The sequence below is a fragment of the Streptomyces sp. VNUA24 genome (assembly GCF_029167005.1).
GTDB lineage: Bacteria > Actinomycetota > Actinomycetes > Streptomycetales > Streptomycetaceae > Streptomyces > Streptomyces scabiei.
Genome location: NZ_CP119143.1, coordinates 173,015 through 230,685, shown reverse-complemented (window position 1 = coordinate 230,685; position 57,671 = coordinate 173,015). Strand labels below are relative to the sequence as shown.

General features: G+C 69.1%; 49 protein-coding genes and 4 pseudogenes (1 of these 53 cut by a window edge). 33 read left to right on the top strand and 20 right to left on the bottom strand.

Going from position 1 to position 57,671, the window contains the following annotated elements:
• The 5 genes in view from PYR72_RS00960 to PYR72_RS00940 are tightly spaced (at most 59 nt apart) and all read left to right on the top strand, a layout consistent with a single transcriptional unit that may run on beyond the window.
• A protein-coding gene (locus tag PYR72_RS00960; protein ID WP_275453354.1) for an aminotransferase class I/II-fold pyridoxal phosphate-dependent enzyme crosses the window boundary here: on the top strand, nt 1–3,120 show its 3' portion. Its footprint begins 789 nt before the window's first position; 3,120 of the gene's 3,909 nt are visible here — the last part of the coding sequence; its start codon lies off the left edge, out of view; it ends in the stop codon at nt 3,118–3,120.
• A 59-nt stretch (nt 3,121–3,179) separates the two neighbouring features.
• Nucleotides 3,180–3,488, top strand: a complete 309-nt coding sequence (locus PYR72_RS00955; protein ID WP_275453353.1) for a hypothetical protein — start codon at nt 3,180–3,182, stop codon at nt 3,486–3,488.
• A complete protein-coding gene (locus PYR72_RS00950) occupies nt 3,485–4,633 on the top strand; it encodes a class II histone deacetylase (protein ID WP_275453352.1) in 1,149 nt (382 codons plus the stop codon). The genes PYR72_RS00955 and PYR72_RS00950 overlap by 4 nt, the downstream gene beginning before the upstream one ends.
• Nucleotides 4,626–5,471 (top strand): thioesterase domain-containing protein, encoded by an 846-nt coding sequence (locus PYR72_RS00945; RefSeq protein WP_275453351.1) that lies wholly within the window; start codon nt 4,626–4,628, stop codon nt 5,469–5,471. The genes PYR72_RS00950 and PYR72_RS00945 overlap by 8 nt, the downstream gene beginning before the upstream one ends.
• Nucleotides 5,468–7,039: an MFS transporter gene (locus PYR72_RS00940; protein ID WP_275453350.1), complete on the top strand. Its 1,572-nt coding sequence runs from the start codon at nt 5,468–5,470 to the stop codon at nt 7,037–7,039. Before PYR72_RS00945 ends, PYR72_RS00940 begins: the two co-directional genes overlap by 4 nt.
• Nucleotides 7,040–7,061: 22 nt before the next feature.
• Here the strand turns inward: PYR72_RS00940 and PYR72_RS00935 are convergent, their stop codons facing one another.
• On the bottom strand, nt 7,062–7,496 hold the full coding sequence (locus tag PYR72_RS00935; RefSeq protein WP_275453349.1) for a VOC family protein: 435 nt from the start codon (nt 7,494–7,496) through the stop codon (nt 7,062–7,064).
• Between the two features lie 157 nt (nt 7,497–7,653).
• On the opposite strand from PYR72_RS00935, the gene PYR72_RS00930 reads away from it, so the two are divergent.
• The 3 genes from PYR72_RS00930 to PYR72_RS00920 all read left to right on the top strand — a co-directional run bounded on the left by PYR72_RS00930 (nt 7,654) and on the right by PYR72_RS00920 (nt 9,482).
• Nucleotides 7,654–8,379, top strand: coding sequence for a 4'-phosphopantetheinyl transferase superfamily protein (locus PYR72_RS00930; protein ID WP_275453348.1), 726 nt, complete (start codon nt 7,654–7,656; stop codon nt 8,377–8,379).
• 65 nt (nt 8,380–8,444) lie between these two features.
• Nucleotides 8,445–8,813 carry a VOC family protein gene (locus PYR72_RS00925; protein ID WP_275453347.1) on the top strand — a complete coding sequence of 123 codons (369 nt, stop codon included), beginning with the start codon at nt 8,445–8,447 and terminating at the stop codon, nt 8,811–8,813.
• A gap of 48 nt (nt 8,814–8,861) precedes the next feature.
• Nucleotides 8,862–9,482, top strand: a complete 621-nt coding sequence (locus PYR72_RS00920) for a hypothetical protein (RefSeq protein WP_275453346.1) — start codon at nt 8,862–8,864, stop codon at nt 9,480–9,482.
• A gap of 65 nt (nt 9,483–9,547) precedes the next feature.
• Here PYR72_RS00920 and PYR72_RS00915 read toward each other — a convergent pair whose 3' ends face one another.
• Together PYR72_RS00915 and PYR72_RS00910 are read right to left on the bottom strand one after the other, a co-directional pair.
• The gene (locus tag PYR72_RS00915; protein ID WP_275453345.1) at nt 9,548–10,138 is read right to left on the bottom strand and encodes a TetR/AcrR family transcriptional regulator; all 591 of its coding nucleotides are present in this window, start codon (nt 10,136–10,138) and stop codon (nt 9,548–9,550) included.
• A gap of 175 nt (nt 10,139–10,313) precedes the next feature.
• Nucleotides 10,314–10,480: pseudogene (locus PYR72_RS00910) on the bottom strand (IS1380 family transposase); the annotation flags it as partial.
• Nucleotides 10,481–10,684: 204 nt separating this feature from the next.
• Here PYR72_RS00910 and PYR72_RS00905 point away from each other — a divergent pair.
• A complete protein-coding gene (locus tag PYR72_RS00905) occupies nt 10,685–11,677 on the top strand; it encodes a CehA/McbA family metallohydrolase (RefSeq protein ID WP_275453344.1) in 993 nt (330 codons plus the stop codon).
• A 9-nt stretch (nt 11,678–11,686) separates the two neighbouring features.
• On the opposite strand, the gene PYR72_RS00900 is transcribed toward PYR72_RS00905, so the two are convergent.
• From PYR72_RS00900 to PYR72_RS00855, 10 genes and pseudogenes are all read right to left on the bottom strand, one after another.
• Nucleotides 11,687–12,495 (bottom strand): IS5 family transposase gene (locus PYR72_RS00900; RefSeq protein WP_275453343.1). Its coding sequence is split into 2 segments (ribosomal slippage): nt 11,687–12,156 and nt 12,156–12,495, totalling 810 coding nucleotides; the frame shifts between segments, so codons are not numbered across the junction.
• Between the two features lie 61 nt (nt 12,496–12,556).
• The gene (locus tag PYR72_RS00895; RefSeq protein WP_275453342.1) at nt 12,557–12,958 is read right to left on the bottom strand and encodes a hypothetical protein; all 402 of its coding nucleotides are present in this window, start codon (nt 12,956–12,958) and stop codon (nt 12,557–12,559) included.
• A 132-nt stretch (nt 12,959–13,090) separates the two neighbouring features.
• Nucleotides 13,091–14,235, bottom strand: a pseudogene (locus PYR72_RS00890) (IS3 family transposase).
• A gap of 141 nt (nt 14,236–14,376) precedes the next feature.
• Nucleotides 14,377–15,216, bottom strand: coding sequence for an aminoglycoside phosphotransferase (locus PYR72_RS00885; RefSeq protein ID WP_275460311.1), 840 nt, complete (start codon nt 15,214–15,216; stop codon nt 14,377–14,379).
• An 89-nt stretch (nt 15,217–15,305) separates the two neighbouring features.
• Entirely contained in the window at nt 15,306–15,518 is a 213-nt protein-coding gene (locus PYR72_RS00880; RefSeq protein ID WP_275453341.1) for a hypothetical protein, read from the bottom strand.
• On the bottom strand, nt 15,515–16,633 hold the full coding sequence (locus PYR72_RS00875) for a radical SAM protein (RefSeq protein WP_275453340.1): 1,119 nt from the start codon (nt 16,631–16,633) through the stop codon (nt 15,515–15,517). Before PYR72_RS00875 ends, PYR72_RS00880 begins: the two co-directional genes overlap by 4 nt.
• Before the next feature lie 401 nt (nt 16,634–17,034).
• The gene (locus tag PYR72_RS00870) at nt 17,035–17,457 is read right to left on the bottom strand and encodes a hypothetical protein (RefSeq protein ID WP_275453339.1); all 423 of its coding nucleotides are present in this window, start codon (nt 17,455–17,457) and stop codon (nt 17,035–17,037) included.
• A complete protein-coding gene (locus tag PYR72_RS00865; protein ID WP_275453338.1) occupies nt 17,444–17,992 on the bottom strand; it encodes an ATP-binding protein in 549 nt (182 codons plus the stop codon). The genes PYR72_RS00870 and PYR72_RS00865 overlap by 14 nt, the downstream gene beginning before the upstream one ends.
• 390 nt (nt 17,993–18,382) lie before the next feature.
• Nucleotides 18,383–18,580, bottom strand: coding sequence for a hypothetical protein (locus tag PYR72_RS00860; protein WP_275453337.1), 198 nt, complete (start codon nt 18,578–18,580; stop codon nt 18,383–18,385).
• The gene (locus PYR72_RS00855) at nt 18,577–19,470 is read right to left on the bottom strand and encodes a hypothetical protein (protein ID WP_275453336.1); all 894 of its coding nucleotides are present in this window, start codon (nt 19,468–19,470) and stop codon (nt 18,577–18,579) included. Before PYR72_RS00855 ends, PYR72_RS00860 begins: the two co-directional genes overlap by 4 nt.
• 179 nt (nt 19,471–19,649) lie before the next feature.
• Here PYR72_RS00855 and PYR72_RS00850 point away from each other — a divergent pair, with 179 nt between their 5' ends.
• From PYR72_RS00850 to PYR72_RS00830, 5 genes are all read left to right on the top strand, one after another.
• A complete protein-coding gene (locus PYR72_RS00850; RefSeq protein WP_275453335.1) occupies nt 19,650–21,026 on the top strand; it encodes an IS1380 family transposase in 1,377 nt (458 codons plus the stop codon).
• Between the two features lie 1,183 nt (nt 21,027–22,209).
• A complete protein-coding gene (locus tag PYR72_RS00845) occupies nt 22,210–22,509 on the top strand; it encodes a hypothetical protein (protein WP_275453334.1) in 300 nt (99 codons plus the stop codon).
• Between the two features lie 37 nt (nt 22,510–22,546).
• Entirely contained in the window at nt 22,547–22,717 is a 171-nt protein-coding gene (locus PYR72_RS00840; RefSeq protein WP_275453333.1) for a hypothetical protein, read from the top strand.
• Nucleotides 22,718–23,410: 693 nt separating this feature from the next.
• Nucleotides 23,411–25,555: an AAA family ATPase gene (locus tag PYR72_RS00835; protein WP_275453332.1), complete on the top strand. Its 2,145-nt coding sequence runs from the start codon at nt 23,411–23,413 to the stop codon at nt 25,553–25,555.
• A gap of 4 nt (nt 25,556–25,559) precedes the next feature.
• Nucleotides 25,560–26,780: a restriction endonuclease gene (locus PYR72_RS00830; RefSeq protein WP_275453331.1), complete on the top strand. Its 1,221-nt coding sequence runs from the start codon at nt 25,560–25,562 to the stop codon at nt 26,778–26,780.
• Between the two features lie 16 nt (nt 26,781–26,796).
• On the opposite strand, the gene PYR72_RS00825 is transcribed toward PYR72_RS00830, so the two are convergent.
• Entirely contained in the window at nt 26,797–27,276 is a 480-nt protein-coding gene (locus tag PYR72_RS00825) for a hypothetical protein (RefSeq protein WP_275453330.1), read from the bottom strand.
• A gap of 40 nt (nt 27,277–27,316) precedes the next feature.
• On the opposite strand from PYR72_RS00825, the gene PYR72_RS00820 reads away from it, so the two are divergent.
• Together PYR72_RS00820 and PYR72_RS00815 are read left to right on the top strand one after the other, a co-directional pair.
• Entirely contained in the window at nt 27,317–27,622 is a 306-nt protein-coding gene (locus PYR72_RS00820; protein ID WP_275453329.1) for a transposase, read from the top strand.
• Complete coding sequence (locus PYR72_RS00815; RefSeq protein ID WP_275453328.1) at nt 27,619–28,512, top strand: IS3 family transposase; 894 nt, start codon at nt 27,619–27,621, stop codon at nt 28,510–28,512. The genes PYR72_RS00820 and PYR72_RS00815 overlap by 4 nt, the downstream gene beginning before the upstream one ends.
• Before the next feature lie 178 nt (nt 28,513–28,690).
• Here PYR72_RS00815 and PYR72_RS00810 read toward each other — a convergent pair.
• A pseudogene (locus tag PYR72_RS00810) lies at nt 28,691–29,440 on the bottom strand (helicase associated domain-containing protein); the annotation flags it as partial.
• A gap of 766 nt (nt 29,441–30,206) precedes the next feature.
• On the opposite strand from PYR72_RS00810, the gene PYR72_RS00805 reads away from it, so the two are divergent.
• Nucleotides 30,207–31,013, top strand: coding sequence for an IS5 family transposase (locus tag PYR72_RS00805; RefSeq protein WP_275453327.1), 807 nt, complete (start codon nt 30,207–30,209; stop codon nt 31,011–31,013).
• On the opposite strand, the gene PYR72_RS00800 is transcribed toward PYR72_RS00805, so the two are convergent.
• Nucleotides 30,931–31,461 (bottom strand): hypothetical protein, encoded by a 531-nt coding sequence (locus tag PYR72_RS00800; protein ID WP_275460310.1) that lies wholly within the window; start codon nt 31,459–31,461, stop codon nt 30,931–30,933. The two genes, PYR72_RS00805 and PYR72_RS00800, sit on opposite strands and share 83 nt — an antisense overlap.
• A gap of 860 nt (nt 31,462–32,321) precedes the next feature.
• On the opposite strand from PYR72_RS00800, the gene PYR72_RS00795 reads away from it, so the two are divergent.
• The 10 genes and pseudogenes from PYR72_RS00795 (at nt 32,322) to PYR72_RS00750 (ending at nt 44,396) form a co-directional block, all read left to right on the top strand.
• Nucleotides 32,322–35,192 (top strand): CRISPR-associated endonuclease Cas3'', encoded by a 2,871-nt coding sequence (locus PYR72_RS00795; protein ID WP_275453326.1) that lies wholly within the window; start codon nt 32,322–32,324, stop codon nt 35,190–35,192.
• A 303-nt stretch (nt 35,193–35,495) separates the two neighbouring features.
• Nucleotides 35,496–37,034 (top strand): type I-E CRISPR-associated protein Cse1/CasA, encoded by a 1,539-nt coding sequence (casA, locus tag PYR72_RS00790; protein ID WP_275453325.1) that lies wholly within the window; start codon nt 35,496–35,498, stop codon nt 37,032–37,034.
• A complete protein-coding gene (gene casB, locus PYR72_RS00785; RefSeq protein ID WP_275453324.1) occupies nt 37,034–37,678 on the top strand; it encodes a type I-E CRISPR-associated protein Cse2/CasB in 645 nt (214 codons plus the stop codon). The genes casA and casB overlap by 1 nt, the downstream gene beginning before the upstream one ends.
• A 259-nt stretch (nt 37,679–37,937) precedes the next feature.
• Nucleotides 37,938–39,101, top strand: a complete 1,164-nt coding sequence (gene cas7e, locus PYR72_RS00780) for a type I-E CRISPR-associated protein Cas7/Cse4/CasC (protein ID WP_275453323.1) — start codon at nt 37,938–37,940, stop codon at nt 39,099–39,101.
• On the top strand, nt 39,098–39,907 hold the full coding sequence (cas5e, locus tag PYR72_RS00775) for a type I-E CRISPR-associated protein Cas5/CasD (RefSeq protein ID WP_275453322.1): 810 nt from the start codon (nt 39,098–39,100) through the stop codon (nt 39,905–39,907). The genes cas7e and cas5e overlap by 4 nt, the downstream gene beginning before the upstream one ends.
• Nucleotides 39,904–40,542, top strand: coding sequence for a type I-E CRISPR-associated protein Cas6/Cse3/CasE (gene cas6e / locus PYR72_RS00770; protein ID WP_275453321.1), 639 nt, complete (start codon nt 39,904–39,906; stop codon nt 40,540–40,542). The genes cas5e and cas6e overlap by 4 nt, the downstream gene beginning before the upstream one ends.
• A gap of 24 nt (nt 40,543–40,566) precedes the next feature.
• A complete protein-coding gene (locus PYR72_RS00765; protein ID WP_275453320.1) occupies nt 40,567–42,126 on the top strand; it encodes a Mu transposase C-terminal domain-containing protein in 1,560 nt (519 codons plus the stop codon).
• Nucleotides 42,123–42,932, top strand: coding sequence for an ATP-binding protein (locus PYR72_RS00760; RefSeq protein WP_275453319.1), 810 nt, complete (start codon nt 42,123–42,125; stop codon nt 42,930–42,932). The genes PYR72_RS00765 and PYR72_RS00760 overlap by 4 nt, the downstream gene beginning before the upstream one ends.
• 200 nt (nt 42,933–43,132) lie before the next feature.
• Nucleotides 43,133–43,540 (top strand): annotated as a pseudogene (locus PYR72_RS00755) (ATP-binding protein); the annotation flags it as partial.
• 169 nt (nt 43,541–43,709) lie between these two features.
• A complete protein-coding gene (locus PYR72_RS00750; protein ID WP_275453318.1) occupies nt 43,710–44,396 on the top strand; it encodes a Clp protease N-terminal domain-containing protein in 687 nt (228 codons plus the stop codon).
• A gap of 497 nt (nt 44,397–44,893) precedes the next feature.
• On the opposite strand, the gene PYR72_RS00745 is transcribed toward PYR72_RS00750, so the two are convergent.
• A complete protein-coding gene (locus PYR72_RS00745) occupies nt 44,894–47,161 on the bottom strand; it encodes a tetratricopeptide repeat protein (RefSeq protein WP_275453317.1) in 2,268 nt (755 codons plus the stop codon).
• A 969-nt stretch (nt 47,162–48,130) separates the two neighbouring features.
• Between PYR72_RS00745 and PYR72_RS00740 the strand changes: the two genes are divergently transcribed.
• Together PYR72_RS00740 and PYR72_RS00735 are read left to right on the top strand one after the other, a co-directional pair.
• Nucleotides 48,131–48,628, top strand: coding sequence for a lamin tail domain-containing protein (locus tag PYR72_RS00740; protein WP_275453316.1), 498 nt, complete (start codon nt 48,131–48,133; stop codon nt 48,626–48,628).
• A 746-nt stretch (nt 48,629–49,374) separates the two neighbouring features.
• Nucleotides 49,375–50,454, top strand: a complete 1,080-nt coding sequence (locus PYR72_RS00735; protein ID WP_275453315.1) for a response regulator — start codon at nt 49,375–49,377, stop codon at nt 50,452–50,454.
• A 71-nt stretch (nt 50,455–50,525) separates the two neighbouring features.
• Here PYR72_RS00735 and PYR72_RS00730 read toward each other — a convergent pair whose 3' ends face one another.
• The 3 genes from PYR72_RS00730 to PYR72_RS00720 form a co-directional block, all read right to left on the bottom strand.
• Entirely contained in the window at nt 50,526–51,074 is a 549-nt protein-coding gene (locus PYR72_RS00730) for a hypothetical protein (RefSeq protein ID WP_275453314.1), read from the bottom strand.
• A complete protein-coding gene (locus PYR72_RS00725) occupies nt 51,071–51,874 on the bottom strand; it encodes a DUF6083 domain-containing protein (RefSeq protein WP_343245507.1) in 804 nt (267 codons plus the stop codon). Before PYR72_RS00725 ends, PYR72_RS00730 begins: the two co-directional genes overlap by 4 nt.
• A gap of 236 nt (nt 51,875–52,110) precedes the next feature.
• Nucleotides 52,111–52,374, bottom strand: coding sequence for a helix-turn-helix transcriptional regulator (locus PYR72_RS00720; RefSeq protein WP_119581876.1), 264 nt, complete (start codon nt 52,372–52,374; stop codon nt 52,111–52,113).
• 632 nt (nt 52,375–53,006) lie between these two features.
• Between PYR72_RS00720 and PYR72_RS42905 the strand changes: the two genes are divergently transcribed.
• From PYR72_RS42905 to PYR72_RS00700, 4 genes are all read left to right on the top strand, one after another.
• Nucleotides 53,007–53,558: a hypothetical protein gene (locus PYR72_RS42905; RefSeq protein ID WP_343245506.1), complete on the top strand. Its 552-nt coding sequence runs from the start codon at nt 53,007–53,009 to the stop codon at nt 53,556–53,558.
• Between the two features lie 751 nt (nt 53,559–54,309).
• A complete protein-coding gene (locus tag PYR72_RS00710) occupies nt 54,310–54,885 on the top strand; it encodes a sigma-70 family RNA polymerase sigma factor (RefSeq protein WP_275453311.1) in 576 nt (191 codons plus the stop codon).
• A complete protein-coding gene (locus tag PYR72_RS00705; RefSeq protein ID WP_275460309.1) occupies nt 54,885–55,859 on the top strand; it encodes a hypothetical protein in 975 nt (324 codons plus the stop codon). Before PYR72_RS00710 ends, PYR72_RS00705 begins: the two co-directional genes overlap by 1 nt.
• Nucleotides 55,860–56,096: 237 nt before the next feature.
• Nucleotides 56,097–57,362, top strand: a complete 1,266-nt coding sequence (locus tag PYR72_RS00700) for a VWA domain-containing protein (RefSeq protein WP_275453310.1) — start codon at nt 56,097–56,099, stop codon at nt 57,360–57,362.
• Nucleotides 57,363–57,671: the final 309 nt, after the last annotated feature.

The window sequence follows — 57,671 nt, the reverse complement described above, 5'->3', positions numbered from 1 at the left end:
GTGGGGGAGCGGGACCGGTCGGCCCGGTCCGCCCGATCTGCCCGGTCGGCGAGCGGCTCGATCGAGACCGTCGTCTGGCGCGGGACCGAACCGGCCGTCGTCCCCCGGGCCTCCGATGCCCCGCTGCTCCTCATCTCGGCGCAGCCGATACCGGCGCCGCAGGGCCGGTCCGTCGTCCGTCTGACGCCGGACGAGCTGACCGAGGAGCGCCTCACGGACGTGCTCGACGGGACGCCCGTGGGCGCGGTGCTGTACGCCGCGCCCACGGGCGTCCCGGCGAGGGAGGAGCGGGTGGGAAAGGCCCTGCAGGGGGTGTTCACGCTGGTACGGCGGCTCGCGGCACGTCCGCCGATGCCCGATCTGCTGATCGTCACCGCCGGGGCCCACCAGGTGGCGGGAGAGGAGAGCGTCGACCCCTTCATGACCTCCCTGTGGGGACTCGGCCGCACCTTGCGTGTGGAACACCCCCGCACGACCGTCCGTCTGGTGGACCTGGAAGCCGGTGCCGAGCTCACGGCGACCGCGCTGGAGGAGGTACTCGGACAGACCGAACCGGAACTCGCCCGCCGCACGGGCGGCTGGTACCGGCCCTCGCTGGAGCCGAGCGGGCGCGCCCCGGAACCACCGTCCGACGGCGGCGCGCGGCTTCCCCGGTTCCGCGGCGGGCGCTTCCTCATCACCGGCGGCATGGGCGGCATCGGTCTGCGGGTCGCGGAGTTCCTGGCGGCCGAAGGGTGTGCCCGTCTGACCCTCGTGGGCCGGACCGTCCCGGACGCGGGGGAGGCGCGGGCACGGCTCGACCGACTCGGTGCCCTCTGCGACCTGGACACCGTGGCCGCGGACGTCCGCCGGCTCCCGGAGGTGCTCGACGGCGCCGAACGCTACGACGGGGTGTTCCACGCCGCCGGAGTGCTGCGCGACGGCCTGGCGCGCACACTGACGCCGGACCGGATCGGGGACGTCCTCGGCCCCAAGACCGGCGGGGTGCACGCGATCGCCGAGCTGATCGCCCGCGGCGGCCCCCCGGACTTCGTCGCCCTCTTCTCGTCCGTCGCCTCCGTACGCGCCAACCTCGGGCAGAGCTCCTACGCGGCGGCCAACGCCTACCTGGACGGCTACGCGGCCCGCAGACGCGCCGACGGCGAGCCCTGGTTCAGCCTCGGCTGGGGGCTGTGGAACGTCGGCATGGGCGAGGGCATCGCCCCGAAGGCCGCCGCACGCGGTGTCCCGGTCCTCACGGCGGACAGCGGAGTCGCCCTGCTGCGCACCGTCCTCGGCCGCCCACCCGCCCACTACGTCCTGTCCGCCGCCGTCGACGCGAAGGAAGAACCCATGACCGCTGTGACACCGGAACGCGGGCTCTGGCTGTCCCTGACCACGGCCCTGACGAACGTCCTGCACGTCGACGACGTGGCACCCGAGGACGAACTGCTGGAGCTGGGCCTCGACTCGATGATGGCGGTCGAGCTGGCAGCCGCCTTGTCCACCGACGGCTTCGAGGTCGACCCGGTGGTCTTCTTCGAGCACAGCACGGTCGGCGCGCTCGCCGCCCACCTCCAGCCGCCGACCCGTACGACCGCGCCGACCCAGGCCCCCGCGACACCGCCCGTGCCCACCCCGCCGGCCCCTGGCCCCATCGCCCCGGCCCCGGAGAGGGAACGCCCGGCGCCGGCCGCCGCGCACCGGAGCACGGCCGACTCCTTCGTCCCCGACTGGGACCGTTTCCGCGCCCCGGAACCCGCCGCCCGCCCCAAGCACGGCCCGGCACCCGCCCGACCCCTCCCGGCCGCTCCACGCACAGCGCACCCCACGAACGCGCCGCTTTCCGGGGCGACCACGTCCCGGACGGCTCCGGCCCCCGAGGCACCCCGACCCACCGCCCGCATCCCCCGACGCACCCTCCCCGGCCGCCTCTCCAGCAGGCCCGACGGCACCTTCCTGGACCGGCGCATCGACACCCTCTCCGTGGAGGACCGGGTGGTCGTCGCCAAGGACGAGTACTTCTACGAACCCGTCATCGAGGAGGCCCGGGGCGCCCGCATCAAGTTCGACGGCCGCTGGTTCCTCAACTTCGCCTCGTACAGCTACCTCGGCCTCATCGGACACGACTACATCGAGCAGCAGGCGCTGCGTGCCCTGGAACGGCACGGGACCGGCGCCCACGGCGTACGGCTCCTCGCGGGCACCCTCCATCTGCACCGCGAACTGGAGCTCACGCTCGCCCGGTTCCTGGGCACCGAGGACGCCGTCGTCTTCTCCAGCGGCTACATCACCAACGTGGCCACGGTGGGCGCGCTGGTCGGCCCCGGCGACGTCATCATCGGCGACGTCTACAACCACGCCAGCATCCTCGACGGCTATCGGTTGTCGGGCGCCAAGGTCGTCACGTACGCGCACAACGACCTCGCCGACCTGGAGCGCGCCCTGAGGAAGGCGGGGGACGCGGGACGGCTGGTGGTCACCGACGCCGTCTTCAGCATGGACGGCGACGTGGCCGACCTGCCGGGCATCGTCGAGCTGTGCGAGCGGTACGACGCCCCGCTCATGGTGGACGAGGCGCACAGCCTCGGTGTGCTCGGCCGTACCGGACGCGGTATCACCGAGCACTTCGGCATCGACCCGGCCCGCGTCGACGTGAAGATGGGCACGCTGTCCAAGACCGTGCCCAGCGCGGGCGGTTACATCGCCGGATCGAGCGACCTCGTCTTCGCGCTGAAGAACAACGCGCGGGGCTGGATGTTCTCCGCCGCCGCGACACCGGCCCAGGTGGCGGCGGCCAGGGCCGCGATCGAGGTGATCGACGCGGCGCCGGAACTGCCCCGCGAACTGCGGGCCCGGACCGCCCGCTACCGGGAGCAGCTGCGGGCGCTGGGCTTCGACACGCTCACCGGGGAGACGCCGGTCGTGCCGATCATCTGCCGCAGCGCCGAACAGGCGGGAGCCATGGCCCGCGCGTGCCAGCTCGACGGGCTGTTCGTCCAGCCGATCGTCTACCCGGCGGTGCCAAGGACCCTGCCGAGGCTGCGGACGATCGTCAACCTCGGCCATTCGCAGGCCGACCTGGACACCGCCGTCGCGACGCTGGAGAAGGCCGGCCGGGCCTGCGGCCTCATCACCTGACCACGGAACCGACACGCCACGACGTCGCACGACCACATGACGACCAAGGGGAAACGGACATGACGGACTTCGACCAGGCGGCGTTCTTCTCGGCGGTACTGAAGACCATCGCCTCGACCCGCAACCACGGTACCGACCGGGACGAGCACACCAAGGGCGTGGTGGAGCCGGCGGCGCGCATACGCTCCGTCGAGGAGGAGGCAGGAGAGCGGCGGCTCACCTCCGGCGAGACCGGTGAGGTGCTGGACCTGCTCGACTCCACGTTCCGCGCCAAGCGCACCCCGGACGAGGAGCGGGAGTACTACCTCCAGTACATCGAGAAGGTCTCCGGCGTCAGCCGGGCCTCCCTGGGTGTGTCCGCCTGGTGAACACGTCCGACCTCGCGTGGTTCAGCCACGAGATGTGCTTCTGGCACGACCCCGGGCCCGGCTCGGGGTACGTGCCGGTGGGTCCCGGCGTCGAACCGCTCCGCCAGTTCGCGGTCGACCCCGATCTGCGCCGGGCCGAGGGACTGGTCCGGGCGTCCGGCGTGATGGACCGGTACACCCGCGTCACACCCGCGCCCGCCCCGGACGAGGACCTGCTGCTGGTGCATGTGCCGGAGCACATCGAGCGCGTCGAAGCGGTGTCGGCGTCCGGCGGGGGTGACGCCGGCGTGTACGCACACGTCAACTACCACAGCGCACAGGCCGCGCGGCTCGCCGTCGGCGCCTCGGTCCAGGCCGTCGAGCAGGTCCTGGACGGGCGGTTCCGGCGGGCGTACTGCCTGGTCCGCCCGCCCGGCCACCACGCGGAACCCGACCGGGCCATGGCCCTGTGCCTCTACAACAACGTGGCCGTCGCCGCGCGAGCCGCGCAGCGCCGCGGGGTGCGCCGGGTGCTGATCCTGGACTGGGACGTGCACCACGGCAACGGCATCCAGCGGGTGTTCTACGACGACCCCGACGTCCTGTACGTGTCGATCCACCAGGACGGGCTCTTCCCGGCGGCGTCCGGCCTCGTCGGGGAGACGGGTACGGGCGCCGGGACGGGCAGCACGCTCAACGTCCCGCTGCCCCCGGGGGCGGGGCACGACGCCTATCTCGCCGTCGTCGGCCGTGTCGTGGAGCCCGCGGCCCGTGCGTTCGGCCCCGATCTGATCCTGGTCGCGGCGGGCGTCGACGCGAGCGGCCACGATCCGATGGGCCGCATGATGTGCACCAGCCGGACGTTCCACGCCATGACGTCGGCGCTGTGCCGACTGGCCGACGAACTGTCCGGAGGCCGGATCGTCTTCGTCCACGAGGGCGGCTACTCGGCCTGGTACCAGCCGATGCTCGTCCTGGGCACGGCGAGCGCGATCGCCGGTCTGCCCGCCCCGCAGGACCCGTTCCTGCACTCCCTGGACCATCTGCCGGGGCAGCGGCTGCAACGCCACCAGAGCCGCGTGATCGAGCACCTGGAGGCCCGCCACCCGCTGCTGGCCCCTCAAGTGACTGCCACCGGCCCGGGACGGGGAGCGGCCGATGGGTAACTGGTGGATGACCGTCGGCGCCGGCGCCCGCCGGGCGCCCCGGTTCCGTGTGGTGGCCTTCCCGCACGCCGGCGGGTGGCCCTCCGCGTTCCGCTCCTGGTGGCAGCTCCTGCCCGCCGACGTCGAACTCGTCGTCGCCCAACTGCCGGGCCGGGGCGCCCGTATCAAGGAGCGGCCCCTGACCCGCGTCGAGCCCCTCGTCGACGCGCTCGGCCGGGACCTCGCGGACCTGCCCCCACTGCCGTACGCGGTCGTCGGCCACAGTTTCGGCAGCGTGCTGGCCTACGAACTCACCCGGCTGATGGAGCAGAAGGGGCTCGCGCCGCAGTTGCTGGCCGTCTCGGCGCGGCAGCCCCCGTGCTTCCCCGACGAGCCGCCGTTCGCCCACCTCAGGAGCGACGCCGAACTGCTGGAACATCTGCTGGACATCGGCGGTATGACGCCGCAGCTGATGAACCGGGCCGATCTCGTCCAGCCGTCGCTGCGGGCCATCCGCGCGGACCTGGAGGCGATGGAGCGGTACGAGCGGCCGCTGTCGGGCACCGGCGTGCCCATCCTGGCGTTCGGGGCCGTCGACGATCCCGTCGTCGTCGCCGAGCGGCTGCACCTGTGGTCCCTGGAGACGACCGGCGGTTTCGGCCGGCTGATGTTCACCGGCGGTCACTTCTACCTCTACGAGCCCGCGCACGCCGCGGCCGTCCTCCACCGTCTGGTGGCCGGCCGGCCCGGCGCACCGCATGCGGGCGTCCCGGACGAGGGCCGTGTCCCTGGTCCGCCCAGCCTCCCGGTACCCGTTCCGGGCGGCGATTCGAAGTACCCCTTGAAGGAGACAAGTTGAGCACCATCACCGATACCCCCCACCAGGCCGGACCACGGGAGTGGCTGGGCCTGGCCGTGCTGGCGCTTCCCACGCTGCTGCTGTCGATCGACGTGAGCGTGCTGCACCTGGCGGTCCCACACATCAGTGAGGGCCTGGACCCGTCGGCCTCCCAGATGCTGTGGATCATCGATATCTACGGCTTTCTGATCGCCGGCTTCCTGGTGACCATGGGCACGCTGGGCGACCGTGTCGGCCGCCGGAAGCTGCTGCTGATCGGCGCCGCCGCCTTCGGTGTCGCCTCGGTGGCCGCTGCCTACGCCGACAGCCCGGCCGCGCTGATCGCGGCGCGCGCGGCGCTCGGCGTCACCGGCGCCACCCTGATGCCCTCCACGCTGGCGCTGATCAGCAACATGTTCCGCGACGCCCGGCAGCGAGGTGTGGCCATCGCGGTCTGGGTCACCATGTTCTCCGTCGGCATCGCACTCGGCCCGGTGGTCGGGGGCGCCATGCTGGAGTACTTCTGGTGGGGGTCGGTCTTCCTGCTCGGCGTGCCCGTCATGGCGCTGCTGCTGGTGGCGGGCCCGGTACTGCTGCCGGAGTACCGCGACGAGCAGGCCGGCCGGGTCGACCTGGTCAGCGTGGCCCTGTCCCTGGCGGCGATCCTGCCGGTGATCTACGGCCTGAAGGAGATCGCCAACGAAGGTGTGTCCGCGCTGCCGCTGCTGGCCCTCGTCGTGGGCCTGGTCGTGAGCGCCGTGTTCGTCCGTCGCCAGCGCACCCTGGAGAGCCCGCTGCTGGACTTCCGCCTGTTCGGCAACCCCGCCTTCCGTACGTCCCTGGTGACGCTGCTGCTGAGCATGCTGGTCGCGGGCGGCACCTATCTGTTCGTGACGCAGTACCTGCAACTGGTGGGGGGGCTGTCCCCGATGAAGGCCGGCCTGTACCTGCTGCCCGCCGCCTTCGCACTGATCGTGACGGCCGTGGTGTCCCCGATCGCCGCGAGCAGGATCCGGCCCGCGTACGTCGTCGCCGGCGGCCTGGTCGTGTCGGCGCTCGGCCACGTCACGCTGGCCCTCGCGGACAGCACCTCCGGGATCGCGCAGGTCGTGACCGGCTTCGCCTTCGTGTACGCCGGTGGCGGCCCGCTCATCGCGCTGGGCACCGACATCGTGGTCGGATCGGCGCCGCCCGAGCAGGCCGGGTCCGCCGCGGCCATCTCGGAGACCAGCACCGAGCTGGGCATGGCGCTCGGCGTGGCCATCCTCGGCAGTGTCGGTACCGCTGTGTACCGCAGTGGTGTGGACGTTCCCGCCGAGGTCCCGGACGGCGCCGGTGACACGCTCGCCGGGGCGCTGGAGGCGGCCAAGGGTCTGTCCTCGGACCTGGCGGCGGCGTTCGCCGACTCGGGCCGGGCCGCGTTCACCGACGGCATGAACGTCATCGGGGTCATCGGAGCGCTGGTGGCCCTCGGGACGGCCGTGCTCGTCGCCGTCGTCATCAGGTTCCCGCCCACGGGAGCGGCCGAGGAGCCGACCGGGGAGTCCGACGAGAACCCTGCCGCGCCCGTGCAGCAGACCGCCTCCTGACCCGGGAGCGGCCCGTCCGCCCTCAGGCCCCGGAGGGATCCGTGTAGGCGGCGGCGTACTCGTCGGTGGGCGCGATGGGCGTGATGACGTCGATGAGTACACCGTCGGGGGCGGCGACGATGAAGTGCCGCTGCCCGAAGTCCTCGCTACGCAGCGGCAGTTCGGGTTTCAGGCCGAGGTCGTCCACGAGCCGGGCGTACTCGGCGTCGACATCGGTCACCTCGAAGTTGAGCAGGACGCCCTGCGCGGGGCGGCGGAACGCCGGAGGGATCGTCTCGTGGCCGGCGTCGACCAGGGCGAGTTCGTAGTGCGGCGGCTCGTGCCGCCGGAGGCTGACGTACCAGTCGTTCTCGAAGGTCGTCTCGAATCCGAGCAGGCCGGTGTAGAACCTCACGGATTCCCGGAGCAGCGGGGTGCAGATCACCGGGTAGAAACCGGTCATGGCGGAGGACGTCATCGGGGCACCTTTCCGAGGTGGTCGCGGGGCGTCTGAGCGGGTGGCGTTCGTCGTGTCAACGAGGAGTGCCACCCGTCGTCACGTTCGCCGGGTGCGAGAGCGGGAGCACATGATGGTGGAGGGACCGAGGGAACCGGAGCATCCGCGGGTGTGGGCCGTGCGGCATTCTCCACCGTGGGACGAGGCGCTCAGCCTTTCCCTGCTGGACCCGGCAGAGCGGCGCAGGGCCCGCTCCTTCCGGCGGGAAGCGGACCGTTCCCGCTACGTCGCCGCGCACACGGCGCTCCGTCTGCTGCTGGCCGCGCATCTCGAATGCCACCCCGGCGACGTCCTGTACGGGCATGAGCCGTGTGCGCGCTGCGGCGGCCCGCACGGCAGGCCCGTACTCCTGGATCGCGAGGCGGGTCTGTGGTTCTCGCTCTCCCATGCCCCGGGCCTGGCCCTCGTCGCGATCGGTCGCGTGCCGCTGGGAGTGGACGCCGAGCGGGTACCCGGCCGCGGGACCGTCGAGGCGTGCCTGGAGCGCTTGCACCCGGAGGAGCGGCGCGAGCTGCTGGCGGTTCCCGAGGAGGAGGGGTCCTTGCGGTTCTGCCGGCTCTGGGTGCGCAAGGAGGCCTATCTGAAGGCTCTCGGGACCGGGCTCGGACGCGGACTGGAGCGGGACTGGCTGGGGGACCGCGCGGGGCCCAGGACGCCCGCGCGCCCGTCGGGCTGGACCGTCCGGAACCTGTCCTGCGGTCCGCAGAACACCACCCATGCCGCGGCCTTGGCCGTCCCGTCGGGCACCCACGTGCCCGCCGCGCCCGATCTGCTGAACTGGGCTGCTTTCCAGGGCGACTTGCAGGGACGGGAAATGAACGGCGCCGGGGGCGGCCCGTGTTGACATACCGATGGTATGTCACTAGTTTCACTCGCATACCTTCGGTACGTGACTGGAGATGGCGCTCCATGCTGACCAGCCTCTGTCCGGTGATCCGCACCTCACGCCTCGAGGAGTCCCGCGAGTTCTACACCAAGCTGTTCGACTACAAGGTCACCCACCGGACGGACTGGTACGTCGGTCTCGGCCGTCCCGGGCTGACGCCCCGTGAACTGGCCCTTCTCGACACCACACACCCGGCTCTCCCGGAAGCACAGCGGCGGCCGGTGCGCATGATCCGCTTCACCCTCGAAATGGAGAGCGGGGAACGGGAACGCATCGCCGCCTGCGGCGCATTCGCCGCAAGGCGATCACCCGACACCGGAGGTTCCGCGAGGAACGACTTGGTCGTCACCGATCCGAACGGAGTACAGATCCGCGTCGTCGCACCGAAATGACCCATCGGCGCGCACGCGAGATCGACAGCCAAGAGGGGGAAGGCAGTCATGCCCGGAAGAATCGATGCCGGTGTGGCGGTCGCGGTCATGCGCGCCGCGGGACTCGAACCACTGGAGCCCTATCCCGGGGCGAACGTGGCCTGGAACAGCCGCTGCGTCAAGAACGCGCACCACGTCGCACCCACCTTCACCTCGGTGCGCATCGGCGCGAGCGGCGGATGCCGGCACTGCGGACGCCTCGCCGCCGGGGAGCGGCGACGGGCGGCCGGCCGGGAGCGGGCCGAGGCGGACATGCGGGCGGCCGGCTTCGAACCGCTGGAGCCATACCCTGGGTCCAGGGTGAGATGGTCCTGCCGGCACATCGTCTGCGGCCGTACGGTCCATCCCCGGCTCTTCGGGATCCGCGCCGGAAAGGGCGGCTGCCGCGCCTGCGCGGGCCGGGTGCCGGTGGACCGCGAGACCGCCGAGGCGGAGATGCTCGCGATCGGCATGGAACCGCTGGAACCCTTCCCCGGCCGCGTGCGCGACCGGTGGCGGTGCCGTTGCGTGACATGCGGTCACATCGGCACCCCCACGCTCAACAACATCCGCCGCGGCCAGGGCGGCTGCTACACCTGCGCACGCCGCGCCTGCCGCCCCTCCGCGCGAGCCGACGAACTCGCCCGCTGAGCAGGCAGGCTGAGCAGTACCGCAGACGGCGAGGGCGCCCCGCACCCGGCGGGGCGCCCTCGCCGTCACACGACCCGCAGGGCCTCCAGCATCGCCACCAACGCGGTCTGGGTGTCCTCCAGATCGCGGGGGTTCGTCGAAGCGGCCAACCACAGCGCCGCCTCGTTCATCGCACCCGACAGCAGATGGGTGAGCGGCTCGACCGGCTGCGCGGCGATCGTGCCCTTGCCGATCAACTCCTCCAGCACCTGTGCCAGATGTCGCCCCGAGGTCGTCTCGTTCATGGCCCGCCACTCGCTCCACCCGAGGACCGCAGGGCCGTCGACCAGCATGATGCGCTGGATCGCCGGATCCGTGGACACGGTGAGGAACGCCTGGCATCCGGAGACCAGTTGGTCCCAGGTGTCCTCCCGGGCGTCCGCCGTCGCGGCGATCCGGTCGGCCACCTCCTGCTGCACCTGCTCCAGCACGGCCCGGAACAACTCGGCCTTGCTGGCGAAGTGATGGTAGAGCGCCCCCTTGGTGACCCCTGCCGCACGCACGATCTCCGACAGCCCCACGGCTCCGTACCCCAGCCTGGAGAACAACCGTCTGCTCTCGCGCACCAACGCCTGCCGAGTCCGCTCCCGCTGCTGAGCCCGTACCCCTTGAGTCATCCTGTCCCCCGCTCTTCACGTACTGAAGGTACGTCAGCCGGGGAGTCAAAGGTACTCCTTGCGGCGACAGCGGGGAGCATCGCCGTCCTCGCCCACGGTCTGTCCGAATCAGCGGGAGTCGGGCGCCGGATGAAGAGGGACTCGCGCAAGACGGAGAACGGTGGGTCGGCGATCAGCTGCCGGGGCGCGGCAGCGCGGCCACCGGCTCCCCGGAACGGCCTGGCCGTGGTCGACGAACGCGCCCCACAGATGATGGCCGAAGGTCTTCCAGATTGCGGTCGCGTCCCGCTTCTCGGAGTGTGCGAGCACCAGCACCCCGTCGATGTCCACGGTCACCTGGCCGTCGGCGGAGCCGATTCGGGCACGGTTCGCGGTGACCGGATCGAGACTCTCCCGCTCGCTCATCAGCAGGTACTGGGACTGTAACTGATCGTTTCAGAATGAGATCGTGATCTCGACTTGTCGGCGACGTGGGACGGGGTGATGCCACGGAACCGGTTGGTCTGCTTGCACGTTGCCTCGACAGGTCTATGAGGGGGATGAACCTTGTCGAGCTTGAGCTTCCCGCCGGTGCGGGCGGTCGGACGCGGGGCGACCTGGTACCGCGGCGACAGCCATATTCACTCCGTGCGCTCGGGCGGAGGTGAACTCACTCCCGAAGAGCTGGCGCTCCGAGCCCGCGCCGCCGGGCTCGACTTCATCGCGACGACAGAGCACAAAGCTGCGGCGGAACCCGGTGCATGGGGGCATCTGGCCGCCGGTGACTTCCTGATTGTTCTCGGCCAGGAAGTCACCACGAAGACCGGACACTGGCTCGCGCTCGGCCTCAGCCCCGGCCAGGCCGTCGACTGGAACTACGGGGTCGGAGAGGGACTGATCGATCAGTGTCTGGACCAGGTCCATCGAGTGGGGGGCCTGTGCGTGGCGGCGCACCCGCATGCGCCCTATCCCTCGGGCGACTTCATGTACTCCTTCCAGGGCTTTGACGTGGTGGAGGTGTGGAACGGGCAATGGACTTCGGACCTGCCCTGGCAGGCCGACAACGAGGCTGCCCTGGCCGAATGGGGGCGGAGCCTCGCAGCCGACGTTCAGACGGGTTCATGGCGGCCGGCGATGGGCAACAGCGACACGCACTTGGATGGACAGGTCGGCATCCCCCACACGGTGGTCTTCGCCGAGGAGCTGAGCACGGAGGCGATCCTGGCGGGGATCCGCTCGGGCCGGAGCTGGATCGCCGAGTCGGCAGCCGTAGAGGTGTCGTTCGCGGCCCATGTGGAGGGTCGCATCGCCGAAGTGGGAGAGCGGCTTACAACTCATGGTGGGCAAGTCGAGGTCCGCGCGGCGGTACAGGGCGTCCAGGCGGCGACCGTCAGCTTCCACACCGATCGAGGGAAGGTTCACCACGCCGCCGTCCCGGGTGATGGAGCAGGTGTGGTGCAGTGGTACACGACGGCGGAGGACTCGGCGTTCGTCCGCATCGAGGTCCGCCATCCCAACGGGACCGTCGCCGCACTCACCAATCCGATCATCCTGTTCTGACTGGCTGCTTCATCGTGTGGTGCGCAGGCGACGGAGGCAGATGAGACTGCAGGCCAGCTCGAGCAGGCCCTGGTGGAGGTCGGCGCGTCGTTCATAGCGGATCCGGAGTCGTTTGAACTGGTGTAGCCAGGCGAAGGCGCGCTCCACCACCCAACGCACCTTGCCCAGCCCGGAACCGTGGACGACGCCGCGTCGGGCGATCAGCGGCTTGATGCCGCGCTTCCACAGCAGGCGGCGGTACTTGTCGAAGTCGTAGCCCCGGTCGGCGTACAGGCGCCGCGGCTTGCGCCGAGGGCGTCCGCGCAGGCCCCGAATCGATGGGACCGCGTCCAACAGCGGCAGGAGTTGGGTGACGTCGTGTCGGTTGCCGCCGGTGAGTGTGACGGCGAGCGGGGTGCCGTGGCGGTCGACGATCAAGTGGTGCTTGGAGCCGGGACGGGCGCGGTCGACCGGCGAGGGGCCGACGTGATCCCCCCTTTGAGTGCCCGGACGTGTGACCCGTCCACAGCACAGTCGTCCAGGTCCAGCAGGTCGGCGTGGCGCAACTCGGCCAGCAGCGCGGCGTGCAGTCGCGGCCACACGCTGGCCTCGGTCCAGTCCCTCAGTCGGCGCCAGGCCGTCACGCCGGAGCAGCCCACAGTCTCCGCAGGGACATCGCGCCAGGCAACACCGGTCCGCAGCACATACAAGACGCCGGCGAGTGCCGCCCGGTCCGGAACACGCAGCCGCCCCGGGAAGCGGTGGCGCCGCTCGGGAGCAGGCGGCAGTAGCGGTGCCACCCGCTTCCACAGATCGTCCGAAACAAGATCAGTACGCACTCGGACACCCTGCCGAGCAAGATCGTCCAGCGCAAGTCCTGCTCAACTCATTCTGAAACGATCAGTTAGGCCCCCTGTAACGGCCCCCGTCGACATCGCCGTCGGGCCCCGCCGCGATGCCGATGGCGACCTGGTGAATCGGATCCAGTGAGCGATTCGTCAAGAAACCGGTGGTCTGTTCCTTCTCGCCCTTCTGGACCCAGGTCGAGACCAGCACAGCCTGCTGGCGCTGCTCTCGGTCAGCGTCCTCGCGTGACTGGTCGAGCTGGTCCTGCGCTGTCCGAACGCTGTAGTAGCCGGTCCAGCCGGAGAAGATCAATCCCCCGGCAGCCGCGAGCGCCGCTACCACTGTGGCGAGCTGCATCCAGTCGATGCGCCGCGGCCGCTGCTGCGTGGTGGAGTCGGACGGCGCCCCGTCATCAACTGGTTGAGGCTGTCGCTGCGCCTGTCGATCCTGTCCCACTCGGTCCCCCTCAACCGTCAACCCAGCGCTCAGGCACCGCACATTCGACCACGCAGTCATCCAACTGAACCGCTCCGGGATCAGTGGAGCCTCCGGACTGCCCCGAGTTGGGTGGAGTCGAGTTGCTTGGTTTCAGGCTACCGGCGGGGTGCGGAGTTCGTACTCCACCGGACTGAGCATGCCCAGCGCGGAGTGCCTGCGCTGTCGGTTGTGGAAGATTTCCAAGTACTCGAAGAGTGCGGTGGACAGCTCCAGACGCGTTCGCCACCGTCTGCGGTTGAGCAGTTCAACCTGGACCCGGGCCCAGAAGGACTCCATCATCGCGTTGTCCACGCAGTCTCCGATGGAGCCCATCGAGGGCAGCAGGCCGGAGGCTCTCGCGCGCTGGGTGAACGCCCAGGACCCGAACTGCACTCCGTGGTCGGAATGGATGATGGTGCCACCCGGCCGCGGGGAGCGGTTGCCGATGGCCATGGCCAGGGCGTTGGTGGTCAGGGCCGCAGTGGGCGAGGCGTCGATCGACCAGCCCACCACGCGTCGCGAGAACGTGTCCAGGACGACCGCGCAGTACACCTTGCCTTCCAGAGTGGGATGCTCGGTGATGTTCGTGACCCATAACTGGTCCCGAGCGTGACGGGTGAAGTTGCGCTCCACCAGGTCGGTGACGGACGGGGTCACGTGCTTGGCGCGGTGGCGCCGGTTGCCGGGCAGGCCGTGCAGGCCGGCGCGCTGCATCAGCAGTTCCACGGTGCCGTGGCTGACATGGATGCTCAGGCCCAGACGGAGCTCGGCGTGCACCCGGCGGGAGCCGTAGGTACCGCGGGAGGCGGCGTGGATGCCCACGATGGCCTCGGTCAGCCAGGCGTGCTTGACCAGCCGGTTCGACGGCGGACGGTCCCGCCAGGCGTAGTACCCGGATTCGGCGACATGCAGCACCTGGCAGGCCAGCTGCACCGGCAGGTGCTCACGGGCCATCACGCGGATGGCTTCGAACCGCCTTTTGGGGACGTCACCTCACCCAGCAGTTCGGCAGCCCGCCGGTGGATGGCCAACTCAGCCTCCAGCTCGGCGATACGCTTGCGAGCCGCAGCGAGCTCGGACAGGTCGCTGCTGTTCGTGCCGGGCAACTGCCCAGTATCGATGAGATGCTGGCGACGCCAGACATAGATCGTCTGGTCGCTGATGCCCAGGAGCCGCGCGACCTCAGCGACCTTCCTTCCGGATGCGACGAGATCGAGTACCTTGCGGCGGAATTCGGGCGGATAGCTGCGGGGCATCACGGCCTCCGGAGGCTGCTGGATCGTCAATTGTCCAGCAACCCGACTCCATCAGACCCAGGGCAGACCAATCTCTAGCGAACTCGGGGCGGTTCAAAGCGCAACCCTCTTTGTGTCCGGAACGCCAACCGGCATGATCTGTTACGCCTGTCGCCCTCGCCCTCGCCCTCGCCCTCGCCTGACGCTGATCGTCCGCACGTACGTGTGGAAGTCGACGGCGTGGCGGGCCATCGCTGCCTTCCACGGGGCGCTGTCCTGCCGAGCGATCTCTGCCCATGCGGCGGCGTTGGCGGCGGCGAATGCCTGCACCGCGCGTACGGGAGCGCTGTGCCAGGAGGGGAGCTGTCGGGCGATGCTGTCCGCGGAGGCGAGGGAGTGCCCGGCCTCGAGCAAGCGCAGGATGAGCACGGCCGGGTCGATCCATGCCGCGCCGCGGGTGGGCCACGCCCAGTCGATGATGTGCGCCCTGTCATTGACGAGGACGTTGTGCGGGGCGAGGTCGGTGTGCAGCAGGGTGTCCCCGGCGAACAGGTCGGCGGTGCCGGGCGGCGCGTATGCGGCCCACCGCTGCTCAGCTGATTTGATCGCGATGTCTCGCGGCGCGCTGATCTCCTGCAGCTCTTGGACCGCCGCGACGACCAGCGGCAGGTTTGCGGAGCCGGGCGTGTAGTCGGCGTGGTGTCCCTGGAGGACTTCGTACCCGAGGAGGTCCCAGCCGGCCGTCTCGATGTGCCAGTACAGGCGGGGGCAGGCACGGGGAAGGTGCGGGGCGATGGCGGCCTCGCGGCGTTGGGCGGGCGCCTGGGGGTGATCGGTGGGGATGCCCTTGACGAATACCGGGCCGTCGGCGGTGTCGATGAACGCTGCGATTCCCGAGTTCAGGCCTCCCTCGGTGGTGCGGGCCGTGAGCACTGGTCCCGTCTTGTCGGCGATGACCTGGCGTGCTTCGGAGGGGAGGTCGTGGAAGTGTCGGCGGAGCATGGACACGGCGCTGTTCCTCAAGGGGTGGGTGAGACGGGGCTGCCCCGGTCAGCGTACGGCCGGGGCAGCGAGGTGGAGCGGATTACGGCCTAGTAGGGCTGATCGTCACCGGCCGAGCAGGAGCAGCCGGCGGACTCGGCGACGTCGACGTCCAGGTCGGCGATGACCTGGAACGTGCCCTCGGCGACCGAGGGGGTGGGCAGCGGCACGGGAAGGGTGCCGGTGGCCTGCGCCGGGGGGCGCAGGCTGATGGTGACCGGCACCGGTGCCGGGCGGGTGAGGGTAGCTGCGGAAGGGCTCATGCTCCGTAACCTCCGTGTTGGCAGTACAGCGATCGGTTGTCCCCCGCCTCCTGGTGGAGCTTGGCCAGCGGCCGGCATGTCCTGCAGGTGCCGACCTTGGAGCAGCCGGAGCAGCCGCCAGTGCGGAGCTGTAGGGACTCGGCGATGCCGCCGAGTCGGGGGAGAGCGGCGAGGCCCTCCGTGATGAGGTTCACGCTGGGGTCGCGGCCGATCTTGCAGATGGATGCGACGCCGTGCGGGTCGACGTGGAAGAAGGTGTGGCCTGCGTTGCATCCGGTGAAGACGCGGCGGGTCTTCACGTACTTCTGCGCCTGGGAGGCGAGCGGCTTGGCCTCGCCGTTGATCGTCGGGGACATGTTCGTGAACACGTTGTACGGGAAGCCCCACCGGTCTTCGGCGAGACGGACCATGTCGTCGACTTCGTGGGAGTTCTCCTCGGCGACAATCAGGTTCAGCCGGACGGGCAGGCCTGCCTCGCGGGAGGCGTCCAGGCCGCGGGTGAAGCGGTCGAAGGCGCCACGGTTGCGGGTCACGGCGTCGTAGGTCTCGGCGGTCGCCCCGTACAGGCTCACGGTCAGCCGGTAGGGCTGCAGCCTCGCGAACAGTTCCTGCATCCGTGGCTTGTGGAGTTGGGAGCCGTTCGTGGAAATCTGGATCATCATGCCGAGCCCGGTGGCGTACTCGTACGCCGCGGCGAACTCGCGATCGATCAGTGCTTCCCCGCCGGTGATCTGCAGCCACAGCACACCGGCGTCCCGCAGCATGTCGAGCAGACGGACCTTGTCGTCCCACGCAAGGCCCTCGAAGCGCTTCTCTCCCAGGTAGCAGAACCCGCAATCGTGGTCACAGCCGAGGTTGATCTCCCACGAGGCCTTCGCGTACCCGTACAGGGAGCGCTCACGCACCAGGACGGTCTCCCGCAGCCCGCTGTTGGGGAGAGCCATCTGCCAGGCTTGTGCAGTTGCCTCGCGCAGCCAGGCCGGGGCTGGTCGGTCGTCGGCGACGGCCGCGCGGAGCTCCTCGTAGCGGGACTCGGGTAATCCCACGCCGCTGCCGTGGCCGGGCCGCAGGACGAGGAACTGCCCCAGGAACGGACTGGTGATCAGTCGATGCACGGTGCCTCCATGGGTAGGCGTGTCAGAAGGTGGGCGGGCCCGGCGCAGGGGGCCTGATCGTGGGGGGAGCGCGAATGGGCAGTTGTCACGCACCGGGGTATCGCCCTGTCCGGTGGCCCAGGTCGAACGGCAGCGAGCCATCGGCAGGCGTCAGGGGATCGCGGCGCTGAAGGCGACCGGGGTGGTCATACAAGTCGCGTTGTCGCGGCACCGCTTCTCGGTCGGTGCGTCTGCGTGTTCGAGGTTTTGGCGGTGGTCTGTGACGTGGCTTCCATGGGCTTTTCCTTCTTCCTTGTGGTGGTGCGGGCGGGTTGCCCGCACGGGGTGGTGCTGCGGGTCCCTTGGGCTCTTGCCCGGGGGGTTCCGCCTGCCCGCCCGGGCAGGGGCGGGAAGTATGTGGGTCAGTGGATCCGGGGAATTCTCCGGGCGAAGCGGATGACGGCGTACGCGTCGGTGTCGCCCACGTATCCGCGTACGCCCCAGGTCGAGGGACGGGGCTGGAGGCTCATCGCGGACTCGGCGCTCGTGGGGCTCTGGGCACTGCGCACGCTGACCATCGCCTGGTGATCGGTCCATCCGACGGCGACCTTCACGTAGGGGCTGCGCCGGAAGGTCCCGGCGAACTCCCACACGAGATCACCGAGGAGATCGGCGACAGCCGGTGTGAAACCCCAGTAAGTGAACGCCTCTGTGACCGTGCCGCGCGCCAGCTCTTCCGTCCCGGGGCCAACCGGCCAGGTCCAGCGCAGGTATGCGCCCTGCGTGCGGGCCGCTCCCGCCGCATGCACGGGCGAGAGCGCGAGCGTGTCGTCAGTGGCGTGCATCGGAAATGTCCTCGGGGGTGTGGGGGGTTGTGCGGTGTTCTGGGGGGAGGCTGATGTGGGCCCGCACGGTGGTGCCGCAGGCGGTGGGGAAGCTCTCCCACCGGGTCGCCAGGGCCTCGACCAGCACCAGCCCCCGGCCGCCCTCCGCGTCCGCTCCGGCCTGCCGGGCGGACAGCGTCCGGTAGGCGCCCTGGTCGGTCACGGCTACGGATACCTGCTCGCCGGTGAGGTAGAGGCTCACCTCGATCTCGGAACTCGTCGTGTGCGTCACCGCGTTGGTCGCGAGTTCGGACACGATCAGTGTGAGGTCGTCGGCGACCAGCTTCGGGACGCGCCACATGCGGCATCCCTCGGCGACCCGGTGACGGGCCTCGGCGGGCGTGCGCGGGTCCCGGCCGTCGAGCGTCCACGTCACCCCGGGATACGGCACCAGCGGCGCCGTCGACCCTCCCGTTCCCGGCTCGGTCCCGCAGACCGGCCGGGGCTCGCTCCGGTCCCGGGCCACTTCCGCGGCGTCGTCGTCGTACTCGTCCACTGGTCCCTCTTCCAGGCGGCCGCCAGAGTCTCGGGGGAGTCGTCCCGGTCGTGTCCGGCCCACCCGAACGCGGCCTGCACGTCGCTGATCGCCTCGGCCAGTGCGGCGGGGTCGGTGGTGGTCTCCTCGCGGCCCGGCGGCACGAACCAGCACCGGCCGTCATGTCGCCGTGCTCCTTGGTGGGGCCGGCGTGGGCGTTGTGGAGGGACGGGCAGGTGCTGGCAGCGGGCGGTGATCTCGAGTCGATGAACTCCGTCGGTCGCCGGCCATCGCGCTGGCTCCGACGTCGGGGCCTGTGGGGTGGGGCTCAAGAAAACCCGTCCTTATCGGATGTATTGGCGGGGTCCCGGCTGTCTTTGCCGGAGGAACAGCGACGAAGACAGCCGGGCATCAAGCGGCGGCTGGCTGCCGGTTGATGAAGTGCTCCTCGGCCTGGGCCTGGAGGCGGCTGAGGCGCGGCCCGCACGTCATGAACGGGGCGTGTTGTCCGTCCCACTGCACCGGGCCGAGCCAGGTCACCAGCACGCCGGTGCTCTGGCACCCGAGCCGGCAGTCGCCGATGCCCCACCTCGACTCCCGCCGGATCACCTCTCGCCTCCCCTGCGCGGCGTCCGCAACTGAGCGGCTCCGCAGACCGCTGCGACGGCGAGGCTGCCGGCCAGCATGTGTGCAACGGGGGCTGGGGCCAGCCAGTTGGCGAGGACGGTGAGGTCGAACACGAAGTGCCCGATCACCACAGGAACGACACCCCCGTACCGCCGGTACAGCCAGACGCGGCCCGCGGCGTACCAGGCGATCGTGAGGGCGACCGCGCCCAGGTAGGCGTGGAGAGCGATCTCCACGAGGCAGACCACGCCGTAGATCTGCCACGCCGGGCGGCGAGCGGCGGCGAGCAGCGTGACGACCGCCGCCACGATCACGACGTCCTCGATGGCGACCGTCGTGACGAACGCGAGAACGCCGTCCGCGACCGTCACCACACCGATGCTGGAGCGCTGCTCCAGCCCCACGACGAGAGCGTCGTCGACCCCGAGGGCCCGCAGGACAGCCGTGATCTGGGCAGTCAGGAAGCCCGAGACCACGCAGATCAGATACGACAGTGAGGTGACCATCCACGTCCGGCGCCGCTGCTCAGCGTCCGAGACGGCAAAGCCTGGGCGCAGCCGAACCCCTTGCGAGCGGCACACCTCGATCGCCAGCCACGCCACGGCGCATCCGTACACGGCGTCACCCAGGTGCTGGGCGAGCGCGGTCGAGGCCGGTGTCGTCGTGTAGAGGAAGACCGCACCGCCGACGCCGAACCCGAGCAGCTGCGGCCAGCGGGATCCGTGTGACGTTGTGGTGATGACCGCCCCGGCGAGCCAGAGGGTCACGATCAATGCCCCGCCGAACCGGACCCACTCGGCCAGCACGTCCGGCGCGCCCGGCCCGACCCGTGCCGTTCCGGCCGCCAGCGACGGACCGGAGGCGAGCGCCAAGAGCCCGCCAGCCGGTAGCAGCGTGCCCCGCGAGGGGGAGTGCTCACAAACCTCTAACCTCGCGCTTTCACGAAGCGGGCTGTCCGGCAGGTGATCAGGCAAGCAGAAAGTGCCTCTGACCAGCGAGAATGAGGATTGCTGAGGTCCTTGTTCCCGCCCCTGTCGGAGGCACTTTCCAGGTGAAGCAGCCTATCGGGTCCTATCCCCATGTCCTTGTCCGGGACGACGGCCGGGCCGTGGTCTCGCAGGCCGGTTCAGTGCTGCTGGTCGAAACCGTCCGCAAGACCGGCCTCGACCAGGCCATATCCGCAGCACTCGCCCCCTGGCGGAAACCGCGGGCCGTCCACGACCCGGGCAAGATACTCGTAGACCTTGCGCTGGCGGTCGCGCTCGGCGGCGACTGCCTCGCCGACATCGCGATGCTGCGGGCCGAGCCGGCCGTGTTCGGACCGGTCGCCTCCGACCCCACGGTCTCCCGCCTGATCGACACCCTCGCCACCGCGGACGAGAAGGCGCTGAACGCCATCCGCACCGCCCGGCACGAAGTCCGGGCCCGCGCCTGGTCGTTGGCCGGCAGCCGGGCACCGGACACCGGTGGGCAGGTGATCGTGGACCTGGACGGAGTCCTGGTCGTCTCCCACTCCGACAAGCAGGATGCCGCCCCGACCTGGAAGAAGACCTACGGCCACCACCCGCTGATGGCCTTCGTCGACCACGGGCCGGGCGGGACCGGCGAACCCGTCGCCGCTCTCCTTCGTCCTGGGAACGCGGGCTCGAACACCGCCGCCGACCACATCACCACCACTCGCCTCGCCCTCGCTCAACTGCCCAAGAAGTACCGGCGCGGACGGCAGACCCTCATCCGCTGCGACTCCGCGGGCGGCACCCACGAGTTCGTGGCCTGGCTCGCCCAACGCGGGCGCTGGCTGTCCTACTCCGTTGGCATGGTGATCAACGAAACCATCCACCAGCACGTTCTGAAGATCCCGGCATCGGCCTGGACTCCGGCCATCGAGACCGACGGCGAGGTCCGCGACGGAGCATGGGTCGCCGAACTCACCGGCGACATCCTTGAGGGCTGGCCGAAGGGCATGCGGCTGATCGTCCGCAAGGAACGGCCGCATCCCGGAGCCCAGTTGAGGATCACCGACGCGGATGGCATGCGGGTCACGTGCTTTGCCACCAACACCGCCGACCGCCCGATCGCCCAGCTTGAGCTCCGTCACCGCCTGCGGGCCCGGGCCGAAGACCGGATCCGGGCCGCCCGCGCGACCGGCATGCGCAACCTGCCCCTGCACGACACCGCGCAGAACAAGGTGTGGCTGGAGATCGTCCAGCTCGCCCTCGACCTGCTGGCCTGGATGCCCATGCTCGCCCTGACAGGCCAGACCCGCCTCTGGGAACCCCGCCGTCTGCGATTCCGCCTGTTCTCCGCAGCCGGGCAACTCGTCACCACCGGCCGGCGCCGCGTTCTCCGCCTCGCCCGCCACTGGCCCTGGACCGGTGAGGTCACCACCGCACTCGAACACCTTGCACTCTTGTCGAACCCCGGCTGACCAGCAACCTTCCCGCCCCTACGAGGGAACCAGTCCACCGGAGCAGTGGAACCCGGCGTCCACCCGAGACGAAACTCGGGCCCTCGGCCTGCCCGCCATGAGCCCCAGAAAGCGGAACGGTCCACCGACTACGTCAGCGGACCGTCACGAAAGATCGAGGCTAAGACGACGGGCGTACCGCCGGGTGCTGACTCTCACGGTGCTGTCTCGTGAATTTCTCAGACAGGTGTCATTCTCGATGAGTACCAGGAGGGTCTGTATGCAGGTCAAGTGGGGGAGTTGCTCCTGACATTGGACGAGAATGCCTGATGCATGGCTATGAGAATTGCCTGTTCAGCTCCAGGAGAATCACAATACGAGGGCGGCTGTGACTTGCGCTTCTTTGCCAGTACGGCCTCCACTCCATTTCGCGCCGGGCTGTTGGTCCCGCCCCGACGTAACGGCTCCCTGTCGGTCGGCATGCCCCGCTGGCGGATTGGGATGACTCGGCGAACTTGGCCAGGTTCTTGCCGAACCCGCGTCAGCCCCGCGCGCTAGTCCTGCGATGACGAAGATTGGAGTTCCGTGTCCCCCGCTCGCACGGGCTTTACCTCAAGCGTGAACCGATGCTGGCGTCACGGATCGAGTCACTCCCGCTCGCGCGGGCTCTCCAGGAACGTGCGGGGCCGTTCGGCCAGGGTGGTGGGGTCACTCCCGCTCACGCAGGCTCTACCCCAACGTTGAAGTGAACTTGGAGTACATCGCCGCGTCACTCCCGCTCACGCGGGCTCTACTATCGGCCGGAGTCGCTGGTGTGGCTGGAGGGCGAGTCACTCCCGCTCGCGCGGGCTCTGCGTCGTCCTGCACCCCGTGGAGTCCGCGTCACTCCCGCTCGCGCGGGCCCTACCCCGGTCCGGTCTGAGGACGGCGACTGGGATCCGCGTCACTCCCGCTTGCGCGGGCCCTACTCTTCTTGACCTGGGCACTCTGAGGCGCTTTGCCATTCTTTTGCTTAAGGCCAGCTAGGGAAATGATGCCACATCAGAGGTTAGGGCCGTACGAGCCCTTCGTCGGCTGGTTCTCTGCAGCCGTCGTCTGCGGGGAGTAGACCCCTGCGCCGATCAGCGGGCAGAACGTCACTGTTCGGTGGTCCGTCATCAGCTCCCACGGCCACCGACAAGACCACCGCGAAGCGCCATCCACTGTGGCCCGTAACCCACTGCAGCTGGCGGAACGCGCCGGGCTGCTGCGCAAGGAACTGGCGGGGATCGAAGCGGAGGTGGCCCTGCTGGAGGCCGTCGAGGTGGTGTTCGGGCAGTGGGCCGAGGCGACCGATGGTGGGCGGCGGCCGTCGGGCATCGTGTCGCCGGAGCCGGAGCCGGAGCCGGAGCCGGAGCCGGAGCCGGAGCCGGAGCCGGAGCCGGAGCCGGAGCCGGAGCCGGAGCCGGAGCGGGTGCGGGTGCGGGCGGGATGCGGCTGGTGCCGGACCGGGCCGAGGGCATGAGGGGTAGAGGTCCTGCCCCCCGGAGTACCGGCGGATCATGGAGATCGTGGCCGGTGCGGGTGGGCCGGTGATGGCCAAGGACGTCGCGATCGCGCTGGGCCGGGACAGGACGCCGGCGAAGGTCGAGCCGGTCCGCGGGCAGCTGCGCAAGCTCGCCGACCGGGGCTGGATCTCCCGAACCGGCGCGGGCCGTTATCTCCCGTGCTGACCGGCCAGGACGGCGGCGGACCGGCTGATTCCGGCCGTAACAGGAGAGCCCCCGGTGGGAGTTGACGCGTGTGTGAAGACCCGCCGCCCCGCCGAGGGCTCTCAGGAAGCTGTCTACCAGGTTCGCCTCCCGCTGTCGAAGCGGACCATCGATCTCGTCGCCGGCCTGATACGCAAGCGGCGCAAGGAGCTGGGCTCCCGCTGGCGCAAGCTCGTGCCCCGGGCGCCCAGGCGGTCGTTATGCTCGCCGTACTCCGCCACGACCAGCGCCTTGCCGACATGACCGGCGGCAACGGCGTCGCCGCCCCCACCGTGCGTCGCTGGGTGGGCGGCGTGCAGCGGAGCTGAAGTGGATCGCCTGGTCGCTGTTTCCCCGTCGGCCTCGTATTGATCGCCGTGACGGCGGGGCAGACGGCGGGGCCGTTCGGGCTACCGCGACCGTCCTCCTGACGGCGCCGGCGTCCGCACCCCGGCGGCGAGACCGCTTCCCAGGGCACCTGTCGGCGGTTCGGCTGCCTCGGGTATCCGATCGTCCTGGCGGTGTGGTTCCGCGTCGGCCCCTACGATGAGCGGCGCGCGTGGCGCGAGGGCCGGCGTCGGGGCGGACTGGGGGACAGTGGACGTGATCGAGCAGCGTCGGGCACGAACGGGCGTATACGGGACGACAGTTGAGGGGGCTCCTGTCGTCAGGGCAGTGGGCCGTGTCTTCCGGCGGGGGCTGCTCGACGGCCGCTCCGCTCTCGTTCCGGGGCTGACCATCTGGACGTACGACACGGCGGTCGACCTGCGGCGCCGGTTCGTCGACCAGCCGGACCAGTCCTCCGATACCTTCCTGGTGAAGCTGGAACGGCAGTTGGCTGGCGCCCCCCACGCGACGATCGTCCTCGCCGCCGAACTCCTCTACGTGAACCTCGTACCGCTGAAGCCGGAACAGATAGGCGTTCCGAGGAAACGGGAGATCCTGAACGAGGTTCTCTCCTGGGCCAATGGGGACATCGTCATACCGGCCGAACTCGACGCCCCGCTCGCCGGGTTCATCAACGGCGGCCAGGCCTTCCTCAACTACCGCTGGGCGCAGTTCCAGTTCCTTGTACTGCTGGTGGAACAGCTGCTGGAGTGGGCTCCCCACGAGAGGGGGGACCTGCTCGCCGACCCGTGGCACTTCCAGGAGGAGTGCCGGCACGTGCTCGCCTCCATGGGCCACAACAAGGCCCGCGCCCAACTCCACGTCCTCCAGGCACTCCTGTTCCCCGAGGCCTTCCTCCCCATTGCCAGCACCCAAAGCAAGCGGCGCATCCTGACCGGCTATCGCGAGCGTCTCCCGAACCCCACCGGCGACGACGACCGCGACCTCCTCGCCCTCCGCACCCTGTTGCAGGAGGAGTCCAAGGACCCGGTGAACTTCTTCGCCGACCCCTGGCTCAGCCACTGGCGCCCCGGGGCGGCCCAGGTCGGTCAACAGGGCTGGCTGGTACGGGGGTTCGGCGCCGCCGGGCAGAGCTTCCTGCCGGACTGGCTGGCCCACGGCTACTGCTCGGTCTCCTTCGGCGAGGTTACGGAGATTCCCGCGGGCGCCACCAAACCCGCTATCCAGCAGGCCGTCGCCCGAGCCATGCCGGACGCGACCGCGCAGGCACGCGGCCAGGCGATCGGCCAACTCCACCTGTTCCTCAGCCAGATGAAGCAGGGCGACGTCGTCGTCACCGTCACCGCCGATGAAGTGCACGTGGGCACCATCGAGGGCCCGGCGCTGTACGACCTGTCCGACGGCCCCGACCAGGCCCGCCGCCGCCCGGTCAAGTGGGCCACCGCCACCCGCCCCCTGCGCCGCGCCGACCTCCCCGAGCAGGTGCAGAGCCAGCTCCAACGCCCGCCCACCGTCTACGACATCAGCACGGTAGCCGCCGAACTCGCCGAAGCCGCGGACCTGACCGACGCCGTCGAGGAGGAGCTGCTCAAGGTCGACGCGACCCGCCCGATCGAGCTGCCACCGGTCGGTGAGGACCTCGCGGGTGAACTGCTCATGCCCGTCGGCTGGTTGCGGGACACCGTGCGCCAACTGGAGCGGATGCAGCAGATCATCCTGTACGGCCCGCCCGGCACCGGCAAGACCTTTCTGGCCCGGCGCCTCGCCCAGCACGTGGCCGGGTCCGACCGTACGAAGCTGGTGCAGTTCCACCCGTCGTACACCTACGAGGACTTCTTCGAAGGGTTCCGCCCGGTCAGGAACGACGGCGGCAGCGTGGCCTTCGAGGTCGTGCCGGGGCCGTTCAAGCTGCTGGTGGACCGGGCCCGGAAGGACCCGGCGAACCCGTATGTGCTGGTCATCGACGAGATCAACCGGGCCAACCTCGCCAAGGTCTTCGGCGAGCTGTACTTCCTGCTGGAGTACCGGGACGAGCCGATCACCACCCAGTACTCGCCCGAGCAGGAGTTCGACCTGCCCAAGAACGTCTACATCATCGGCACGATGAACACCGCCGACCGTTCCATCGCCCTCGTGGACGCGGCCATGCGCCGCCGCTTCGCCTTCCGCCGGCTCTCCCCGGACCGCCCGCCCGTCGCCGGTCTGCTGCGCCGCTGGTTGGACCGTCACGACCTGCCCGGACGCCCGGCCGACCTCCTCGACACCCTCAACTCCCGCCTTGCCGACCCGGATCGCGCGATCGGACCGTCGTACCTGATGAACCATCAGGCTGCGGACCCCGAAGGCCTGGAGCTGATCTGGAGCACCCAGATCCTGCCCCTCCTGGAGGACCAGCTCTACGGCACGGGTGTCGACGTGGAGGAGGAGTACGGACTCGACGCCCTCCAAGCCGTCGTCGCCGAGGGCGAGTGACCCGATGGCTCTCATCCCCGGCCCAGTACCCATCCGCCTGACCGAGACCGGCAGCGGCGTCCAAGTCGCCCTGCACCCCGCCCAGGTCGCCACGCTGATCAACAGCCCGCGCCTCGTCCGGCTCACCCCCGTCCCCGGCCCCGGCGGACGGTGGCGTGTCTCCGGCCTCGAACACGTCGGCCTGGTCCGCCTCGGACGCGGAGACGGCGCCGTCGAACTCCACATCGACCCCAAAATCCCCGTCGCCCAGCTGCTGTTCCTCCTCACCTACGCCCCGGGCACCCCCTGGAAGGACCAGCAGGTCACCGCATCGGCGTCCGATGACGACCTGCTCCCCGCCCTCGCCGACGCCTACGCCCGCGCCGCCCGCCGCGCCCTCGACCCGGGCGTCCTGCACGGCTACCGCGTCACCGACGACGAACTCCCGGTCGTACGCGGCCGTATCCGCACCGCCGACCAGCTGCGCCGCACCGGACTCCCGCTCCCCGTGGCCGTCCGCTACGACGACTTCACCGCCGACATCCCCGAGAACCGCGTCCTGCTCGCCGCCCTGCACCGCCTGGAACACCTCCCCGGCGTCACGGACACGACCCGCCGCACCCTGCGCCACCTCGCCGCCCGCCTCCCCGAGGTCACACCCCTGCGCCCCGGCACCCCGCTCCCCGCCTGGACGCCGACCCGCCTCAACTCCCGTTACGCGCCCGTCCTGCGCCTGGCGGAGCTGATCCTCACCGACCGCAGCCTCACCCCGCACGGGCCCACCCCCGTGACGACCGACGGCTTCGTCCTCAACCTGGCCAAGGTCTTCGAGCGGTTCCTCACCGACACCCTTACCGCCGCCCTGCGCCCCCACGGGGTACGCGTCAAATCCCAGGACCGGCATCACCGCCTGGACGTCGACGCCCGCGTCCAAATCAGACCCGACCTGGTCCTCTACCGCGCCGGCCGCCCGCTGACGGTCGTCGACGCCAAGTACAAGGACCTCGGTGCCGGCACACCGACCACCGAGAACCTGTACCAACTGCTCAGCTACTGCACGGCGTTGGCCCTCCCGCACGGCCACCTCGTCTACGCGGCCCAGCAGGGCGACGCCCCTGTCCCGCACACGATCCGCAATACGGGCATCACCCTCACCGCCCACGCCCTCGACCTGGCCCGCCCTCCGGCGGAGATCCTGGCATCGGTCACTGCCCTCGCCGACCACCTGGCACAGCAGCCCAGCTAAAGCCAATGCTGTTGCATTACGGGCCTGCGGGTCGTGGTCTTGTGATGAGGACGGCTTTCGTGCCGATGCGGGTGGGTTGGAGCCAGTCACGGTGTTCAGCCCGCTTGAGATGGTAATTGGACATCTTGCGTTTCACGACGCGGGCCTGGCTGCGCAGGCGTCTGACGGGCAAGAGCCGTTCCAGGAGGTCCTGCTCCAGCATCACCAGGGCGCTGGCCAGCAGGTCAGGGGAAAAGCTGCCCGGCGTGACGGTCACGCTGCGCCGGGCGGAGCGCAAGGTCTCCGTGAAGGAAACCCGGTCGGGGTCCAGGCCGCGGGGGGCGGCCGTTCTCAGCATGAGCTCGCGCAGGGCGTAGTGGACCAGCAGATGTGCCCAGATCTGTTGGCGGGTACCTTCAGGCGTTTTGCTGCTGAGTACGACGCGTGGGCCGCGCTGATGGGTTTTGATCTCGGCGAAGACGGACTCGATCTGAGCCTTCCCCTTGATCGTGGACACCTGGAGACTGGGACGTGAGTTCCAGAGGAAGTAGTGCCAGGTGGGAAGCAAGAGCAACCGCAGCAGGCGGTATACGGAGGAGTTCAAACGGGACGCGATTGCGCTCGTGACGTCTTCCGGGAAGACCATCACGGAGGTGGCCCGCCAGCTCGGGGTCAGTGCCGAGGGACTGCGCAACTGGGTCAAGCAGGATGCGATCGACCGCGGGCAGGGGACGCCGGGAGAGCTGACGACGGCCGAGCGTGAAGAGCTGCGGCGGCTGCGGAGGCTGGCCGCCGAGCAGGCGGAGACGATCGAGGTGCTGCGAAAAGCGGCGGTCTTCTTCGCGAAGGAGAGCGATCGATGAACGATGTGTACGCGTTCATCGAGGCGGAGAAGGCCACCCACCATGTTGCTCTGCTGTGCCGGCTGCTGAGGGTGGCCCGCTCCTCTTTCTACGCGTGGATGGCCGGAGAGAAGACCCGGCGGGCGAAGCAGGCTGCGGACGACGCCCTGGCCCACGAGATCACCGTGCTGCACCTCGCCTCCAGGGGCGCCTACGGGGTGCCGCGCATCCATGCCGGACTGCGGCGGCTCGGGCACCGCGTGAACCGCAAAAGGATCGAGCGCGTCATGCGTGAACGCGGCATCAGCGGCGTCACACGGCGCAGGAGCAAGGGCCTGACCCGCCGGGCCAAAAGGGCGGTACCCGCCCCGGACCTGATCGCCCGCGACTTCACCGCACCGGCGCCGGGGATGAAGCTCGTCGGCGACATCACCTACATCCCCACCGACGAGGGCTGGCTGTATCTGGCGACCTGGCTGGACCTCGCAACCCGCGAGATCGTCGGCTACTCGATGGCCGACCACCACCGCGCATCCCTGGTCGTGGACGCGCTGAAGATGGCCGCCGGACGCGGCCGACTCCAGCCCGGATGCATCGCGCACTCGGACCGCGGCAGTGAATACACCTCAGATGAACTCCGGTGCGAGCTAAGCCGGTTGGGACTGCGGCAGAGCATGGGCCGCACCGGCTCGTGCTTCGACAACGCCGCCGCGGAGTCGTTCTTCGCATTGCTGAAGGAGGAGATCGGCACCCGCCGCTGGCCCGACCGGTCCAGCGCACGCGCGGACATTTTCGCTTTCGTCGAGACCTTCTACAACCGACGACGCCTACGCCGCCATCCAGTCTGGGGCTACCTCACCCCGTTGGAGACCCGGCAGCGGCACGAGCAAGAGCACGCCCTCACGGCGTAAGCATCGAGTGTCCAAGATCACGGGGAAGCTTCAATCTGAGCCTTCACCGGGACTCCGGACAAGCTGGCCAGCGACACCAAGATCGCTCGACTTGCTGCTCCCCGGGCCCCGCGCGTCGTACGGCGCCCGAAGAAGAAGTAGGTGGGTGGGCTCCACCACAGGAGCCCACCCACCCGGCTTATACCCAGTCGATGCCGAGCTTCGCGAGCGCGGCCAGCTGGTCGACGTCCAGCCGGTCCCTCCTCGATTTGGTGTTCGAGACCCACACGCCCAGTTTCACAGTCACCGGCGCGACCTCGCCGTGGACCGTGATCTCTTCGCTGTGGCCCCTTGGCACCGGCCGGTCCGCGCCTTCCCGCTCCACCCACTGCGTGAGTGCCGCCAGGTCGCGTTGGAACGCCTGCTGCGCCTTGCTCGGGCCCTTCGAACGCGAGGCCGTCAGGGCGGGAGAGGGCGCCTCAAGCGGCTTCATGCCCAGCCTGGTCAGCCGTTCCTGCTGCTCGGGCAGGAGCCGCGCCCAGATGGCCGGCTGGGCCTGCTGCTGGAGCCATCGTCCGATGTCGTCGTCGTCCATGAGTACGCCGGGTGCGATGTCGGGCAGTTGGCCGTCGGCGTCGACGAGGTCGGCGAGGACGCGGTAGTGGCGCTGCCAGTTCAACGACCAGGGGCAGTCCCAGTCGGTCGATCGCCGTCAGCTGCTCCGTGCGGTCCGCCGCGCGCTTCGGGTCCTTCCCGAGCCCCCCTTCCGGCGGAGGTTGGCCATGTGCTGCCCGATGGGCACCATCGCCTCGCCCTCGCCCCACAGCTGGTCCTGGCGTGGGGCGAGGTGCCCGGTGGCCCGCCGGTAGGAGCGGAGCGCGGCGAGCTTGGTCTCCCACGCTTCCTGGCCTGGCTCCCAGACCATCCCGGCCTCGGGCGCGTCCAGGAGATTCAGCGGCCGGGGCCATTCTGCTCGTGCAGGTTCCGCAACGTGGCAGTACCGTCCTGGACGGGAAGTCTGGGTCACTCCCGCTTGTCGACGCCGCTACCGGAATGTCGGGCGTGTTGTACGCCCGGATGGCGCGTCATTCCCGCTCGCGCGGGCTCTACTCCATCGTCAGCTTCAAGACGCAGTCGCTGGCCGCGTCACTCCCGCTCGTGCGGGCACTACGTCGAGGAGGTCAACGGCATCACGCGGGTCGACGCGTCACTCCCGCTCGCGCGGGCTTCAACTTCCCCCCAACTCAGGTGGACTTGCTACCGGCCGGTTACTCCTGCTTGTGTCGGCTCTGCAACGCGGCGGTCACCGTCCTGGATAGGAAGTCTGGGCCACTCCCGCTCGCGCGGGCTCTCCAGGAACGTGCGTGGCCGTTCGGTCAGGGCGGTCGGGTCACTCCTGCTCGCGCAGGCTCGACGGGGAGGTGTTCCCGGTGGGGTCTCGGCTTCACTGGCTGTTCTCTATCCGCTCAGGTGGTCGGCAGGGTTCGAACAGGGGCCTGGTTCGGGTGAGTCGGTCGGTGCGGGTGCATGGAAGAAGGGCCTCTTGGTAGCTCGCGGATGTCGAGTCCAGCGAGGATCAAGAGGCCCTGTTGTCGAAGTGTCGCGTGGTCATGGTTGCCGGGTCCAGTCCGTCCACTCGTGGGTGTGACTGTCTCGCCCACAGGTTCGGGAACGCGGCTGACCGGCCGGGGCGCCGGCCCCGGTACGGCTCGGACATGAGCGATGCCGAGTGGGCGGTGGTGAAAGATCTACTGCCGGTTCCGGGCTGGCTAGCGGGCCGAGGCGGACGGCCGGAGGGGTTCTGCCACCGACAGATGATCGACGCGGTGCGCTATCTCGTCGACAACGGCATCAAGTGGCGGGCGATGCCGTCCGACTTTCCGCCGTGGCCGCGGGTCTATGCCTTCTTCGCCCGCTGGCGGGACACCGGGCTGGTGGGCGAACTGCATGATCGCCTGCACCAGGCCGTTCGCCAGGCCGAAGGCCGTGGCCCGGAGCCGAGTGGGGCGGTGATGGACTCGCAGTCGGTGAAGGCGGACGCCACCGTCGCCCACATCTCACGCGGGTTCGACGCGGGCAAGAAGATCAATGGACGCAAGCGGCACCTGCTCACCGACACGCTCGGGCTCCTCCTGGCCGTGCTGGTCACGCCGGCGTCCGTGACCGACCGGGACGGCGCCCGGACCCTTCTGCCGACGGCAGCCGGCCGCTTCAGGCGGCTGGCACGGGTCTGGGCCGACGGCGGCTACACCGGCCACCTCACCGACTGGACCAGCCGGCACCTGGGGATCGTCCTCGACATCGTCCGCCGAGGCGAAGACGTCCGCGGCTTCCAGCCACTGCCCCGCCGCTGGGTCGTCGAGCGGTCCTTCGCCTGGTTTCTGCGCAGTCGGCGCCTGGTCCGGGACTACGAACGCCGCACCGACACGAGCGAAGCAGTCATCCGCTGGTCGATGATCGCCCTGATGAACCGCCGCCTGGCCGCGCAGTCTCATCAGTCCGCCGTCCTGCCGGCAGGGTGAATCTTCCGGGCTTCACCTCCACCAGCCAGCCTCGTTCCACCAGCCTCTTCAGCCGTGCTCGTGCACCCTCGACCCGTGAGGCGGAGGCGCTGTCCCAACCCAGCACCACGGCCGCCCGCCGGGCACCCAGCCCGTCCGCGCCGACCTGCGCCGCAGCCTCCATCACCGCCTGGTAGTCCACCGACAGGTCCTCGAGGCCGGCCGCGTTCTGGCGATGCGGCACCGCACGGCGCGGTCCCACCGACTTCCTTCTCGGCAGACCGACAGTCATCTCGGCAGGCTGTTCTTCTTCGGCCAGCGCTTCCAGAAACTGCTCGAGGCCGATCGCCCGGCGTCTGAGGACTTCTTCGGCGTCCGCCAAGTCCACCCGCACCCGCTCAAGTTCGGCTTCGAGCTCCTCCACCCGCACAGCTGCGGCCTTCCGCCGCGCTTCCAGAACCGCCCGCATCGACGGCATCCGCCCTCCACAGCAACTCGATCAGCAATGACTCGAGGCTCCCGCGGCAGCCGCAATCTCATGCCTGACCAGCAGAATCCGCACACGGGGTTCGGAAAGAGAACGACCTCTCAGAGGCCACTCCAGACCAGCGCGAGCAGTGCCCCTGCGTCTGAACACAGAGGACCAGGAGACCGACCTACTCCGCTTGCGCGGACTCTACTATCGGCCGGAGTCGCTGGTGTGGCTGTCCACCTCAACCCCCACGACGTCCGCCAGATCGAGTCACTCCCGCTCGCGCGGGCTCTACTCAGCCCTTCCGCCCTGGCCGAGGTCGAAGTACACGTCATTCCCGCTCGCGCAGGACCTACCCCAACGTCGAAGTGAACTTGGAGTATATGGCCGAGTCACTCCCGCTTGCGCGGACTGTGCAACCCGGTTTGGCCGACGGAGTGGCAGCGGCACGGGTCATTCCCGCTCGCGCGGGCTCTACGACTACTGGGAGCACTTCGACAACACGTGAGGCGCGTCATCCCCGCTCGCGCGGACTCTACCCGGCGGGGAAGAAGGTCGTGTTCACCGACGACGAGTCATTCCCGCTCGCGCGGACTCTACGGATTCAGCACAACTGGCCCTCCTGCCACCGGCCGAGTCATCCCCGCTCGCGCGGACTCTACCCTTCTTGACCTGGGAACTCTGGGGCGCTTTGCCAGTCGTTTGCTCGCGGCCGGTCAGGGAAATGATGTCACATCAGAGGTTGCGCCCGTACGAGATGCACGGGTGGAGGGTGGATTTTAGCGGGCGCGGGGCTGAGCGCTTTGCTTTTGCGTGATCATGTTGTTGTGGGTTCCGGGCGGCGGCAGCGTGTGGGGATGGGAGCTGTTGAGGACGCCCGGTACGACGGTGTTGATCGTCGGCCCTGCGGGAAGTTCGATCGTGCGACGCGGAGGGTGTATTCGCTGCTGTTCCACTTGGTCGATGTGGGTGCGGTGGCCGGGGTGCTGTGGGACCGGTTCCTGACCCCGAGCCAACGTAAGGTCATCAGTGCCGGGCTCAACGTCTCGCAGGAGCATGCGCGTTCGCTGGTCTCTTTCCTGGCTGCCATGCATGACATCGGAAAGCTGATTCCGAGTTGGCAGTCCTTTGAGCCCTCAGTCCGCATACGGCTGGGGGAGGACCTGCTGGCAGACATGGGTCCGGTGGTGCACGTGCCGCACGCGCGCGCGTCGATGCATGCGGGACTGCATCTGCTGGGCGAGCTGGGATTCGCCGTCGGCGGTAACGACAGTCCCGCTGTCCGTGCCGCTCAGTGTCTGGGCGGGCACCACGGCAGGTTCCTGCAGCTCGACGTGGACGGGGCAGCATCCGCCCGCCGGGTGCAGGCCACCCTGGGCGGGCCTGTGTGGCAGGACCTGCGCCGCCGCTATACCCGGCTGTTGTGGCACCTGTTCGGTGTCGACGAGGCCCCGGATCGGGTGTCGGTCGAGGCCGCGGTGCTGATCACGGGTCTGGCGATGGTTGCCGACCGGGTCGCGAGCCAGCTCCGGTACTGGGCGCCCAACGCGGACACTCCGTCCTTCGGGGCTGCCGAGCACTACAGTCACGCCCGCAGGCAGGCCGAGGAGGAGGTCGAGCGTCTCGGTCTTCCACGCTTCGCATTGGACCGGGTCCCGTTCACCACCGCCCACCCGGGGCTTGAGGAACCCAACGCTCTTCAGGCCTCCGTGATGGAGGAGTTGCCGCGGCTGGTCGCAGAGCGGGGGAGTGGCATCGCGGTGGTCACGGATGCCATGGGGGCGGGAAAGAGCGTGACCGCCCTGGAGATGGCTCGAATCTTCAACGAGCACTGCGGCACTCAGGGGGTGATGTGGCTGCTCCCGGCCACGGCCGCCGCCGACCAGGCCTACGAGGTCCTGGACCGGTACGTGCGCGCCCACCGGCCCGAGTACGCCCCCGTGACGCTGGTGCACCACCACAGCGACCTCAACGAGGCCTACACCGGCCGAAGCCTGTCCCCAGCGGACATGTCCATCCTGGACGGACCACCCGACAACCCGTTCACCGACGACCCGGACGATCTTGCCGCCGGCGACGAGACGGAGTCCGGCCCGGGCACCGCCGGCCCTGACCGATGGCTGCGCGGAAGGGACAACGCGCTCCTGGCCCAGTACACCGTCTCCACCACCGACCAGGCACAGATGGCTGTCCTGCCCGTCCGCTACAGCGCGCTGCGCATGCTGGCCCTGTCGGGCAAGACCGTCGTGGTCGACGAAGCCCACGCGCTGGACCCGTTCAGCCAGCTCCAGTTGCTGCGGCTGCTGCACTGGCTGGGAGCCCTGAACTGCCCGGTTGTCCTGCTTTCGGCGACGATGCCTGCGTCCACCGCCACGGAACTGGTACGGGCCTACCTGGCCGGAGCCGGCCAAACTGGTCTCCACGGTGCCTCGTTCGCCCCCCGCTACCCTGGGTGGCTCTTCGCGGACGCGGCAACCGCCACCGCCCACCGCATGTCCGAACCGGCCCAGGAACGGCAAAGAGCCGCCCAGCGCAGGACCGCTCACATCCGCATCCGCCCGGTCACTTACCGGCGCCTCGAACAGTCCGGCCGCACCGTCGACCCGGGGGAGCGCCTGGCCGTGATCGCCGACACGCTCCAGCCGGTGACCGGACACGGCGGATGCGCAGCCGTGGTGTGCGCGACCGTCGCCGACGCGCAGGACACCTACCAGTACCTGCGCCGCACATGGACCGGCCCACCGCACGACCTGGTCCTCGTCCACGCCCGGCTCCGGGGGTGGCGACGGCAGAGCACACTGCGAGACCTCCGGACCCGGCTGGGGCCCACCGGCCCGCGCCCGGCACGCCTCGTCTTCGTCACCACCAGCCTCCTCGACATGAGCCTGGACCTTGATGTCGACCTGATGGTCAGCGATCTTGCTTCTCTGGCACGCCTGCTGCAGCGTCTGGGCCGCCTGGGCCGCTTCACCCGTCTGTGGGCCGGGCAAGACCGCCGCCCCGCCTGGTGGGACCGTGACAACAGCCCGACGCTGACGGTGCTGAACCCGGTCAACTCGCTCGGCGCGACCGCTCTGCCGCCCGGATGGGGCACGGTCGAGCCCGCCGTCACCCTCCACGAAACCGCCCGGCTCCTCCTCACCCTGAAGAAGGAACCCCTCGTCGTACCCGACGATGTCCAGGCCTTCGTCGAACAGGTCCACGGTGTCACCTCCGGTTTCGCGGCGGAAACGACGCATCTGCAGCAGATGGCAGCCACCCACCAGACCCGCACCAGTCGTCAGCAGCAGCTCAGCGCGATCCACCTGGTGCCCCCGGCGACACGCATCTCTTCCCTGGCCGACCTGCACCGTCAGCACCTCACCACCGCCCAGGCGGCCACCCGGCCCGGCATCCTGCCCCGCCGCCTGCTGCCCTGCTACCGCAGCCTCGAAGGCACCCTGACCCTCGACGCAGCCGGCCTTCTCCCGCTCCCGGACCAGGAACACCTCAGCGGGCGCCACCTGCGCAGCATCCTGGAACACACACTGCCCGTCCCGGCCGCCTGGGTCACCCGCGCTTCCGACCGGCATCAGCCGCCCGAAAGCTGGAAGCAGCATCCCCTTCTCGCCGACACCGTGCTGCTACCCACTGATTCTTCAACACGGGAGAGTGAACAGCGTTTCGGCCATCACTGGCTCCGCATGGACGAAGAACTCGGCCTCCTGCACCGCAAAGACCATCAATGATCACTGCACGTAATACTCAGGGCTGAAAGCATTACGCCACCCTTCGGTAGTCGGATTTTCTCACCGGTCGCGAAGCGCTGTGGCGACATGATTCGCTGTGCCGCACACCACCGAACGCCCGGTCGTACATCGCACACGGTTCTGCCCCACAAGGGCGCTGCGATCTCCCCTGCACGGCGCCGGCCGAGCCCGGCCCGGCCGCCGCGTTGCCCCGCAACAGCAAATCACCCGAGAACATGCCCCGGTCCCGGTGGCCCGCACTCCACCTCCTCGCGTTCCTCTCTCTTTCCGGAAGACACCCTCTTGTCCTCGTTATCCCCGCCCGCCACGTTCAGTGCAGCCGACAGTCCCTGGATCGACGTCCGCTCCGGTCACCAGTACGGCCAAGTGGGCCTGCGGGCCCTGTTCCTGGACGCCCACCGCATCGACGATCTCGCCTTGCCTCACCCGCCGGCAGCCTCAGCACTGCTGCGGGTCGCGATCGCCATCACCGCCCGGATCACCGGCCTGGACGACCCTGAACTCACAGCCTCCCAGTGGAACGCCCTGCGCCGCCGCTGCCTGGTCCGGGGCAGCTTCGACCCGGACGCCGTCCACGCCTACTTCGACCAGCACAGCTGGAACGTCTTCGACCCGGAACGGCCCTGGCTGCAGGACCCCTCGCTGCGCACCCAGTGCCCCCACAGCACCGGCATCAACGTCTTCGTGCCCGGGCGCCCCGCCGGCAACAACCTGGCCTGGTTCAGCCCGCACAGCCACCACACCGCCGAACCCGTTCCCACTGCCGAGGCCCTGCAGATCCTGCTCATCCACCACTACTACGGGCGTTCCGGCAAAGGCACCCCCCGCACTCTGGACGGTGCCACCAGCATGAAGCAGACCAGCGGGCCCCTGCGCTCCAGCGTCTCCTTCCACCCCCTGGGCCGCACCCTGCACGAAACGCTCCTCACCGGTGTCCCCGCCTTCACCGGCGACGAGCAGCCACCCGGCGCCGACGCCTGCCCGTGGGAAGAACCCGCCCCGCCCGAACCGCAGGCCCCGCCCCGCCCGCCGACCTGGCCCGGCCGCCAACTGACCGGACAGAACCGCCACGCGATCCTCCTCGTGCCGGGCCAGGACGGCACCACCGTCACCGACGCCTACATCACCTGGGCCACCCAGCAGCCCAAACAGATCACCACTGACCCCTACCTCGCCTACCGCTTCATCCCCGAACGCAAGAACGTCGCCCGGCGCCGCACCATCCACCGCGCCGACGCGTCCCGCGCATGGTGGCGCGACCTGGAGACACTGCTCCTGGCACCGGATGAACACGGCACGCACCGCCGGCCGGCCATCTTCGACACCCTCAACGACCTTCCCGAACCTGTGCGGCGCAGCCTGCGGATCCGCGTCCACGGATTCGACCAGGACGGCAGCAAGGCCATCGACCGGCAGTGGTACACCGCCCTCACCCCGCCCCTGCTGAACTGGACCCAGGAACACGACCCGGTCAAAGCCCAGCGCATCGCCGAGTGCTGCCGGGAGGCCGAACACGCAGCGCACCGGCTGGCGACCGTCGCCAAACAGGCATGGGACACCGTCACCCGCAGCCGCACCACGCAGCCCCCCTGGGCGGGCAAGGCTCTGACCCGGTACTGGCCGAAAGCCGAGACTGCGTTCTGGCAGCTTCTGGACGAGCCCGGCACCGAGGCACCCACCGCCTTCGCGGCCGCAGCCGCAGCCGCCCTGCGCGAGGTCACCGAAGCCGCCCGGATCCGTCACACCTCCGCGGGCCGCGCCGTGGCCCATGCCGTAAGGGACCTCTACCGCCAGTCCTCAGCACCCCGGAAGGCTGCCTGATGCCCACCGCAGCCGAACACCGCGCCTCCTGCGACGCGTTCGTCGCCCACATCCACCTCCTCTGCACCGAGCCCGGCGTCCGCGTCCGCCTCAGCCGGGGAAGGGGCCGGCCCGTCGAGGAATGCGCCCCCATGGACCGCTACCTGGCCCGGCGCACCGCACACCGCGCCGGGCGCCGCGCCTACTACACCGTCGCAAGCCTCATCGCGACAGCCGGGCCCCAGGCCCACACCCCGGGCGTGCGCCCCGACCCGGACGACGACGCCGGCCTCGTGACCCTGGGAGACGATCCCGGAGCCCGCCTCGTCGCCCCCGTCGAACCAGCCCCCGCACCATCGCCGCCGGATCCGGCGGCCTGGTTCGCCAGGCCGAACTTCGGCGCCACCCTCGCCACCGCCGTACACCGAGCCGGCCACGGAGCGGTGCGCACCGAGGATCTCCTGAGCGTCCTGACCCGCCTCAGCGACGACCAGTTGCACCGCCGCCTGCCCGCACCTGTCACACAGCTGCTGAAGGACGGCATCACCCCCGACTGGGGTGTCCTCCTCCACGACCTGGTGCAACGCCCCCACCAGCGTGACCAGGTCGGATTGCGCTGGCGCGACGCCTTCTACCTCGCCACCCCCGAACCCCGGCGCTCCTGACCCCTCCCGCACCAACCGGCCCCGCCCCTCCCTGCCGACGCTCCCCATCGGGACACCACCCCGGTGCGCCGCCACGGCGACCCATGCCCCGGAACCGCCCGGTGCCCCCTGGCCCCGCCTGACCGCCCAGGCCGCCCGACCGCCCGGACCGGCCGGCGGTACACAGACCGATCCCGGCCCTTCACACAGCCCACGGCACCCCGTACCCCGCGGGCCGTATCAGCGCCATGCCCGTCACCCCAGTGAAAGAAGCACACCCATGTACACCCCGGCACGATTTCTCGACCTGCACGTCCTCCACCCCGTGACCGCGGCGAACCTCAACCGCGACGCCGACGGCGACCCCAAGACCATCTCCTTCGGGAACGCGATCCGGGCCCTCGTCTCGCCCCAGGCATGGAAGCGCCCCATCCGCCTCAACGTCGAACAGGACCTGGACGAGCACGCCGCCCGCACCCGCATGGTGCCGCCTCTCGTCGCCCGGAAACTGCAGGAAGCCCAGTGGCCCGAGGACCTCGCCACGTTCGCCTCGGCGCAGATCGTCCACTCGGCCAAGAAGGGCGGCCTGAAGCACAACGAGAAGGAGGGCTACCGCACCCAGGCCATGCTCTACCTCCCCACGGACGTCATCGACGACATTGTCGCCCTGTGCGAAAAGCGCCGCACCGAACTCGAAGAAGCTTTCGCGGACCACACCCCGAAGAAGAAGATCGACGCGGTCCTGCCCGCCAAAGACCTCGCCGCGCACCTCACTCGCCGCACTGCGAGCATCAACCTGTTCGGGCGGATGCTCGCCGAGCTGTCCGCCGGTCACGTCGAAGCAGCCGTACAGATGGCCCCCGCCTTCTCCGTGCACCAAAGTGATCCGCAGCCAGACTTCTTCACCGCGGTGGAAGACCTGCCCCAGGACGGAGACCCTGGCAGCGCCCATCTCCAGACCGCGTTCCTGACCACCAGCCTCTTCTACCGCTTCGCGACCATCAACATCACCGACCTCCACCACAACCTCGGATCCGGTGCCCCCGCCGACACGGTCAACAACCTCGTCGAGCTCTTCGTCCGGCACTTCATCCTGAGCATGCCGGGCGGCAAGAAGACGTCCACCGCACCGCACACCGTCCCCGACCTCGTTCACTACGCCGTCCGCGACCGCCGCTCCGTGTCCTACGGTGCCGCCTTCGAACAGCCAGTCAAAGCCGCCCCCCAAGGCGGCTACACCGCCCCCGCCCGCCAGACGCTCACCGACTACGCCGCCACCATTACCCGCCTGCTCGGCACCCGCCACCTCGTCGCCCACGGACATACCGGGACCTCCGCCAAGCCCATCAAGGACCTCGGCACCCACCACACGTCCTTCGACGACCTCGCCGCCGCCTGCGCCACCGCCGCGACCGCTGCTCCGGCCTCCGCAGGTCGGCCGTGACCGGCCTTGTCCTGCGCCTGGCAGGCATGCTGCAGTCCTCCGGCGAACGCGGCGTCTTCCATTACCGCGACACGTGCGCCTTCCCCACCCGCTCTTCACTCATCGGCATGTTCGCCGCGGCCCAGGGCCGCCCCCGAGAACACGCCCTCGACCCCTACCCCCACCTGCGGGCGCCGGGCGACACCACCTCCCCGAGCCACCGCGACCTGACCCTCACCATCCGCGTCGACCAGCCCGGCACCCTATACCGCGACTTCCACACTGTCGGCGGCGGCCACCCCAAAGACCAGAGCCTCCTCACCGGTGACGGCACCCGGCGCAAGCTCTCCGCCTCCACGCTCGTCTCCCACCGCGACTATCTCACCGGCGCCGTCTTCACCGTCGCCGTCGAAGGACCCGAACTCCTCATCAGCCACATCGCCGAAACCCTCGAACGGCCCCGCTTCGGACTGTTCCTCGGCCGCCGCGTCTGCCTGCCCGACGAACCCCTCGTCCTCAACGCTGGCACCCCCGACTCCGTCGACGAACTCCTCACCCGCACCCCCCTCACCCGTAACCCGCCCCCCGGCTCCACCGACACCCAGGTGCCCACCACGTTCGTCTGGGAACACCCGCCCCCCGGCGCCGACCCCGCCACCCCGCCCGACCGCGAAAGCACCAGCGAACCCACCAACCTCACCCGCCATGCCCGACGCCACCTGCCACGCCCCCTGTGGATGACTACCGAGCTCCTGCCCGTCCACCTCTGCACAGGACCCCGACCGATCGACGCCCTCACCACGTACGTGCACGGAGAACCCGCATGACCAGCCTCACCCGCATCACCATCGACCCCCACCACCCAGCGGCCAGAGCCGACCTCGCCGACGTCAACAGCCTCCACAAGACCCTCATGCGCCTGGTCCCCGACCACACCGGCCCCACCCCCCGGGCCACAGCCGGCCTGCTCTTCCGCACAGAAACCGGACCCACTCTTCTCGTGCAAACCGCCCACACACCCGACCTCACCGTTCTGCCCACCAGCTACGGCACAGCACGCACCCTCGACCTCACCCCCCTGCTGAACTCCCTCACCCCCGGGCGCACCATGCGCTACCGCATCACCGCAGCCCCCACCACCGCACTCTCCGCAGGCAACCCCAACCCCCACCCCGTCACCGGGAAACGCCGCGGCAAAATCACCCACCTCACCGGCGACGACGCCATCGCCTGGTGGCAACGCCGCGCCACAGACGCCGGACTCGAACCCGTCACCATCTCCTCCATCCCCAGGCCCTTCCCCCGCACCCACCTCGCACGCTCGGCCCCCTACTTCAAGCTGACCCAGTTCGACGGCTTCGCCTGCATCACCGACACCGGCCTCCTCACCCACGCACTGAAGAACGGCATCGGCAGGGCAAAGACCTACGGAGCTGGCCTTCTCTCACTCGTCCCCGCCTGACCCCAAGCAGAAAACACATCCGTCATGCCACAAATCCCTGACCAGAACGCCCTGCGCGCTGCCGCCATGCACCGCCTCTACACCCTCGAGCAGTCAGAACGGCTCACCCGCTCCCGGCTCATCGGTGTTGCCGACGCCTTCGGCGTCGACCCCCGCACCGTCGACCGCTGGCTCGCCAACGCCCGCGCCAACAACGGCACCTACCAACCCCAAGGCCGCCCCTGCTTTGTCCTCACCCCGCTCATGCTCGACGCGGTGGCCCGCTGGCGCGGCAACGCCACCGCCGCATGGAGGGAACTACGCGCCGACGGCCACCCCGTCCCCTCCCTGCCCACCTTCCACCGCGCCGTGAACAGAGCCCTCACACCCGGAATACGCGCCGGCCTCCGCGGCGGCGAAAAGGCCCGCCGACGCTATGACGTGTCCGGTGAACGCGACCGCCACCACCGCAACTACGCATGGGAAACCGACCACGTCGAAGCCAGCGTCAAAGTCCGCATCGACGGCCACATCCGCAAACCATGGATCACCTTCTTCATCGACGCCGCCGTCTCAGCCATCTGCGGCCTCGCCATCACCCCGCAACGCCCCAGCCGCGAAGCCGTCCTGGTCGCCATCCGCGATGCCGTCCTCATCGACGAACACCACGGGCCGTTCGGCGGCATCCCTCAGTACGTGCGCGTCGACGGCGGCAGAGAATTCCTGTGCGCCACAGTCAAGGAAGCACTCGGCGTCCTGGGATCCGAAATCATCGCCCTGCCCCCCTTCAGCCCCGAAGGCAAAGGCAACGTCGAAGCAGTCAACGGAGCCATCAAAAAGACACTGTTCGCCGGCATGCCCGGCTACACCCACGCACCCACCCTCCTCGGCGGAAAACCCGTCGACCCCGACCAGCCACTGCTCCACTTCGAAGCATTCGTCGGCCAGGTCCTCGAATGGGTCCACCACTGGAACCACGAGAACACCCCCAGGAGCCTGAAAGGCCTGACCCCCCGCCAAGCCTGGGATGCCGACCCCGCACTCATCGACACCGTCACCGCCGAAGACCTCCACACCTACACCCTCGAACGCCACGGCAAGCCCCTGACCATCAACAACGGTGGTGTCCGCTGGCACAAACGCAACTACATCGCCGACTGGATGCACGGCCGCGTCGGCGAAAAGGTAGACCTGCGCTACCTCCCCCACCACGACCACCGCGTCGAACTCTACGACCCGCAAACCGGCCGCCACCTCGGCGCCGCCGTCATGGCCGGACAAGCGACCCGTGAACAGACACTCATCCTCAAACGAGCCCGGCGACGCGAAGCCGACCGCCTACGCGCCCAGCTGAAGAAGGCCGAGAAGAACCGCAACACCCGCTACGCCGCCGCAACCCGCCCTGCCCCGCCCGCGCCCCTGGACGTGATGCCCGAGGAAGAAGCCATCGAGCACCTGCGGGCCCTCGACGGCTTCGACCCGGCATCAGAGGCACTACCCGACCTCATCCAACTGCCCGAACCAGACGCCGAATGGACCCTCCCCCTCAACCCCAACACACCACCTTCACCCCAGCCGCCGACACCCCCCGAGGACCAGACGTGAGCACCCCCACCACCTCGCCCCGCCCCAGCCAGCTCCCCCCACCCAGCCAGGACCACTACCTGGGTCTCACCGGAGCCAACGCCATGGCCACCAAAGCCGTAGCCGAAACCGAAGCCCGCATCCTCAAGGCCATCAAGCACAACGCCATGGTCTGCATCCACGGACACGTCGGCCTCGGCAAAACCTTCGCCGTCCACACCGTCCTACGCCGCCGCGCCCCCGAAACCACCGTCCGGCTGCGCTACAACAACGGCGCCAACATGAACGAAATCCGAACCCAACTCTGGCGCCGCCTCGACCTGCCGGGAGAACCACCGCAGTCCGTCGGCCCCTGCGACCAGCAGATCCAAGACGCACTCGAAGCAGAACCACGCGTCCTGCTCATCGATGAAGTGCAAGGACTCGGGACGAAGGCACTGGAATACTTCCGCAACCTGTGGGGCGACGACGCCCGCCGAGCAGCCATCATCTTCGTCGGCAGCGGCAACGCCCGGCAGAAGATTCTCAACAACCCGGCCCTGCACTCCCGAATCCTCGACTGGTACCAGTTCAGCCCCCTCACACCGACCGAAGTCCAGGCCATCATCCCCGCCTACCAGCAGACCTGGGCTGGTACGCAACCCGAACTGATCCTCTACGCCGATGACATGGCTGGCCACGGATCGTTCCGGAACTGGGCAAGAATCACCGTCCTCCTCCACGACGCACTTGAGGAGAACCCCGACCTCGCCCTCAGCAAGGACCTCATCCGCTGGGTACTCAGCCGCATCGACCCCACCACCCGCCACACCCCACAACGCAGCTGACCGCACCGCCCTCAGCGGGAGTGTCATGAATTTACAGACCCGCTGTCGTCGGTCAAGGAACCGAGCTGCAGCAGCTCCTCGACGGTACAGCCGCGCCGCTGCGCGATCGCACGGAAGGCGTCCTGCTCACGGTGTAAGGACAGAGCCCGGTCGGCCACCGTCTGCCGGATGTACTCATTGGCGGAGAGATTCAGAGCGGCAGCATGGGCACCGAGGCGGCGATGGCCGGCTTCCGGGTGAAGTACATCCTGGCGACGAAGCTCGTGAACGAGCTGGTCGAGGCCGCGGACGAGAAGCAGCTGACCAAGACCATCGCCCGCTACGGGCGCGTCGATCTTTTGTGCATTGACGAGCTGGGCTACATGAAACTCGACCGTCACGGCGCCGAGTTGCTGTTCCAGGTGTTGACGGAACGGGAGGAGAACAAGGCCATCGCCATCGCCTCCAACGAGTCCTTCGGCGGCTGGACCAGGACCTTCACCGATCCCAGGCTCTGCACCGCGATCGTCGACCGGCTCACCTGCAACGGCACGATCATCGAGACCGGCACCGACTCCTACCACCTCGCCCACACCCGGAGCAAAGCCGAGCAGACAGCAGCTACCTGACAGATGTCCTGCCTCTGTGATGTCCGGCAGTCGCGGAGCTCTCCGGACAAGTGAGCTGCGCATCGAGCGATCCATAGAAGCTGCCGAGTTCAGGGGGCGATCGTCGCCCACCATCAGCGCGAGGCAAGTACGCCTTGACAATTCTAAATTGTCAAGGCGTACTTGCCTCATGGCTCTCCCGGACCTGGACGATCTCATCGCGGAAGTTGACCAGCGCTGCGACACCGCGCACCGCAGCCCCGGCGGACAAGAACAGCCCGACTGGCTCGCTCTGCTCACCGTCGCCGCCCAACTCGCAGGCCAGATGCAGGCGCTGGCAGACGACCTGGTCGAGGACTACGTCGAGCACTGCCGGATGCACGGCTCCTCATGGACCGACATCGGCACCGCCCTGGGCGTGACCCGACAGGCGGTCCAGCAGCGTTTCCATGCGCCGCACAAGCGCTACAGCCCCGACACAATGACCGACGACCTCCGACAGGCGATGGTCCACGTCAAGCAAGCAGCGGTGCACCACCGCAACAACTACATCGGCACCGAGCACCTGCTCTGGGGACTGACCTCGGAGGACAACAGCGCCACCCGTCTCCTGCAAGCCGCCGGGCTCTCGCCGGAAACGGTCCACCGATCCGTCGGCACCAGGCTGAGCATGGGAGCTTCCCAGGCGGCCGAGCGCATCGCCTGGACGCCCTATTCCCGCAAGGCCATCGCCATCGCCGAGGCACGCTCCCAGCAGAACGGCTCCGACCACATCGACTGCGACGACCTGCTGATCGGCCTCGCCCAGGTCGGCCGCGGAGTCGCCTCCGACGTCCTGACCACGGCCGGCTTCGACTCGGCCGCTCTCGAAGCCTGAGCACCACAGCCCCGGCGAGCACAACCCGCCAGACTGCGAGAACGCGGCTCTCTGCCCGGACTTGGGCGAGACACACCGACGAATCCCGTCTCATCAAGTCCGGGCACCGCAGGTCAATGCGGCATGATGCCCGGACTTATCGGAGACAGGACAACGGACCGCGGTGTTGCTGAAACTCATCGACACTTCCGGCACTGAGCTCGCCCAGCTGTTGCTAGAACTCACCGACAGGTGTTGCTGCCCTTCATCGGCATACTCAGGGGCTCAACTCGCCTGAATTTGCCCATGATCCGAGCCGTGGCCTGGTCGAACATCGCCTGCCAGCGGGCAGGGTCTACGCTACGGCCTGCGGCCACCACACGATCTTCAGGAGTCCACACAACCCCCGATGATCACGCGGTGGCTACCCCTGTTCCCAACTGCGTCCGGGACAAGATCGCGAAGTGAGACTGGAATATCAGTCGGTGATTCGGGCGGCCTGCTCGTGCTGCGTGGCATCACAGACTTCGTCTGCCCCAGAGTGATGAGGTGATGCGGTGCCATGGCCCGCGTCTCTCGGCAGTGGGTAGCAGTGAGTGGGTGAGTTCGGTCAGTGCCGCGTTCACCTCGGCGTTCTCTGTGAGTCGCGCCGCCATCGCCGTTGCCTGTGTGTGGCGCTCGCGAGCTTCCGCGGTGCGCCCGACAGCGACGTAGGCGAGCCCGAGCCGCGCGACGGCCTCGCAAAGGGCATGTTCGTGTGCCCTGGGATCCTCTGCGGCCAACTGATCGAAAACATCCACGCCTTCCACGGCCCGCAGCACGGCATCCTCCGGTCGGCCGGCCTCCAATAGCTTCGCGCTGAGATGGATCAACAGGTCGGCAAAGTACCTCTGGAAGCCTCCCGGGGCCACCTGTGCCTGGCGTCTTCGGATCTCCATTGCTTCCTGAGCGGGGGCGACGGCCTCTGCGTGCCGGCCCAGGTCCGTGAGCGCAACGCTGAGGTTGTGCAGCGCTCCCGCCAGTTCCACATGCGGATGGACGGGGTCATCCCAGCGTCTCCATCGGCGTCCGATGGAGATCGCCTCCTCTGCGGCCGCCCGTCGCTTTTCCGGATCGGGCTCCAGGAAGCCGAGGTTTGCGAGGGAACGTCCCACCAGGGGTTCGGCGTCAGGTCGCTTCCGGGCGAGTTCCCGGTAGATCCTGATGGACTCCTGTGTCGCGGCGACAGCCTCCGCCCGCCGCCCGGCCCCGAACAGTGCCATGCCGAGAATGGTGTGGAGTCCACCCCTGTCGCTCGCCGTTCCGTGATCGTCGGCCACTGCCAACGCTGCCTCCGCCACGGCGGTTCCGTCGTCGAAGTAGCGCCACTGGAAGAGACGATGCACGAGATCAAAAGCGATGCGGACCACAACATTCGGGTGGCTCACTGCGAAGGTCTGGGCGACAGCGGTGAGGTTCGCGCGCTCGTCCTTGAGCCAGCTGAGCGCTTCACCGCGGCTGGCGAACCGCCGACGGCTATGCTCCTCCGGGGAGTCCACCAGGAGCGCGGTCGCGGCTTCGAACGTCATGGCATAGTGCTCCAGCAAGCGATCCGCCGCCTCCTCCCTAACCCTCGCGTCGTCATCCTCCGCCAGTTCCGCCGCGTAAAGCCGGATCAGGTCGTGCATCCGCCACCGCTCTGCGCCCACGGGCTGCTCGCTCAGCAAGGCCATGCGGGCGAGGTCCGCCAACAGGCCCCGGGCCGGGCGGCCGATCAGAGCTGCGGCCGTGTCCGTTGCGAGGTCTGGGCCCGGATTGATGGATAACAGACGGAAGAGCAGAGCCTGTGCGGGGTCCAGACGACGGTACGAGCCCTCGAACGCGGCCCGTACAGCGAGGGAGTGGCCGCCGTCGTCGTAGCTCAGGTGCTCCAGGCGGCCTTGGCTGTCTGCCAGTTCGGTCGCGAAAGCGGCGAGGGAGAGGCCCGGGTCGCCGGTGAGGCGGGCCGCGGCGATCTCCAGGGCGAGCGGAAGCCTGCCGCAATGTCGCACGACCTCGTCCAGCGCCTCAGGCTCGCGCGAAGGACGGGGGTCCTCAGGGCGCGCGCGGGTGAGGCTGTCGCTGATGAGTTCCCGGGCAGGGCCGGGCGCCAGTTCGTGCAGGCCGACTTGGCGCGCGGGGAGGGCCGCGAGGATGTCACGAGAGGTCACCACTAATCGGTGTTCGCGACGCGCGGGGATCAGGACGCTCACCTGCGCGGTCGTTGAGGCGTTGTCCGCCACCAGCAGCACGCGTCGGCCTTGGTCGGCCATGCGGGCCAGCTCTGAACGGTAGACGGCCGCCTGTTCGTCGGTCGTGGACGGCAGATCCTTGTCACGCACGCCGAGTGCCCGCAATAGCGCGGCAAGAGCCTGTCCGCCCGTGACCTGGCCCTCTGGATCGTAACCGCGCAGATTCACGAAGAGCACTCCGCCGGGGTACCAGTTGCGTACGATCGCCGCCTCGTGAGCAACATGAAGCGCCAATGCGGTCTTGCCGATGCCCGCAAGTCCGGACACGGCGGAGACCACGACGGCCGAAGGGCCCTGTCCTGCGGGATCAAGGAGCTCCAGCAGTTTCTCGGCCTCGGACGTGCGGCCGACGAGATGCGCCGGTGGGACCGGAAGCGCGGCCGTTGCCTGCGGTACCGGGCCTGTAGCCGTGGAGATGATGTTGTACTGGTCGCCGGCGAACTGCTGGATACGCCCTGCTCCTTGGGTGCGCGCGTGCTGTTCTGCGCGGTGGTCACGCCGTCTTTCTCTCGTCATCTGGCTACTGCCCACCGGTGCGCTGATCGCCGCCGATCTGCGTGATGCGCGCGGTGCCCGACGATTCGGCATGCTGCTCCAGGTCACCAGGTGCCCGTGAGACTGTGCCCCCTCGGCTTCCGCCGATCTGAGCCGTCCGTGAAGCGTCCCTCGCCGTCGCCCGCTGGACCACCCGGCCTCCTGTCCGCGTCTCGCGCCCGGCCCACCAGCCGAGCGGAGCCCCGACCGCTCCTGCGGCAACGGTGGCGAAGGCGGCGGCGACCGACCAGCGTTCGGCCTCACCGCGCGGCAGCCAGCCGGAGAAAACTGAGCCGGTCAGCCACAGTCCGACTCCGAAGGTCACGACCACCGCAGTCGCCGCCACTGCCCACCGCAACGTTCGCGCCACAGCGAACTCCCCTCGTGGTCCCGGTGATTCAAGTGTTCCAGGGCCCGGTCAACGTGGGAACACCGCGCAGGGGCCGCAGTACTCCACATACCTCACCCCCATACATGGCTCACCGAACCATCACCACATAGAACGCCGTCTAACATCGTTCGTTCATGAGTCTCCGTCGGTTCGCTGACGTGGACTCTGCGTTTGTGTGGCACTGTGATCTCCTCGTGGACCTGACCGGCTGGTAGCACACTCGAACCGCGCGGCAGATGATGCCCCCTGCCAAGACCAGCCGTGTGCGCCCATGCACTCCTTCGTCCATGGCATCAGCAGGCGCGAGGCATCCTGGGCACGGATCTCATCCTGCCCACCGCCGTTGGCGAAGCACCGAAGCAGGAGGCCGACCACGAAGCGGTCGAAGTCGCCTGCATCGCGGAGGCGCACACGGCGTGGCTGGCTGCGCCGGCACTCGTCGAACCGAACCAACCTCCGCCACTCGAATGGGTGACAGCTCTTTTGGTGTGCAACTGCCGCAGGCACTGAGCAGTCCTTCACATGCAGCACCCGTTCGTTCCACTGTTGAGGAGCATCTCTTGCGTAAGCGTTCCATCCAGGCCGTAGCCGTCACGGCTGGCACTGTTGCTGCCCTGGTTCCCGCCGTATCGGCACAGGCGGCCGAGTACAGCTCGGCGCTCAAGGTCCGCGGGGTCCAGTACGACGCACCCGGTAGGGACTCCAACGGCTGCTCCACCGGCAACACGGCCGCCGAGTACCTGACAGTGAAGAACTACTCCTCCACGGCGACCGTGAACCTCAAGGGCTACGTCGTCAAGGACGCCACCGGCAACCGCTTCACGTTCACGGGCAACCACTACCTGGAGCCCGGCGACTACGTGAAGCTGCGCGGCGGTCACGGCAGCGACTCCGACAAATACAACGTGGTCTATCGCGGCAACTGCAACTTCCTGTGGAACAACGACCGCGACACCATCTATCTGTACAAGCCCTCCGGCAGCCGGGCTGACGTCCACTCCTACACCAAGAGCGGATCCGACGGCGACGGTGACGGCTACATCCGCTACCACAACTGAGCCCAGCCGCAGCAGTTGAGGCTCCGACCCAGCCGCAGGTCGTCAGGGGCTGGGGGCACGTCCTGCCCGGATGTTTCTGCGTGCGGTGGTCGGGTGAGTGAACGGGGCTTGCGCGTTCCGACAGCCCCAGCGGCCTCTTGTGCTGGTCTCCGGCGACCTGAACCGGCCCCCCCCGGAACCGGTTTGTGCAGCCGGTCCCCGTGCTGCGGATATCGCTCGCTGCCCGGCGGTGCCCGGGCGGCGGTCACTTCACGGCTGTGTGACGGTGTTGCCGGAGCCGGCACCGTTGCACGGCAACATGAGGCAACGTTCTACCGGACCGGCCTCGTGACCAGCCGCTCTTCCTCGCTGCGGAGGCCGCGGGGTGTTGCAGCCGAACATCTGGCCGCGATTGTCCGCCGATCACGGTCTGCAACACCTTGCGGTTCCCTCATTCTGGACTTTCCCCCGCAATCCGTTGGGGGCAAGTCCCCTTCCGTTGCGGTGGGTTGGATGATCGGAGTTCGTGGTGGACCGCTCCTTGCTGTCGTTGAGATCGGCATTGGTGTTCCTGCTCGCTGTGCTCGCCGGCGCGGCAGCAGGTGCCCTCACGGCGTGGTCGGGGGAAGCAGCGCCGCGCAGTGTGCTCGCGGGTCTCGCCGTCGTGGGGATCTCCGTCCCTTTCTTCAACCGCCTCATCGCCCCTGACAGGCCCACGCACCCGCCGCTGGCTCCTGCTGGGGCCGGTGCCGGTGAGGAGGGAAGCGATGGCTGAGCTGCGGCCTCTGGGGGAGGACCTCAACGACGCCTCACGCGCGCTGGCCCTGGCCCTGCGGGAGTTGTTCGAGGGTCTGCAGGTGTCCGTCCGACGGTATGCCGCGCGCCGTCGAATCGACCCGGGTACCGTTTCGCGCTATCTCAACGGCACCCGGTTACCGCCGTGGCAGATGATCAACGACCTGTTCGCGGACGTTGCCGAACACCGGGGGACCGCAGTCACCACCGAGGCCATCGAACTCGTTCGAGGCCTGTACGGACTGGCTGTGGACGCCGCGTCCTCACCCAGACACGCCGTGCAGATCCTCGAGCAGCAACTCGCCGACGCCGACCACGTCTCCCGGCGGTCAAGCATCCGCGGCGACGTCCTGGGCGACGCGCTGCTGGACCGGACTCAGCGCATCGCCGACCTCGAGACACGGCTCAACCAGCTCGAGGCCGACCGCATCACGGAGCAGAAGCGGGCAGACGAATTTGCGGCGGCACACCCGGATATCTCGGGCCTCATCGCCGAGCGTGACGAGCTCCAGCAGGAAGTCGAACGCCTGCGGACGGACCTCAACAAGGCCCAGGCCCAGCGTGCCGCGGCGGAGGACCGCTGCGATCTGCTCGAACGCCAGCTCGACGCCGTCGAGCAGGCTGCTCCGGCGGCTGTACTGCCCGCGACGCCACAGGGCATGCCCAAGATCCTCGTCGTCGACGACCAGCCGGACAACCTGCTCGCGATGACCGCGGTCCTGTCCACACTCGACCAGGAACTCATCACCGTCTCCTCCGGCCGGGAAGCCCTCAAGGCTCTGCTGGACCACGACGACTTCGCGGTCATCATCATGGACGTGCAGATGCCGGAGATGGACGGCTACGAGACCTGCGCCCACATCAAACGCCGCCCCCGCACCCGCGACGTCCCGATCATCTTCCTGACCGCGATGGGCGTCGACGCGGAGCACTCGGCCCGCGGCTACGCCGCTGGCGCCGTCGATTACATCAGCAAGCCCTTCGACCCATGGGCTCTGCGTGCCAAGGTCGCCGTGTTCACCTCCATCTACCTGGAACGGTACGCGCAGTAGCCCAGGGCTGGCTGATCACCGGCACCTGGTGATGAACCCCGGCGGTGGCCTGCCAACGGCGGGCCCCCGGGTCAGGGGCCGGTGGTGGCGACGTGAGCGCCGAGACGGTCTTCCCGGTGAGTGCAGGTTGCGAGCAACTCCATTAGCTGATCAAGACGTTGACGACGAGTAGCACTCAAGGCATTGCACCTCAATGAGATTTGTGGCGCAGGCGTCGTTTCAGCCTGTGCTTGTTGTGCGCGAAGGCGCTGCTGCTCCTGTTCGGCGAGGGCCGCGGTCACGCGCCGGCTGAGGAACTCCCCGGGCCGCTGGCCCCGGCAGGCCGCGGCCTTCCGGATGGCGGCATCATCGCTGCGGCTGAATGCGATATTGAGCTGCACCTGCCCTTTGCAGTCCGGGTAGTGCGTGCTCAGGACGTCGATGGGCAGCCGTGAGTCCAGGCGGCGCCGCAGTCTGTGCAGGGCGCGGCTGGGGCTGCGGGCGTCCTGCACGGCCATCAGCCGGGTGCGGTCGGCATTCGCGGCCAGCGGTACGGCCCGCCGGGCGCGCTTGAGTTCACCGGGGGAGAGGGGCCGGGTCAGGAGGATCTCGACGGCATGGTGTCGCGTCACGGGTGTCACGGCCGGGCCACCTTCCGCGTGCGGCCCGAGGGCCCGGGGCGGCTGCGGGTGGGCAGCCGGGTGTGGATGTGCTCACGGTGCAGGAGGGGGTCGAAGGACTCCCAGTCCGGCACCGTCAGGTCGGGTGCCGTGGTCGTGGCCGCGTGCTGGGGGCAGTGCTGGGCGCGCCAGCGCAGCTGCTCGGCGTAGGAAAGAGCGCTGAGGTCGTAGACGGCCATCACGTCGGCGGGCAGCGCCAGCTGGCCGGTGGCAGAGGTGGCGGGCATCAAGGTCCAGGTGCCGGCCGGGATGTTGGGGGCGAGGACCGGGCGGGTACAGCGGCCGCGGCGCCGGGTCAGGGCCACGCACTGGATGTCCTCCACCGGGCCGGCGGCGAGATAGCGGACGTACAGCAACTGCACCACAGGCCGGACCGGGCGGCACACCGCTCGCCGCGCCGCTGTCCCGTCCGGCGGGGCGGCGGGCGGGACGAAGGTGCCGGCGTCGATCAGGCGCCGGGTGTTCACCGCGAGCGCTCTGCGCAGCGCTCCCAGCCCGGCTGCCGCGGGGGCGTCCCGGGCGGGGCAGAGCAGGGCGTGCGGGATGCGGCACCAGCTGCTGCCGTCCCCGGCCGGGTGGGCGATGCCGGAACTGACGTGCCAGCGGCAGTCGGCAGGTACCCGGGCGGCGGGCAGTTCGCGCGGGTGCAGACGGACCATCCGCGGGCCGCTGCGGTGGTACCACTCGATCCGGTTGCCGCACTCACGGCAACGGCCGTGCTGGCCGCAGCGCAGCAGCCGGGTGGTGCCGCATGGATTCACCCGCAAAGAACGATGCACTGGGACGGCGACGGGGCTGCCGTCCCAGTGCCGGGCAGAAGACGAATGAGTGGAGCGCATACGCGTGAACCTGCCACCCAACACGCCGCACGCGCGGAACTGGCGCCGCCACGTCGCCCGGTCGGCCCTCTATGAGGCTACGGGTGTGCGAACAGGCGCCTGAACGTTCGGTTCGCCGTCGCTGCATCAGGTGATCCGCGGCAGCCCTTGGGCAGCCGTCAGCCGTCGGCGGGGCCGGGAAGATCGTGGTCGTGGCACAGCGTGCCGAAGAGCTGCTCGAACGGAGTCCCCAGGGCGTGCGCGAGGGCGTGCCAGGTCTTCAGGGTGCCGATGGTGCGGCCCTGCTCGATCTCGATGACCGTGCGCCTGGCCAGGCCACTGCGGGCGGCGAGCTCGTCATACGTCCACCCGCGCACCGCCCGCAGGCGCGCGAGCTCCAGCCGCAGCGCGTTGAGGTCCGGATCGGGCGGCAAGATCGTCACCCGACCATCCGACGGTGCAGACCCCTGCCCTGTCAGTGCAGACCTCTGCCCTATTTGCCCAGGTGGCAGCGACAAACTGAAGGGCAGAGGTCTGCACTACGGTGTCCGCCGCCGCCCCTTCCCGGACGGACACCAGCGGAGGCACCGACAAGGAGGGCCACCCGCCCATGAGGCTGCGCGCACCATGCCCCACGACCCCACGCACCTGGACCGTGGAGCTGCGCCCACACACCGGCGGACTCGTTCTCACCTGCCGGCAGTGCCCCCGCGACGCCAGCCCCATCCCCGCCGTATCCGCCCGCGCGGCCGTCCTCGCCCACCTCGCACGCCACGCCCGCAGCGACACCCTCCCGCCCCACCTGAGGACCTGCCAGTGCCACGAACGCGGCTGCCACTGGCACCGCCGCCACCGCGGCTGCGCCGGCCCCATCCGCCTGCTCCTCGCCTGCGAACACGGCGGCCGCGTATGGCGACTCACCGACACCTGCACCGCCTGCGCCGCAGCGACCGCCCACGCCGCCGTCGTACCGGACACCGCCCTGCCCGCACCCCGACAGACGCCAGCCACCCTCCGCCCTCGCCGCCGACGGCAGCGGCGCAGCGAGCCGGACAGGCAAACCAGAGTGCGGGACATGCTCAGCTATCTGGCTGCCGCGCTCCCGGCCGGAACCTCGCCCGCCACCCGGCTTATCGCCCTGCAGTGCGCCTTGCGCATAAGCGCCAGCATGCAGGTCAGCCTTCCCGCGGGCCTGCTGCGCAGCCTCCGGCTCGGCTCCGACCCGACCCCCTGGCAGGAACTGGAACAAGCGCGATGGCTGCGCCGGATCCCCGACCGCGCCACCGGCAAAATCGTTGCCTTACTACTGGACGCCGCGCTGCTCGGCCAGGCGCCCACCCGCACCGACCGCTGTCACGCAGCCGACTGGGCGCTGCGCGCCAGTTGCCGGGATCAGGCAGGGGCACTCGGTCCGCTCCCGCAAGTAGTAATGGTCTATCTCGCGGCACACACCCATTCTGAAACCGGCCACGGACTGAATGAAGCCGACCGGACAGCCCACGAGTGCGGTATCCAACTCGAGGAACTGCCCCACGTACTCCAGCAGATGACGGCAGCAGGGCTGCTGAACGCGTGGCGGATTTCCGCCGATACGGAAGACCTTCACTGGGTCCTGCCGCCTCCGTAGTGACGGGCACTTTGCAGCTGCCTGCTGCCCCCTTGCACGGATGAGGATGGCTCCCTCGGCGCGGACGGGATCAGTCGATAGCCGAGGCGGGAGTGTCGGAACTGGCCTTGTGCAGCGAGACGCTGTGCGTGCTCGGGGCACTCAATGGCGCGACAGCAGACCAGACAAGCCGGCCCGGGTGAATCTGGGCGCGTCTGGCTGCTCCACCAGATGAAAGTGATGACGAACGAGTTCTGGCCGTATCAGTGACCGGAGGCAGACCGCTGCCCCGCATACACCGGATCACCCCCACGGCGCTCCGTCTCCTGCCACAGCCCTCCCGTCCGACGCCTGTCCTCGGCGCGCACAGAAGGCGCACCCATTCGGATGGCGGTGTGCTGCCGCCCTGCCTCTACAGCCTCCTTCCATGCGGTGCAGCCTCGTGACCAGGAAAATGTCACAACTCCTAGGGGAAATCGCACTGTTGAGGTGGCGGGGCGCGTGAGAGCGGGCGAAAAGCCCGTACGGAAGAGGGAAAGGTGCGGAATGGAGCCTGTGATCACCGCAGCGGTGGTGACCGTGGCCGTCAGTGTCATCAACGCCATAGTGAAGATCGCTCAGCGAAGGTTGAACGTCTCCGTGGAGATAGCGCGCATCAGTGAGGCGGCACAGACCGAGCGGGTTCGCTGCATCAGCGGGCGGTCCGCAACATCCGTCCCTTACCGCGGCGGCCGCGAGGCGGAGCCCGCCGGCCGGAGTGGGGGTGGCGAGCGTGGACGACTCCGTCAGCACTGACTTGCACCTTGCCGAGCCGCTGGAGGCAGATGCCACCCCGCTGCCGGGTATCAAGCTCGCTGGTGCCCTGCACGACGAGCAGTATCCCGCTCTGGTCCGCTTCCTGCTTCTGCAAGGAGCATCCTGGACAGAGGCCCAGGATGCCGCGCAGGACGCCTTCACTCAGATGTGCGCGCCAGGCGTCACGATCACCTACCCCCGCGCCTGGCTGCGCACGGTGGCCTGGCGGTTCTGGGTGAGCCAGCAGGTGAAACTCGAAGATACCTGTGCGGACATGCCGGAACCGCAGCCCAGCCTGCGCTGGCAGACGCCGGCTCACGCCGCCGAACTAGGGGAGGAGGAACGCCAGGTGATCTCTCTACTGCATCAACTGCCGGCCAAGCAACGTGCCGCGATGGCCTGGCATCTGGATGGTTTCACCACTGAGGAAAGCGCACGTGCCATGGGCGCCACCCAGGCGGCCGTCCGCCAGAACCTGGCCCGCGCGAGAGCCGCACTCAGGCAAGGCATGCGGCTCGAGGGCCGGTTCACCACTGAGAGGAGGAAGGCGTGATGGGCAGCGAGTCCCGCGCAGCGGAAGAGAACGAACGCCTCGACGCCCTGCTGACAAGCGCGCACCGGCAACTGGGCATTGCCGTGGTCGACCGCCTCAACGCCCATGGCGGGCCGCCCGAACTGCGTACCCCGGACCTTGCACTGGACCGCCTGCTGGCTGCCACCCACCGCGCCACGGGGACGGCTGTCAGCCGCCGTCTGTCCCGGGACGCCTATGCCGCTCAGCGCGATTCCGCCCTCCAAGCACGTCTGGGCACCCGGGGCCCCCTGGCCCGCCGCCCTGCAACAATCCGGGTGAAGTACCGCGAAGAGGCACTCCGGCTGGTCCGCAACTACTGGCCTCTCAACCTGGCAGATGCGGTGCGCACCGCTGTCCGTATCGTTGAGGACCTGTGTGAACTGGCGGGCGACAGCACGCAGCCGCTGAGCCGCGCCGACACTGCGGTGGAACAACTCCGCGAGCACCTGGAGGGCATGTCCCTGCGGCCTGCACCGTATCGGTCCCAGGCCGCCGTCACCGGCCTGGACTATCTCGACGCAGTCGAGTCCGCACTCGCCGATCCGGCCGAGCGCCTCGCCGATGAACTCCACAGCATCCGGGAACTCGTGGACGAGGAACTGGCTCCTTCCGTCGCCGCCCTCGTGACGACCGGACGCGCCTACCTGTTCGGTGTCGAGGTAGTAGCCCAGGACCTCATCGACGATCTAGTCCAAAGCTGCGAGTACGCCGACGCGCTGGTCAAGGCTGTCGCAGAAGTCGAGCGGGCCAGCAACGACTTCGTCGGAGCAGACCTCACCAACGCCAAGTTGGATGACGTGCCCCTGGAGGGAATTCTGTGGGATGCAACGACCTTGTGGCCGGCGCAGTGGGAAACCCGAGTGCGCCGCGCCTCACTGCCGTCCGGTGACGAGCAAGGAATCCTCGTGGTGGCGGCCGAGGGATGCGACGTTGCGGTCCATGCCGATGCGTAGGACGCATGCTCGCAATGCCCGTCGGGCCGCAGCGTGTTGGCTGTGCCAGGCCGGCGGGCACGGAGCTGGGACGTGCCCGCCGTGAACCTGCGGACAGATGAGCCGTCCTTCGAGGCTGATGCGTCCCGGACGACATGCCCCCGAATACCGCGCAGGAAAGTCGAGAGCCCACAGACTGCACCGTTTCGGCGGGTGCTGGTGGGGCGAATTCCGATCAAAGCGGCGACAGTTGGGCGTGTGGGTGACTACCGTGTCTTTCCACTGATCAAGGAGGACGGGATGCAGACGACATCGCTGCGCAAGGGCGAGAACACAGCACTGGCGACGGCGTCGACGGTCTTGTCCATGGCAGTGCAGGGGCTTGCGGTAGACGTGTCCGCGTTGCTGCTCGGACCGGATGGCAAGGTCCGAAGCGACAACGACCTCGTCTTCTACAATCATCCGGCACAGGACGGTGTGTCGGTCGTCGGCCCGGCGGTCACCGCTGACCTGCCCCGCCTACCCTCTGACGTGCACCAGGTGGTGATCGTAGCGAGCGCTGATCCGCTGCAGCCAGGGGCCGTCTTCACGCATGCACCCCAACTGACGATCAACCAGAACGGTGCGCCTGCCTGGTCGTTCACCGCACCGGATTTCGCTGCGGGAGAGACCGTCGTGGTTCTGGCGGAGTTGTACCGGCGTGGCGACGGCTGGAAGGTCCGCGCCGTCGGTCAGGGCTACGCCTCCGGCCTGTCAGGGCTGGCCATGGACTACGGCGTCGACGTCGACCCAGAACCCGCCGCTGCGCCCTCTACACCACTACCGGCGCAGACGCGTTCTGCTCCTGCGCCAGCAACGGTGGATCTGACAAAGGTGGAACGGCAGGCTCCTGCCCTGCTGGATCCCGCACGACAGGCCGGCCAGGCTCTCGTGAACCGAGGGATTTCAGGTCGGCGGGCAGCGGTATATCTGATCCTGGACCACGACTGGCACATGGAAGAGCTGTACGAGTCCTTCGCGGTCCAGGCTTTCGCCGAACGGGTCCTTGCCTTGTCGGCCAACCTGGACGATGACGGCACCGTGCCCGTGGTCTTCTCCAGCGGACGCGAGCCGTTCCTTGAAGAGATCCGCCTGGACAACTACCGAGGCCGCATCGGGCAGCTGCACACGCAAGTCGACTGGGGCTGGGGCAATGTCGCCGACGCGATGCGCCGCGCGGTCAGCCACTACCAGGAATCCGGCGCGGCTGACCCCGCCTTCATCGTCACCCAGGTCGGGGACGAACCCTGGGACAAAGCAGAAGTCCGCTCCCTCCTGCAGAACACCGCATCCCTGGGGGTGTTCTGGCTGTTCGTGGGATTCGGCCGCGGCAAGCTCGCCTTCTACAAGAACCTCAACGCCTCCGCCTCAGCGACCTTCACCAACGTCGCCTTCTACGACGCCAGCAAGAACCCGGGCTCGGTGCCGGGCGAACAGTTCTACACCGGCCTCGTCGATGCCTTCGCCACCTGGATGCGATCGTGAGCACGCCGCTGCTCCTTCCCGGAGTACAGCCGCGCCTACGGCCGCCGCGGAAAGCGCACCAGCCTTGATGCCCGAGCGACCGCACAGGTCCTGCGCTCCGACATTGTCCCACTACCGGCGGCACCTCGGAGGAGTCTGTGCTTCCTGACCCGCAGCCGCTCATCAGCCGACTGCACACCCGCCCCCCCCGCACACAGCCGACCGTGTGAACGGCAGCTCCAGGACAAGGGCGGTCTGGAGCCCGGGAGGGTCTGTCTGCTGACGCGGTCGAAGGAGCAGGATGGTGGGCGTGACGTTGATGAAGGGAGT

What these genes read in the sequence shown, in the direction of transcription:
- PYR72_RS00955 (WP_275453353.1), top strand. Translation starts at nt 3,180, where the DNA reads ATGACGGACTTCGACCAGGCGGCGTTCTTCTCGGCGGTACTGAAGACC.
- PYR72_RS00945 (WP_275453351.1), top strand. Translation starts at nt 4,626, where the DNA reads ATGGGTAACTGGTGGATGACCGTCGGCGCCGGCGCCCGCCGGGCGCCC.
- PYR72_RS00935 (WP_275453349.1), bottom strand. Translation starts at nt 7,496, where the DNA reads ATGACGTCCTCCGCCATGACCGGTTTCTACCCGGTGATCTGCACCCCG.
- PYR72_RS00925 (WP_275453347.1), top strand. Translation starts at nt 8,445, where the DNA reads ATGCTGACCAGCCTCTGTCCGGTGATCCGCACCTCACGCCTCGAGGAG.
- PYR72_RS00920 (WP_275453346.1), top strand. Translation starts at nt 8,862, where the DNA reads ATGCCCGGAAGAATCGATGCCGGTGTGGCGGTCGCGGTCATGCGCGCC.
- PYR72_RS00915 (WP_275453345.1), bottom strand. Translation starts at nt 10,138, where the DNA reads ATGACTCAAGGGGTACGGGCTCAGCAGCGGGAGCGGACTCGGCAGGCG.
- PYR72_RS00885 (WP_275460311.1), bottom strand. Translation starts at nt 15,216, where the DNA reads ATGCTCCGCCGACACTTCCACGACCTCCCCTCCGAAGCACGCCAGGTC.
- PYR72_RS00880 (WP_275453341.1), bottom strand. Translation starts at nt 15,518, where the DNA reads ATGAGCCCTTCCGCAGCTACCCTCACCCGCCCGGCACCGGTGCCGGTC.
- PYR72_RS00870 (WP_275453339.1), bottom strand. Translation starts at nt 17,457, where the DNA reads ATGCACGCCACTGACGACACGCTCGCGCTCTCGCCCGTGCATGCGGCG.
- PYR72_RS00840 (WP_275453333.1), top strand. Translation starts at nt 22,547, where the DNA reads ATGGAGATCGTGGCCGGTGCGGGTGGGCCGGTGATGGCCAAGGACGTC.
- PYR72_RS00830 (WP_275453331.1), top strand. Translation starts at nt 25,560, where the DNA reads ATGGCTCTCATCCCCGGCCCAGTACCCATCCGCCTGACCGAGACCGGC.
- PYR72_RS00815 (WP_275453328.1), top strand. Translation starts at nt 27,619, where the DNA reads ATGAACGATGTGTACGCGTTCATCGAGGCGGAGAAGGCCACCCACCAT.
- PYR72_RS00805 (WP_275453327.1), top strand. Translation starts at nt 30,207, where the DNA reads ATGAGCGATGCCGAGTGGGCGGTGGTGAAAGATCTACTGCCGGTTCCG.
- PYR72_RS00800 (WP_275460310.1), bottom strand. Translation starts at nt 31,461, where the DNA reads ATGCGGGCGGTTCTGGAAGCGCGGCGGAAGGCCGCAGCTGTGCGGGTG.
- PYR72_RS00795 (WP_275453326.1), top strand. Translation starts at nt 32,322, where the DNA reads ATGGGAGCTGTTGAGGACGCCCGGTACGACGGTGTTGATCGTCGGCCC.
- casB (WP_275453324.1), top strand. Translation starts at nt 37,034, where the DNA reads ATGCCCACCGCAGCCGAACACCGCGCCTCCTGCGACGCGTTCGTCGCC.
- cas7e (WP_275453323.1), top strand. Translation starts at nt 37,938, where the DNA reads ATGTACACCCCGGCACGATTTCTCGACCTGCACGTCCTCCACCCCGTG.
- cas6e (WP_275453321.1), top strand. Translation starts at nt 39,904, where the DNA reads ATGACCAGCCTCACCCGCATCACCATCGACCCCCACCACCCAGCGGCC.
- PYR72_RS00765 (WP_275453320.1), top strand. Translation starts at nt 40,567, where the DNA reads ATGCCACAAATCCCTGACCAGAACGCCCTGCGCGCTGCCGCCATGCAC.
- PYR72_RS00750 (WP_275453318.1), top strand. Translation starts at nt 43,710, where the DNA reads ATGGCTCTCCCGGACCTGGACGATCTCATCGCGGAAGTTGACCAGCGC.
- PYR72_RS00745 (WP_275453317.1), bottom strand. Translation starts at nt 47,161, where the DNA reads ATGACGAGAGAAAGACGGCGTGACCACCGCGCAGAACAGCACGCGCGC.
- PYR72_RS00735 (WP_275453315.1), top strand. Translation starts at nt 49,375, where the DNA reads ATGGCTGAGCTGCGGCCTCTGGGGGAGGACCTCAACGACGCCTCACGC.
- PYR72_RS42905 (WP_343245506.1), top strand. Translation starts at nt 53,007, where the DNA reads ATGCTCAGCTATCTGGCTGCCGCGCTCCCGGCCGGAACCTCGCCCGCC.
- PYR72_RS00705 (WP_275460309.1), top strand. Translation starts at nt 54,885, where the DNA reads ATGGGCAGCGAGTCCCGCGCAGCGGAAGAGAACGAACGCCTCGACGCC.